At 65.2% G+C, this 57,671-nt stretch carries 47 protein-coding genes (2 of these 47 only partly in view); 21 read left to right on the top strand and 26 right to left on the bottom strand.

All coding sequences use genetic code 11. From position 1 onward, the window contains the following. Positions 1 to 88 carry the 3' portion of a hypothetical protein gene (locus ACZ6YI_RS03945; protein ID WP_465777509.1) on the top strand. 245 nt of this gene lie to the left of the window's left edge, so 88 of the gene's 333 nt are visible here — the last part of the coding sequence; its start codon lies off the left edge, out of view; it ends in the stop codon at positions 86 to 88. A 23-nt stretch (positions 89 to 111) separates the two neighbouring features. Here ACZ6YI_RS03945 and ACZ6YI_RS03940 read toward each other — a convergent pair whose 3' ends face one another. From ACZ6YI_RS03940 to ACZ6YI_RS03930, 3 genes are all read right to left on the bottom strand, one after another. Next, positions 112 to 1,056, bottom strand: a complete 945-nt coding sequence (locus ACZ6YI_RS03940) for an LD-carboxypeptidase (protein WP_465777508.1) — start codon at positions 1,054 to 1,056, stop codon at positions 112 to 114. Between the two features lie 219 nt (positions 1,057 to 1,275). Next, positions 1,276 to 2,250, bottom strand: coding sequence for a helix-turn-helix domain-containing protein (locus tag ACZ6YI_RS03935; protein WP_465777507.1), 975 nt, complete (start codon positions 2,248 to 2,250; stop codon positions 1,276 to 1,278). 230 nt (positions 2,251 to 2,480) lie between these two features. Then, entirely contained in the window at positions 2,481 to 3,869 is a 1,389-nt protein-coding gene (locus ACZ6YI_RS03930) for an Hsp70 family protein (protein WP_465777506.1), read from the bottom strand. Between the two features lie 124 nt (positions 3,870 to 3,993). Between ACZ6YI_RS03930 and ACZ6YI_RS03925 the strand changes: the two genes are divergently transcribed. Continuing rightward, the gene (locus ACZ6YI_RS03925) at positions 3,994 to 5,733 is read left to right on the top strand and encodes a M28 family metallopeptidase (RefSeq protein ID WP_465777505.1); all 1,740 of its coding nucleotides are present in this window, start codon (positions 3,994 to 3,996) and stop codon (positions 5,731 to 5,733) included. A 101-nt stretch (positions 5,734 to 5,834) separates the two neighbouring features. Here the strand turns inward: ACZ6YI_RS03925 and ACZ6YI_RS03920 are convergent, their stop codons facing one another. Beyond that, the gene (locus ACZ6YI_RS03920; protein ID WP_465777504.1) at positions 5,835 to 7,274 is read right to left on the bottom strand and encodes a porin; all 1,440 of its coding nucleotides are present in this window, start codon (positions 7,272 to 7,274) and stop codon (positions 5,835 to 5,837) included. Positions 7,275 to 7,585: 311 nt separating this feature from the next. Between ACZ6YI_RS03920 and ACZ6YI_RS03915 the strand changes: the two genes are divergently transcribed. Next, positions 7,586 to 9,853 carry a TonB-dependent receptor gene (locus ACZ6YI_RS03915; RefSeq protein ID WP_440326800.1) on the top strand — a complete coding sequence of 756 codons (2,268 nt, stop codon included), beginning with the start codon at positions 7,586 to 7,588 and terminating at the stop codon, positions 9,851 to 9,853. A gap of 199 nt (positions 9,854 to 10,052) precedes the next feature. Here the strand turns inward: ACZ6YI_RS03915 and ACZ6YI_RS03910 are convergent, their stop codons facing one another. Then, positions 10,053 to 11,264, bottom strand: a complete 1,212-nt coding sequence (locus ACZ6YI_RS03910; protein ID WP_465777503.1) for a M35 family metallo-endopeptidase — start codon at positions 11,262 to 11,264, stop codon at positions 10,053 to 10,055. A 410-nt stretch (positions 11,265 to 11,674) separates the two neighbouring features. On the opposite strand from ACZ6YI_RS03910, the gene ACZ6YI_RS03905 reads away from it, so the two are divergent. The 7 genes from ACZ6YI_RS03905 to ACZ6YI_RS03875 all read left to right on the top strand — a co-directional run bounded on the left by ACZ6YI_RS03905 (position 11,675) and on the right by ACZ6YI_RS03875 (position 19,380). Continuing rightward, positions 11,675 to 11,869, top strand: coding sequence for a hypothetical protein (locus tag ACZ6YI_RS03905; RefSeq protein ID WP_440326798.1), 195 nt, complete (start codon positions 11,675 to 11,677; stop codon positions 11,867 to 11,869). Between the two features lie 44 nt (positions 11,870 to 11,913). After that, positions 11,914 to 12,249: a hypothetical protein gene (locus ACZ6YI_RS03900; protein ID WP_465777502.1), complete on the top strand. Its 336-nt coding sequence runs from the start codon at positions 11,914 to 11,916 to the stop codon at positions 12,247 to 12,249. A gap of 4 nt (positions 12,250 to 12,253) precedes the next feature. Beyond that, complete coding sequence (locus ACZ6YI_RS03895; protein WP_440326794.1) at positions 12,254 to 12,628, top strand: GntR family transcriptional regulator; 375 nt, start codon at positions 12,254 to 12,256, stop codon at positions 12,626 to 12,628. Further along, positions 12,625 to 13,482, top strand: a complete 858-nt coding sequence (locus ACZ6YI_RS03890) for an ABC transporter ATP-binding protein (RefSeq protein WP_440326792.1) — start codon at positions 12,625 to 12,627, stop codon at positions 13,480 to 13,482. The genes ACZ6YI_RS03895 and ACZ6YI_RS03890 overlap by 4 nt, the downstream gene beginning before the upstream one ends. After that, on the top strand, positions 13,479 to 14,441 hold the full coding sequence (locus tag ACZ6YI_RS03885; RefSeq protein ID WP_440326790.1) for a hypothetical protein: 963 nt from the start codon (positions 13,479 to 13,481) through the stop codon (positions 14,439 to 14,441). Before ACZ6YI_RS03890 ends, ACZ6YI_RS03885 begins: the two co-directional genes overlap by 4 nt. Positions 14,442 to 14,494: 53 nt before the next feature. Next, a complete protein-coding gene (locus tag ACZ6YI_RS03880; protein ID WP_465777501.1) occupies positions 14,495 to 15,676 on the top strand; it encodes a serine hydrolase domain-containing protein in 1,182 nt (393 codons plus the stop codon). A gap of 146 nt (positions 15,677 to 15,822) precedes the next feature. Then, on the top strand, positions 15,823 to 19,380 hold the full coding sequence (locus ACZ6YI_RS03875; protein WP_465777500.1) for a patatin-like phospholipase family protein: 3,558 nt from the start codon (positions 15,823 to 15,825) through the stop codon (positions 19,378 to 19,380). Positions 19,381 to 19,387: 7 nt separating this feature from the next. On the opposite strand, the gene ACZ6YI_RS03870 is transcribed toward ACZ6YI_RS03875, so the two are convergent. Continuing rightward, complete coding sequence (locus ACZ6YI_RS03870) at positions 19,388 to 20,785, bottom strand: class II fumarate hydratase (protein ID WP_465777499.1); 1,398 nt, start codon at positions 20,783 to 20,785, stop codon at positions 19,388 to 19,390. A 221-nt stretch (positions 20,786 to 21,006) separates the two neighbouring features. On the opposite strand from ACZ6YI_RS03870, the gene purB reads away from it, so the two are divergent. From purB to pilH, 9 genes are all read left to right on the top strand, one after another. Beyond that, entirely contained in the window at positions 21,007 to 22,374 is a 1,368-nt protein-coding gene (purB, locus tag ACZ6YI_RS03865; protein WP_465777498.1) for an adenylosuccinate lyase, read from the top strand. 130 nt (positions 22,375 to 22,504) lie between these two features. Next, positions 22,505 to 23,707, top strand: coding sequence for a JmjC domain-containing protein (locus ACZ6YI_RS03860; RefSeq protein WP_465777497.1), 1,203 nt, complete (start codon positions 22,505 to 22,507; stop codon positions 23,705 to 23,707). Further along, positions 23,704 to 24,198, top strand: a complete 495-nt coding sequence (locus ACZ6YI_RS03855) for a DUF7931 domain-containing protein (protein ID WP_465777496.1) — start codon at positions 23,704 to 23,706, stop codon at positions 24,196 to 24,198. The genes ACZ6YI_RS03860 and ACZ6YI_RS03855 overlap by 4 nt, the downstream gene beginning before the upstream one ends. A 132-nt stretch (positions 24,199 to 24,330) precedes the next feature. Further along, positions 24,331 to 27,183: a 2-oxoglutarate dehydrogenase E1 component gene (locus ACZ6YI_RS03850; protein ID WP_465777495.1), complete on the top strand. Its 2,853-nt coding sequence runs from the start codon at positions 24,331 to 24,333 to the stop codon at positions 27,181 to 27,183. Between the two features lie 7 nt (positions 27,184 to 27,190). Further along, entirely contained in the window at positions 27,191 to 28,414 is a 1,224-nt protein-coding gene (gene odhB / locus ACZ6YI_RS03845; protein WP_440326350.1) for a 2-oxoglutarate dehydrogenase complex dihydrolipoyllysine-residue succinyltransferase, read from the top strand. A 113-nt stretch (positions 28,415 to 28,527) separates the two neighbouring features. Next, a complete protein-coding gene (lpdA, locus tag ACZ6YI_RS03840; RefSeq protein ID WP_465777494.1) occupies positions 28,528 to 29,955 on the top strand; it encodes a dihydrolipoyl dehydrogenase in 1,428 nt (475 codons plus the stop codon). Positions 29,956 to 30,031: 76 nt separating this feature from the next. Beyond that, positions 30,032 to 30,613 (top strand): LOG family protein, encoded by a 582-nt coding sequence (locus tag ACZ6YI_RS03835; protein ID WP_465777627.1) that lies wholly within the window; start codon positions 30,032 to 30,034, stop codon positions 30,611 to 30,613. 130 nt (positions 30,614 to 30,743) lie between these two features. Continuing rightward, positions 30,744 to 31,736, top strand: coding sequence for an acrylyl-CoA reductase family protein (locus tag ACZ6YI_RS03830; RefSeq protein WP_465777493.1), 993 nt, complete (start codon positions 30,744 to 30,746; stop codon positions 31,734 to 31,736). Between the two features lie 180 nt (positions 31,737 to 31,916). After that, on the top strand, positions 31,917 to 32,282 hold the full coding sequence (gene pilH / locus ACZ6YI_RS03825; RefSeq protein ID WP_247427790.1) for a twitching motility response regulator PilH: 366 nt from the start codon (positions 31,917 to 31,919) through the stop codon (positions 32,280 to 32,282). Positions 32,283 to 32,536: 254 nt separating this feature from the next. On the opposite strand, the gene ACZ6YI_RS03820 is transcribed toward pilH, so the two are convergent. Next, a complete protein-coding gene (locus tag ACZ6YI_RS03820) occupies positions 32,537 to 33,454 on the bottom strand; it encodes a DnaJ C-terminal domain-containing protein (protein ID WP_440329551.1) in 918 nt (305 codons plus the stop codon). A 94-nt stretch (positions 33,455 to 33,548) separates the two neighbouring features. Next, a complete protein-coding gene (locus ACZ6YI_RS03815) occupies positions 33,549 to 34,001 on the bottom strand; it encodes an Hsp20/alpha crystallin family protein (protein ID WP_465777492.1) in 453 nt (150 codons plus the stop codon). Positions 34,002 to 34,155: 154 nt separating this feature from the next. Between ACZ6YI_RS03815 and ACZ6YI_RS03810 the strand changes: the two genes are divergently transcribed. Continuing rightward, entirely contained in the window at positions 34,156 to 34,638 is a 483-nt protein-coding gene (locus ACZ6YI_RS03810) for a redoxin family protein (RefSeq protein ID WP_465777491.1), read from the top strand. Positions 34,639 to 34,762: 124 nt separating this feature from the next. Here ACZ6YI_RS03810 and gyrA read toward each other — a convergent pair whose 3' ends face one another. From gyrA to ACZ6YI_RS03755, 11 genes are all read right to left on the bottom strand, one after another. Beyond that, on the bottom strand, positions 34,763 to 37,405 hold the full coding sequence (gene gyrA, locus ACZ6YI_RS03805; RefSeq protein WP_465777490.1) for a DNA gyrase subunit A: 2,643 nt from the start codon (positions 37,403 to 37,405) through the stop codon (positions 34,763 to 34,765). A gap of 160 nt (positions 37,406 to 37,565) precedes the next feature. Then, positions 37,566 to 38,579, bottom strand: a complete 1,014-nt coding sequence (gene mtnA, locus ACZ6YI_RS03800) for an S-methyl-5-thioribose-1-phosphate isomerase (RefSeq protein ID WP_465777489.1) — start codon at positions 38,577 to 38,579, stop codon at positions 37,566 to 37,568. Between the two features lie 121 nt (positions 38,580 to 38,700). Then, positions 38,701 to 39,768 (bottom strand): class III poly(R)-hydroxyalkanoic acid synthase subunit PhaC, encoded by a 1,068-nt coding sequence (locus ACZ6YI_RS03795; protein ID WP_465777488.1) that lies wholly within the window; start codon positions 39,766 to 39,768, stop codon positions 38,701 to 38,703. Beyond that, complete coding sequence (locus tag ACZ6YI_RS03790) at positions 39,765 to 40,742, bottom strand: poly(R)-hydroxyalkanoic acid synthase subunit PhaE (RefSeq protein WP_465777487.1); 978 nt, start codon at positions 40,740 to 40,742, stop codon at positions 39,765 to 39,767. The genes ACZ6YI_RS03795 and ACZ6YI_RS03790 overlap by 4 nt, the downstream gene beginning before the upstream one ends. 175 nt (positions 40,743 to 40,917) lie before the next feature. Beyond that, positions 40,918 to 43,023 (bottom strand): polyribonucleotide nucleotidyltransferase, encoded by a 2,106-nt coding sequence (gene pnp / locus ACZ6YI_RS03785; RefSeq protein WP_465777486.1) that lies wholly within the window; start codon positions 43,021 to 43,023, stop codon positions 40,918 to 40,920. Positions 43,024 to 43,053: 30 nt separating this feature from the next. Continuing rightward, entirely contained in the window at positions 43,054 to 43,323 is a 270-nt protein-coding gene (gene rpsO, locus ACZ6YI_RS03780) for a 30S ribosomal protein S15 (RefSeq protein ID WP_139983545.1), read from the bottom strand. A 143-nt stretch (positions 43,324 to 43,466) separates the two neighbouring features. Further along, positions 43,467 to 44,384, bottom strand: coding sequence for a tRNA pseudouridine(55) synthase TruB (gene truB / locus ACZ6YI_RS03775; RefSeq protein ID WP_465777485.1), 918 nt, complete (start codon positions 44,382 to 44,384; stop codon positions 43,467 to 43,469). 75 nt (positions 44,385 to 44,459) lie between these two features. Then, the gene (gene rbfA / locus ACZ6YI_RS03770; protein ID WP_465777484.1) at positions 44,460 to 44,843 is read right to left on the bottom strand and encodes a 30S ribosome-binding factor RbfA; all 384 of its coding nucleotides are present in this window, start codon (positions 44,841 to 44,843) and stop codon (positions 44,460 to 44,462) included. 60 nt (positions 44,844 to 44,903) lie between these two features. Then, on the bottom strand, positions 44,904 to 47,834 hold the full coding sequence (gene infB, locus ACZ6YI_RS03765) for a translation initiation factor IF-2 (protein ID WP_465777483.1): 2,931 nt from the start codon (positions 47,832 to 47,834) through the stop codon (positions 44,904 to 44,906). 130 nt (positions 47,835 to 47,964) lie between these two features. Beyond that, positions 47,965 to 49,488, bottom strand: coding sequence for a transcription termination factor NusA (nusA, locus tag ACZ6YI_RS03760; RefSeq protein WP_440329355.1), 1,524 nt, complete (start codon positions 49,486 to 49,488; stop codon positions 47,965 to 47,967). A gap of 45 nt (positions 49,489 to 49,533) precedes the next feature. Then, positions 49,534 to 50,073 (bottom strand): ribosome maturation factor RimP, encoded by a 540-nt coding sequence (locus ACZ6YI_RS03755; RefSeq protein ID WP_465777482.1) that lies wholly within the window; start codon positions 50,071 to 50,073, stop codon positions 49,534 to 49,536. 381 nt (positions 50,074 to 50,454) lie between these two features. On the opposite strand from ACZ6YI_RS03755, the gene ACZ6YI_RS03750 reads away from it, so the two are divergent. Beyond that, entirely contained in the window at positions 50,455 to 51,660 is a 1,206-nt protein-coding gene (locus tag ACZ6YI_RS03750) for a GGDEF domain-containing protein (protein ID WP_465777481.1), read from the top strand. A 5-nt stretch (positions 51,661 to 51,665) separates the two neighbouring features. Here ACZ6YI_RS03750 and ACZ6YI_RS03745 read toward each other — a convergent pair whose 3' ends face one another. The 7 genes from ACZ6YI_RS03745 to ACZ6YI_RS03715 all read right to left on the bottom strand — a co-directional run. Beyond that, positions 51,666 to 51,959 carry a HigA family addiction module antitoxin gene (locus tag ACZ6YI_RS03745; protein WP_440329360.1) on the bottom strand — a complete coding sequence of 98 codons (294 nt, stop codon included), beginning with the start codon at positions 51,957 to 51,959 and terminating at the stop codon, positions 51,666 to 51,668. A 10-nt stretch (positions 51,960 to 51,969) separates the two neighbouring features. Continuing rightward, on the bottom strand, positions 51,970 to 52,248 hold the full coding sequence (locus ACZ6YI_RS03740) for a type II toxin-antitoxin system RelE/ParE family toxin (protein ID WP_465777480.1): 279 nt from the start codon (positions 52,246 to 52,248) through the stop codon (positions 51,970 to 51,972). A 140-nt stretch (positions 52,249 to 52,388) separates the two neighbouring features. Next, positions 52,389 to 52,919, bottom strand: coding sequence for a 2'-5' RNA ligase family protein (locus ACZ6YI_RS03735; RefSeq protein ID WP_465777479.1), 531 nt, complete (start codon positions 52,917 to 52,919; stop codon positions 52,389 to 52,391). Then, positions 52,916 to 53,335, bottom strand: a complete 420-nt coding sequence (locus ACZ6YI_RS03730; protein WP_465777478.1) for a GFA family protein — start codon at positions 53,333 to 53,335, stop codon at positions 52,916 to 52,918. Before ACZ6YI_RS03730 ends, ACZ6YI_RS03735 begins: the two co-directional genes overlap by 4 nt. Positions 53,336 to 53,462: 127 nt before the next feature. Beyond that, positions 53,463 to 54,449, bottom strand: coding sequence for a GlxA family transcriptional regulator (locus tag ACZ6YI_RS03725; RefSeq protein WP_465777477.1), 987 nt, complete (start codon positions 54,447 to 54,449; stop codon positions 53,463 to 53,465). 2 nt (positions 54,450 to 54,451) lie between these two features. After that, complete coding sequence (locus ACZ6YI_RS03720; protein WP_465777476.1) at positions 54,452 to 55,012, bottom strand: isochorismatase family protein; 561 nt, start codon at positions 55,010 to 55,012, stop codon at positions 54,452 to 54,454. A gap of 193 nt (positions 55,013 to 55,205) precedes the next feature. Beyond that, positions 55,206 to 57,671, bottom strand: partial view of a protease pro-enzyme activation domain-containing protein gene (locus tag ACZ6YI_RS03715; protein ID WP_465777475.1) — the 3' portion only. Its footprint extends 30 nt past the window's final position; 2,466 of the gene's 2,496 nt are visible here — the last part of the coding sequence; the start codon falls outside the window, past its right edge; the stop codon is at positions 55,206 to 55,208.

The raw sequence follows: 57,671 nt of genomic DNA, 5'->3' as shown, positions 1-57,671 counted from the left end.
CGTCTGCGTGTGGCGCGATCCGGCACGTTTCTGGGTGCTCTCCATCGTCTTCATCGGCGTCATCGGCGCCACGCAGGTCACGGCCTGACCGCCGGGGCCGCCGCCGGCCGCTCAGGCGCCGGCGGTGGCCATGACGTGGCGATAGCCGCGCGCGTTTAGCGTGGCGGAGCCGTTGCGCAGCTCTAGCACGCCGTGTGCGCCGAACGGCAGGGTCCACTTTTCCGGCCCATGGCCGAACGCAAGGCCACGAAGCATCGGTAGCCCACAGGCTTCGCCGAAGCGTTCGAGCGCGTGGTCGATATCGTAGCCATTGTCGTATTCACTGACGCGCTGGCCACCGAGCCCGCCCAGCAGGATTGCGCGCTGGGTCTTCAGCACACCACTTAGCAGCAGTTCGTAGAGCATCCGCTCGATGCGATAAGCCTGCTCACCCGTTTCCTCGAGGTAGAGGATGCCGCCCTCCACGACGGGCATGAAGGGCGTGCCGACCAGGCTGCACAACGCGGAAAGGTTGCCGCCCCACAGGGTCCCTTCGATCCGCAGCGGTGACGCGCCTTCACAGCACGACCAGCCTACTTCCAGCAAGGGGCCCTGCACCGTCTGCCAGAACTGGCGCCAGGTGCTCTCGCGCAGGTAGCCGCCGCCGAAATCCTGCACGAGCATGGGCCCGTGCAGGCTGCCCACGCCACAGCGCGCCAGCATGGCGCACTGGATCACGGTGAAATCGCCGTGGCCGACGAGCACGCAACGCCCCTCGGCGAAGCGCGCGCGCAGCCCGTCATAGTCAAGGCGATCCAGCAAGGCGATCGCGCCGTAGCCACCGCAGATGGCCATGGCCACGTCGGGTAGCGGGTGATCGGGGTCGGCCAGCCGGTTGATGTCGGCGGCGCGCTCCGCATCGCTGCCGGCGAAGCGCAGGGCGACGCGGTCGACTACCCCGCTGCCAAGCACGGTATGCCCGGCGGCCTGTAGTCGTTCAATGGCGCGTTGGCAGGCGGCGCGATCTTCCGCGTAGCCGGACGGGGCGAGAAGCCGGATATCAAGTCGTTTCGGCATGTGATGCAAGTTTGGACTTGCAATACCAATACCGCTACGCCCGGAGAAAGGCAACCTGAAGTTGGCCTCTCTGTCCTGCTTCGTCGTCACCGGCTTCACATTCGCCCCTTGCCGTGCACGGTCGTACACCCATGGCGCCATTAGAAGGCGGAGACATGTACCCCGTTATTCAATGACGGCACGCCGCTGCGCCGATCCGGCAAGGCGGCGTGCCTGGCGTCACAGATCGTCCATTTCCTCGATGACGAGATCATCGGGCACGCTGCGGGTCAGGGTCTCGCGCGGCTGTTCGCCGAAGACGCTGCGATATTTCTCAGCAAAGCGGGAGAGGTCCCACATGCCGCAGCTGAGCGCGACGGACTTGACCGAGCGCCGCCCCGCTTCCGCGGTGACCAGGCTGCGGTGCGCCGTGCACAGGCGAAGCATCGCGAGGTAGCGGTTGGGCGGGATGCCAAGCAGGTCGTCGAATGCGTAACGAAGTCCGCGCTCACTGGCACCCGCGGCCTGGCAGAGCTCCTGCGAGTAGATGTCGCGGCGCAGGTTCGCCCGCATGAATCGCTCGGCACGGCGCATCACCTGGTAATGCGCGCGGCGGCCACGCGACGCCACCGGCCGGTCTTCGGAGGATGAGGACAAGGCCACGCGGATGTGTTCGTCGAGCAGGTCCTCGACCGGCGCGAAGCCGTCATCCTCTCCATCGCGGACGCGGTCGCGGATCTGCCGCCATGCGCGCTTGAGCGGTTCGGAGTTCACGGCGAACAGGCGCAGGCGCTGTGCCGCCATATCCACGTCGGCGTGGTCGGATGCCATGAAGCGCGAGCGGAAGCGCGCGTAGGGCGCCACCACCATCGTGAAGCGCGTGCCGCGCTCGAACATGAAATCGGTCGGTGTGCCTCGCAGCAGCGTGACGGCCATTTCCGATTCGATACCCACGCCCTGGCACCAGCTGCGTTCGCCCGCTTCATGCATGTAAATGAGCATGCACGAATCGTCCGGGACGGTAAGCGACCCGCGGACATCGAAATCGAGGTGGGCGGAGAAGTACGTCACGCCGTCATGCATGCGCGATGCAATGGCGGCCCGAGGTCGCGCGGGGCTGAGCGTGAGCAGGTCCACTTCGCAGACGCCCATCGCGGCACCCAGCGTCACGAGGTCGAAGTCCTCGAGACCTTGCACGTCGATTGGCCGCGTCATGCCAGCCCCTCCTGCGGTGCGTGATTGATGTGAATGGCACCCCTCATGCCACCGCCTCCGATAGATCCACTCCACTGTCCCATACGCACCCCCGCGTTGATCCAGGCAGGCCCGGCGCCTGCACGTTACTTCCTTGGCCTCGTGGCCCCCGCTTGAAGCGGCCCCGACGCTATAACTAACCGTGTAAGGGAGGAAATGCCAGTGATTTGTGAATCTGCCGAATTCGCTTATCAGCCGCCGGAAACATTTGATGAATCTGGCAAAAGTGCCGCCTGGGCCAGTCCGGAGACCACACCGAGCGACGGGTCGCCGTGGACAACCGGGATCCCGGGGAAGCTGGCAGCGACACGGTCGCGCACCTGCGGTGAACGTGAGGTGCCCCCGGTGAGAAAAATGCTTGCGGGCGAGTCAGCCATGTCGCCGTGGGCCTCGGCGAGCAACCGCGCCATGCGGTCGAGGAAGTCCTCGGAAGCCACCTGGAAATCGCCGCTCGCCGCCTGCTGGGCAAGGCCGGGCTCGATGAAGTCGAGTTCCGCGGTGGCCAGTTCGGCGCCGGAAAGCTCGATCTTCATGCGCTCGGCCTGCTGGTTCAGCCGCGTCGTTGCGCCCGTGCCCTGCAACGCGCGCAGGCGCGAGGCATACGGCTCGTCCACCCGGCGGTAGTCCTGCTTGCGGAACTCACGCTGCTTCGGGAGGTTGTGCACGCTGGCGGCCTCGACGAAATGGTGGATCGGCACCCCGGAATCGTCCCTGCCGAACAGCGGCATCAGGCTGTGCAGGCTCATGCCCACGTCCAGGTCGGTGCCGCCGCGGGGCAGGCCCCAGCTTCGGTGCATGACCGGTGCGGCACCCGCGCCGAGCTCCGCGTAGGCGACGTCCGTGGTGCCGCCGCCGATATCCACGATCAGCGCGCGCTGCCGATCGGCCAGCGACAGGTGGTAGTGCATGGCGGCCGCTGCCGGCTCCTCAAGGAAGGACACGCTGTCGAAGCCGGCGACACCCGCGGCCTCGCGCAGGATCCCCAGCGCCTGCTCACCGCCGGCGGGGCCCATGGAGCTACGGAATTCAACCGGCCGCCCGATCACCGCCTCACGAACCGGCGTGCCGAACTGGCGCGTCGCGGTCAGACGGACGTGCTCGAGGATATGCGCCGCGATACTGACAATGGTCTTGCGCACGCGTGGATCGAGCTTGTAGCCGAACATGGATTTCGGCGATTCGATCAGGTTGCCCGTGCCCTCTTCCAGGTAGGCCTCCACGGCCTCCTCGCCAAACAGCGCGTCCTGGAAACTGGCCACCGAGGAGGACGAGGCTTCGCGGATCCGCTCCTCCATCCACTGGCGGCGCACGACGCGGATGGCATCGCGGCGCACTTCGCCTTCGGAACGCGGGGTCCGACCGGTGCGGCGCTCATCGGCCCGGGTGGCGCGGATGATCGTATCGACCTGGGCTTCGAGCGTCGGGGTCAGCACGAAATCGTCGAAGTCGGGGACCACCTCGGGGAAGAACACCGCGGTACGGAACTGGCGCTCGTCGCCAAAGCGGACGAGCTGCAACTGCCCGTCCACCACGGCGGCGGCGGCGGAGTAGCTGGTACCGAAGTCGATGCCGATGCGCATGGGAAGGCTCATTCCAGACCGGGAAAACCGTCCATTATGACTGGCTCCGGTATCAGGCGACAGCGGGACGGTTGCCGCTACACTCGGGGTCCGAGCCACAGACGCCCAAGGGAATCCCCGACCTATGCGCCGAATCGCCCTCGCCTGCCTGTCAGCCCTTGCCCTGGCGGCCTGCCAGAACCACGACCAGGACAAGACCGCCCCGGCCGCCGCCAGCACGGCGCCTGCGAAACCGTCGACCTCCCCGCCACCGCCGCTGCCGGCCGTGGCCAACGAGCATCACGATTTCACGCCGGATATCACCGCCGCCGATTTCGCAGCGCACCTGCGGGTGATCTCCTCGGACGAGTACGACGGCCGCAAGCCGGGCACCCTGGGCGAGCGCCTGACGACGAACTACATCATCGCGGCGTTCAAGGCGGCTGGCCTCGAACCCGGCAACAAGGGTGAATGGGTGCAGACGGTGCCCGCGGTTTCCACCGAGCTGACCGGCCAGGACAGCCTGAAACTCGACGTCAGCGAAGGCGGCGGCACGGAGTCCTTCGCGTTCGGCAAGGACATGGTCGTCGGCACCCTCCAGGCCAAGTCCGACGTGGACCTGAAGGATTCCGACATCGTGTTCGCCGGCTACGGCGTCGATGCCCCGGAAGCGCAGTGGAACGACTTCGACGGCGTGGACGTCAAGGGCAAGACACTGATCGTGCTGGTCAACGACCCGGGCTGGAATGGCAACGATCCGAAGCTGTTCAAGGGCCGCGAGATGACCTACTACGGCCGCTGGACGTACAAGTTCGAGGAAGCCGCCCGCAAAGGCGCCGCCGCGGTCTTCATCGTCCACCAGACCGAACCGGCCGCGTACGGCTGGAACGTGGTGCAGAGCGGCTGGACGACGCCGCGGCTCGACCTGCCGGAAAGCGAAAGCCCGGCGCCCCGGGTCCCGGTCGCCGGCTGGCTCACGCATGAAGCGGCACAGCGGCTGTTCGCGAAAGCCGGCAAGAACTTCGACGACCTGGCGAAGCAGGCCGACGTCCGCGGCTTCAAGGCCGTGCCGCTCGATGCGAAGGCCAACATCCAGCTCCACAGCAACATCACGCATTCGCTCAGCAACAATGTGATCGGCATGGTGAAGGGCAGCGAAAAGCCCGACGAGGCCGTGGTCTATACCGCCCACTGGGATCACCTGGGTCATGACCCGGCGCTCAAGGGCCACGCGATCTACAACGGCGCCATCGACAACGGCACCGGCATTGCCGCCATGCTCGAGATCGCCGCGAAGTTCGGCCAGGAAAAGCCGAAGCGGTCCGTGGTGTTCGCCGCCGTGACCATGGAGGAATCCGGCCTGCTGGGTTCAGCCTACTACGTGGCGCATCCGCCCTTCCCGCTCAACAAGACCGTCGCCGACATCAACATGGATGCACTCGCGATCGGCGGGCCGACGAAGGACATGATCGTGACCGGCCTCGGCCAGGGCACGCTGGAAGACACACTGGCCGAGGTGCTGAAAGCCGACAACCGCGTGGTCGCCGGCGATGCCTCGCCCGAGAAGGGCCACTACTTCCGTTCGGATCACTTCAACTTCGCGAAGGCCGGCGTCCCTGCGCTGGCCGCGGGCGGCGGCATCGACATGGTCAACGGCGGCAAGGCCGCCGGCCAGGCCGCTGCCGACGACTACAACAAGAACCGCTACCACCAGCCCACCGACGTCTATGACATGCGCTGGGACTTCACCGGCGTGATGCAGAACGTGATGGCGTACTACAAGGTGGGCGACAAACTCGCCAACAGCGATGAATGGCCCACCTGGAAGGACGGCAGCGAGTTCAAGGCGGCCCGCGAGAAGTCCCTGGCGTCGAAGAAGAAGTAATTCCACCCTCCGTGGGAGCGCGCTTGCGCGCGATGGGTCTTGACGCGAGCACCCATCGCGCGCAAGCGCGCTCCCACAACGCTGCTACGGTTTTGGGGCGATTAGTAATTCACCTGCAGCTGCACGCGCACCAGCTTGCCGTTGACCATCGGGTACGGCGCCGCGCTCACATCGGTGCGGCGCATGTTGGCGAAGGCGACGGCCAGCTCGATCGCGCTGCTCGGCTGCCATTCCACGCCGGCCTCGAGCTCGTCCACGTTCATCTTCGGCGCATTCGTATCGAACTTCGCCGCACCGCGGTAGGTCTGCCACTTCGCGTACGGGATCATCGAGCCGTACTCGCCATCGAACTTGTACATGAGCTGCGCGTAGCCGCCGCGGAGTGACTTCGTCCGGATCACGCGGCGCGCGACGTCGAGCTCAGGGCCTTTGCCGACAGTCCACTCGGCCTGGAAGCCGAACGGCTGCGGGTAGTACACGACATGCGCGGCGACGCGGCGGTCGACCGAGCCCTCCTCCGGCGCATCCACCCGCGGAGTGAACGTGGCGCCGTTGATGGTGGCCGAGCCCGTCGATACCACGTAACGACCCGTATAGGCGTCGGCGCCGACTTCGAGGTACTGCCCGTTCGCCAGCTTGAACGGGTACGAGAAGTGCACGACGGTGTGCAGCTGGTCGTTGCGGTCCGGCCGGTTCGCGCCCTGCCCGTTGTACACGCCGATACCGAACATGCCGTAATCACCCGAGCCCTTCAGGCCGGACTTCTGCAGGTAGCTGAAGCGCTCCTTCACCTCGGTCGGCGACCAGTAGGCAAACACGCCCAGGTCGCGCTCGTCGCGCACGCCGGAGTTCAGCGCGTCGGCACGATCCAGCGCGATGCGATTCTGGCTTGACTGCAGGTCTTCCCAGCCATACGGCACCTTCGACTGGCCCGCGCGGATGCGCCAGGTCTTTTCCTTGTTGAGCCACAGGTCGGCGTAAGCGTCGCGGAGCTGGGCGAAGTTCGTGGTCGATGAGCCCGACGGCGTGCTGGCGAAATCCGGCTGGATGTAGATCGACATCTTGTCGGAGACATCGCCGCTGATCACGACGCGGGCGCGGCGGATCCCGAAGCCCTGGTCGCGGCCGATGAAGCGGTCACCCGGCGATTTCAGGTCTTTCGCGCCATCGTCCAGGCCCTGGTTGTAGCGCATCTGCACATAGCCGCGGATGCCGATCTTGTCGTACCACGCCTTGGCCGACGACTTCGCGGCGGCGGCAGGCGCGGCCGATGCCGCGGTTGCACCCGCGGCGACGGGCGCCGCGGCCGTGGTGGAGGCGCTCGAAGCCCTGGGGGCCGCCACCGCCGCGCCGGCGACCGGCGGCGCTTCATCCGAGGCCTGCACGAACTTGCCAAGGCGCTGCCGCCCCGGACCGGGCTCCGCAAAGATCTGCCGGGTGTTGGTATCCACGTAGAGCTCGATCGCTGCCTGCGGGGAGCCCTCGGCGGCCGCCGTGCCACACATCGTCCAGAAAGCGGCGGCGAGGGGGAATTTCTTCATAGGAGTGCAGCTCCGAAAGGTTTGAGAAAATACTCAAACGTCGGCGAAACCGACGTCTTCTGTCGGCATCGTGTTCGAGAGCCGAACTGAGCGGCACCTTAAACAGCGCCTATGTCACTTCCGTTACATCGGAAAAATTCCGGGCAGGAAATAGCGTGTTACGCAAAAGCAACACTTCCGTCATGACCACGTCACGGGGGATAATTTGCGAAGCTCGGCCCTCGCCAGGGGTTTTGGCACCGTACGTCGGTTCGTACGTTGGCGAGGTTCGGTTTCCATCCCAGTACCCCCACCAGGCGGAAAACATCACCATGTCCCATGCACGCACGCGCCGCATGCCGCGTCGCCTCGCCATTGCCTTGAGCATCGCCACCGTCCTCGCGACGGGTTCCGCGTTCGCCCAGGATGATGCGCAGGCCACCCAGGCCCCTTCCAAGACCAAGACGGCAACGCTCGAGACCGTCACCGTCACCGCTGAAAAGCGCACGGAAGACCTGCAGAAGGTGCCCATCTCGATGACCGTCGTGACGGCCGAGAAGCTCGAATCGTTCGGCCAGGCCGGCGATGGCGTGCTCCAGCTCGCCTCGCGCGCACCCAGCGTCTACGCCGAGACCTCGTACGGCCGTGAGTTCCCGCGCTTCTATATCCGCGGCCTCGGCAACAGCGACTTCGACCTCAATGCGTCGCAGCCGGTTTCGATGGTCTACGACGACATCGTCCAGGAAAACCCGATCCTGAAGGGCTTCCCGCTGTTCGACCTCGAGCAGGTGGAAGTGCTGCGCGGCCCGCAGGGCACGCTGTTCGGCCGTAACTCGCCGGCGGGCGTCATCAAGTTCGAATCGCGCAAGCCGACCCAGGAGACCGAAGGCTATGCCCGCGTTTCCTACGGCTCGTACGGCACCGCCAACGCGGAAGCCGCGATCGGCGGCAAGCTGGCCAGCAACTGGTCGGGCCGCGTGTCCGCCCTCGCCCAGCACCGCGATGGCTGGATCGACAACGACTACAAGGGCAAGAAGGACGACCTGGGCGGTTACAACGACCGTGCCGTGCGCCTGCAGGCCCTGTACAAGGCCACCGATGCCTTCGATGCACTGATCAACGTGCACGCGCGCTGGCTCGATGGCAGCGCCATGGTCAACCGCGCCGATTCGATCACCCTTGGCGGCAACCAGTTCGTGCCGGGCTTCGATCGTGATTCGGTCTCGCAGGATGGCAACAACAAGCAGCACCTGTTCACCTGGGGCAGCAACCTGCACCTGAACTGGCACTTCGGCGATCTCAACTTCACCTCGATCACCGGCCTCGAGCGCGCCACCACGTACAGCCTCGGCGACGTGGACGGTGGCTACGATGCCTCCGAGACGCCGGCCAAGCCGAGCTACACGAACCGCACCACCCCGTTCTATTCGGAAACCGCGGACGCGCTGCCGAAGGACCGCCAGATCACCCAGGAATTCCGCCTGTCGAACGACACGTCGGAGCGCCTGAAGTGGCAGGTCGGTACGTACTACTTCGACGAAGACATCGCGATCACCAACTTCTCGTACGACACGCTCAACAACCACGTGCTCAACGGCTGGGTGGACCAGAGCCAGCGCACGAAGGCGTACGCGCTGTTCGGTTCGGCCGACTACAACGTGACCGATACGTTCGACGTCCGCGCTGGCGCCCGCTGGTCGCACGACAAGCGTGACTTCAAGGCGGAGCGCTTCCTCGGCTTCACCGGCCCGGTGGGCCCGCTCACCTCCGACCCGACCGACTCGCGCTGGAGCGGCGACCTGACGGGTACGTGGCAGATGTCGAAGAACTCGAACGTCTACGCCCGCATCGCCAACGGCTTCCGCGCGCCCAGCGTGCAGGGCCGCATCAACTTCGCCAACAGCATCTCCACGGCGAAGCCGGAAACGATCACGTCGTACGAGATCGGCTACAAGTCGACCTCGGATGACAACAAGATCCGTTTCAACGCGGACGTCTACAAGTACAACATGCACAACCAGCAGCTGACCGCGGTGGGTGGTGCGACCAACGTCACGCAGCTGATCAATGCGAAGAAGACGGAAGGCTACGGCGGCGAGTTCGACCTCGAGGCCTACCTGACCCCGAACTTCTACATGACCGCCGGCGGCAGCTACAACCACACCGAGCTGAAGGACCGCAACCTGGCGGTGGCTCCGTGCGGCGGCGGCTGCACCGTGATCGATCCGCTGAATGCCGATGGCAACGCGCTGATCAACGGCAACGTGCTGCCGAACGCGCCGAAGTGGATCGGTACCTGGACGGCGCGCTACGGCATCCCGTACGGCGAGAGCGGCGAGTTCTTCGTCTACACCGACTGGAACTACCGCAGCGAAGTGAACTTCTTCCTCTACGACTCGGAAGAGTTCAAGAGCAAGCCGTTCCTGGAAGGCGGCCTGCGCGTGGGCTACAACTGGGACTTCGGCAAGCGTGAGGTGGCCCTGTACGGCCGCAACATCACGAACAAGAAGGTGATCACGGGCGGCATCGACTTCAACAACCGCACCGCGTTCGTGAACGACCCGCGGATCATTGGTGTTGAGTTCCGCGCTGAGCTGTAAGCAGCCAGCTCATCCGCTTGACGAAAAAGGCCGCGAGTGATCGCGGCCTTTTTTTCTCCTGAAGGACTGCAACGTCGCCTGCTGCGTCGCGTCCTTCCAAAGGTTCATTCGCTGTCGCGAATGCATGTACTGAGCGGCTTGCGCCGCCTCGTGCTGGTCGCCCGCTGGAATCGGGAGCGGCCAGGTCGTTGGGGCCGCTTCAGTGCGCCGGCTTGTTCTCTACATAGAATTCGAAGTTTGATGCATTCCTCATCGCATCAGGTCGATTCTGGCCGGCAAGGTTGTGAGCACCCTGCCGCGTGTAGTTCGTTATCGGCGGCAAATCAAACGTCTGACCGAGCCACCCGCCTGCGTCAGTCGGCAAGTCAGCAAAGTGAGATATTTCATGAACGAGGGTTCCTCCTTGCGAAGCGGGACGAACGCCGTCCGGATACACCGGGAGGGTGAAGAAATTCTCGGGGCAGATCACGATCTCGTACGTGCCATTCGTCGCAACCGACTCGGTATGGGCGACCGCAGCCGTTGCGGGATTCCCGCAAACGGCCGTGGACCGCCCGTTTACGAAGACGACCGGCCTGATTGGATTGGTTCCGTGGAACTGCATTTCGAGGCGGCTCCGGAGAGCCCTCACCATCCCGCCAAGGGAATTCTCGTCGACGCTATTGTAGGTGCCGAACCACCACGAGTAGTTGCCACCGTTGACAGAGTAGGTATTCGGCCGGAAGAACAGTGGAGGTTCGCCAGCTACATATTCCTGCCTCGCAATGGCCGTCATGTTAGCTGCGGCGAGCAAGGCAGTGAAGAGCATCTCTGGTTCACCAGCCTCGTCATCGAAGCCAGGCCTTGAAGGTAGATGCACCTGAAATGTGCGCGGCAACTCAAAGCCAGCAGACGTCGTGAGTTCGATCACATTGCTCTCGACCAACTCCTGCTCGCCAATCGGAAGCGCCGATACTTTTGCCCGGCCTAGAGTGTCCGTCGGATGAACCGCGCCGGAAGCGACGTACTTGATGTGATACGTGTGCGACGCCTCCAGTCGGAAGTCATTCGCGGGATCGTAGTTGACCTGGATCCGCTCACCCGGCGCGAGCACTCTAAACGCGTCGTCCTCAAACGTCTTCTGATGAATGAGGAAGCCCGTGTATTCCACAGGACGATCAGAGATCGAATCTGCGTCGCGGACATCGAAAAGATTGCTCGGCAAATTCCTGCCATTGATCAGCACGAGTGGAATCTGCTCCTTGAGCATCGCGATCGGAGCGTCACCATCATTCGCTACGGTCAGCAGCAACGCAGTTTCCGAACCAGCGAGCGAGTGTTCGAGCTTTGCCGAGATGTGTCCCCTCGCCATGCCCTGACTTGCCGTGACCAACGCGAACGTCGCTACAGCGCCTTTAACGATTTTTCTCACCAATCTTCCTTCGTAACCCGTCATTGGGGACGCGAACGTTACCGGGGATCAATTTCTGTGTATGTCAGGGCAGGCCTACACGTTGTCGGCGCATCCTGATACGAATCAAATTTGCGCACCGCCGGACTACCGTCTCGGTACCCCTGACTAAGAAGCATCGCGCGCAAGCGCGCTCCCACAGTTCGGCTTGCGGGCTGGGCGGCAAGGTTGCGGCAATGTGGGTTTGCAACCATTTCGAGGCTTGGTGCATCCGATGTGGTGCCCGGTCCGCTAGCGCACCAGCACAGCCGCCGACCCGGCATAGGCCATAAGTCATATGGAAATCCGAGAGATTCCGCTTGACGGCTTCTGATTAGGTGTTATAGTTCACTACAACACCGGTCACCCAGACCACTACAGGAGAGAGCACCATGAAAACCACGACCAACAGCCTGAACTACGCCGCCATCGCCGCCTCGTTCGCCATCGCGGTTGCCACCCTGGTTGGCTTCCACAGCACCTCGTTCGCCGTCGCACCGCTCAGTGAGATCAACGGCGCGCACGTCACCAACCTGGCCCCGATCGTCGTCTACGCCGACGCCGACAACAGCCTGGCTTCCCTGTAACCCCACAGCAGTACGCAGCACCTCATCGGAGTTGGAGTATTCCCATGAAAGCGCCGAACCTCATCGCCCTGACCGCTTCTTTCCTGATCGCCGGCACCAGCGTGTTCGCCCTGCGCTCCTTCGATGACCGCGCTGCCGCGATGCTCGCCGCACCGCACTACATCAACGGCGTTGCCGTCGTTGATCTCCCCGCCCTCGAGGTGCGGCCCACCGACGCCGATGTGCGCGAGGCCGCCCTCCTGAGCGAAGCCACCCTTGATTCCGCCGCTGCCGCGCTGCGCCGTAGCGCCGAAGATCGGGCCGCCGCCCTTATCAGCGCGCAGCTGGCCATGCCTTACTATTCGTTTGGCAATGCATTGAGCCACACGGCCAAGGATTAACTACATGTCCATCACCTGGAACGACAGCGTCCCGATTTACCGCCAGCTCCGCGAACGCGTGGTGGCGATGATCCTGGACGGCGCCTTGAACGAAGGCGACCCGCTGCCGTCGGTCCGCCAGGTCGCGGGGGATTTCCAGATCAATCCGCTGACCGTATCCAAGGCGTACCAGGAGCTGGTCGACGAACAACTGGTTGAGAAACGGAGGGGTCTTGGCATGTTCGTGATCGATGGAGCGCGCGACGCGCTGCTCAAGAGTGAAAGGGAGCGCTTTTTGCGCGAAGAGTGGCCGGCCCTGTATGCCCGCCTGCAGCGCATGGGCCTCGACCTGAAAACCCTAATGCGTGAAGCCCCCGGCTCCACGGAGGATCCGTCATGACAGCGGTCGTCACCGCCAATGGCCTGACCAAGCGCTTCAAGACCCAGCTGGCGCTGGATGGCGCCTCGTTCCAGATCGAATCCGGCCGCATCGTGGGTCTGATCGGCCCCAACGGTGCCGGCAAGACGACCGCCCTCAAGGCGATCCTTGGCCTGACCACCTTCGATGGCCACCTGAGCGTGCTGGGCCTGGACCCGCGCAAGGATCGCGACAAGCTGATGGAGCAGGTGTGCTTCATCGCCGATGTGGCGGTGCTGCCACGCTGGCTGAAGGTGCGCGATGCGGTGGACTTCGTCGCCAACACCCACCCCCGCTTCGACCGCGCCAAGTGCGATGCCTTCCTGGCCCGCACCAAGCTGCAGCCGGGGCAGAAGGTGAAGCAGCTTTCGAAGGGCATGATCGTGCAGCTGCACCTCGCGCTGGTGATGTCGATCGACGCGAAGCTGCTGGTGCTGGATGAGCCCACGCTCGGCCTGGACATCCTCTATCGCAAGCAGTTCTACCAGTCGCTGCTGGAGGACTACTTCGACGAGGAGAAGACCATCCTGGTCACGACGCACCAGGTGGAAGAGATCGAGCACATCCTCACCGACCTGATGTTCATCCGCGACGGCAAGATCGTGCTCGATACGGACATGGATAGCCTGGGTGAACGCTTCGCCGAGGTGCTGGTGAGCGCCGAACTGGCCGCCGCCGCCCGCGAACTGAAGCCGCTGGATGAGCGCCAGGTGTTCGGCAAGAGCATTTTCCTGTTCGACAACGTCAGCCGCCCGCAGCTTGAAAGCCTGGGCGAGGTGCGGCGCCCGTCGATCGGCGACCTGTTCGTCGCCACCATGAAGGGTACCTACGCATGAAAAGCTTCTACTGGCTGGTGAAGCGCGAGTTCTGGGAGCACAAGGGCGGCTTTGTCACCGCGCCCATCGTGGCGGGCCTGATCGCCCTGGTGCTCAACGTCATGCTGCTGATCACTGCCGAGGTCCTCGGCAAGCGCTGGGCGGGCACGGACAACCACTTCAACACGAACTTCGACGGCGCGTTCAAGCCCGATAACCTGGTGCAGGCCGGGGCCGTCCTCGACATGACCCTGTACGGCGTCACGTTCCTGATCCTGGGCGTCATGGCGATCGTGGTGTTCTTCTACTGCCTCGGCGCGCTGTACGACGACCGCCGCGATCGCAGCATCCTGTTCTGGAAGTCGCTGCCCCTGTCGGATACGAACACGGTCCTGTCCAAGGCGGCGAGCGCGGTAGTCGTGGCCCCGGCCATCGCGGTGGTCACCGGTGTCATCGCCGGCCTGCTCCTGATGATCGTGGTCTCCATCTTCGCGACGTTCCACGGCGTGCCGGCCTGGCGCCTGCTGATGGAAGCCCACCCGTTCCGCGTGGTCTTCACGCTGCTCGCCCTGCTCCCGCTGTATGCGATCTGGGCGCTCCCCACGCTGGGCTGGCTGATGCTTTGCTCCGCCTGGGCTCGCAGCAAGCCGTTCCTCTGGGCCATCGCCCTCCCGATCGGCGCCGGCATCATCGTCAGCTGGTTCGGCCTGATGGGTCTGTTCAACCTGGGTAGCAGCTGGTTCTGGTCGAACGTGGTGGGTCGCCTGCTGGGCAGCCTGGTGCCGGGTGGCTGGGTCGGACAGAACAACGAGCTGGTCATCATGCACGGCCACGACGATCCGGCCTCGATGCTGAACAGCCTGGACCTGGCTTGGCACTACAGCGCCCTGGCCAACCCCTCGACCTGGATTGGTGCGGTGGCAGGTGTGGCGATGATCGCCGCTGCGATATGGTTCCGCCGCTGGCGCGACGATTCCTGATCGAACCCCACGCGACGGCCTCTTCGGAGGCCGTCGCTACAAGGAGAGGTGTGATGCTGCGTTCGATGCTGCTTGCGGCCGCGATGGCCACCGCCTTCCCCGCCCTCGCCGCCGACGATCCGGTGCCGGGCCTGATGAAAGCCGCCGATGTACCGGGCCTGGCCGTCGCGGTCATCCGCAACGGCAAGGTCGTCTCGGTGAAGGCCTACGGCTACCGCGATGTGGAGAAGAAGCTGCCGCTCACCACCGATACGGTGATGTACGCGGCCTCGCTGACCAAGGCAGCTTTCTCATACGCGCTGATGGGCCTGGTCGACGAGAAGAAGCTCGATCTCGACGCGAGCATCGCGACCGACCTGCCGAAGCCGCTGCCTGACTACGACAAGTACGCGGACCTGAAAGGCGACGAGCGTTGGAAGAAGCTCACTCCCAACCTGCTGTTGAGCCACCGCTCCGGCTTCCCCAACTTCCGCTTCTGGCCGCCCGGCAAGGATTTCGACGACAAGGCGCCGCTGAAGTTCTACCAGGAGCCCGGCACGAAGTACGGGTACTCCGGCGAAGGCATCAACCTCCTGCAGTTCGTGATCGAGAACGGCAAGGGCATCGACGTCGGCAAGTTGATGCAGGATCGCCTGTTCAAGCCGTTCGGCATGACCCGTACCAGCATGACCTGGCGCGACGACTTCGCCGCGAACAACACCATCGGCTACGACATGGACGGGAAAGCCATCGGGCACAAGCAGCGCGGATCGGTGCGCGCGGCGGGCTCCATGGATACGACGATCCACGATTACGCCAACCTGGTCGCCGCCATGGTCCGCGGCGATGGCCTGTCGAAGGCCACCTACGCCACGTGGCTCAAACCCGTCGTGCGGATCCATTCCGTGCAGCAGTTCCCCACCATGGGCGCGCCGGACAGTAACGACAACGACTCGATTTCGCTGGGCTACGCCATGGGCGTGGGGACGTTCGATTCACCGCGCGGCCCGGCGTTTTTCAAAGGCGGCCACGATGACGGCACCAACAACGTCTTCGTGTGCCTGGAGCGGTCGAAGGACTGCGTGTTGATCATGAGCAACTCGAGCCATGCCGAGTCGATTTTCCCGGCGTTGATGGAAGCGACGCTGGGGAAGACGTGTTTCCCTTGGTATTGGGAGGGGTACATCCCGTATGACCAGCCTGGGTTGAAGGGGCAGCCGGTAGTGCCGAATATGCATCCTGCGTGCCCGCGGTAGAGATCCACCTACAACGTTTGGCCAGTTGCAGCGCGTGCGCAACGTCTCGTACAACCGTGCAGCGCGCCGTTCCGTCAGGAGGCGGCCGTGTCGCGGCAGGAGGCCGCCGTCCGGGGGGACCCTGACCAGGCACGGGGAGAGTCGTCATGACCGACGCACCACGCGGCGTTCCGCCGCCGGGGATGGGCGATGCTGAGATTGCCGCACGCGATGCGAGGCGAGGCCCGCTGAACATTCCGCGGCAGGATGACTGGTACGGCCTTGCGCTGTCAGGCGGCGGAGTACGCAGTGCCACGTTCTGCCTCGGCCTGCTGAGAGGGCTCGCCGGCAATCGCGTACTCAAGCGCTTTGATTACCTTTCGACGGTATCTGGCGGCGGTTACACCGGCTCCGCGCTGGGCCGCCTGTATCACGGCGGCCCTGCCCCCACCAACGCAACCACCGTGGAAAACGCGGTCGCCGATGATCGCTCGCTGTTTTTATGGTGGCTCCGCCAGAACGGCCGGTTCCTTACACCGGCTGGCGCACGCGACCTCTTCAAGGCATGGACGACGCAGTTCCGCGGTTTTATCGCGACCCACCTGGAGTTGGCTTTTGTGTCGCTGCTGATCGGGTGCGTCGTGGCCAGCCCCCACATGGTCTACGCGCATCTCACTCAATCCTCCCCCGGCTGGCCCGTGCTGGGCAGCGTATGGTTTTGGGGCCTCGCCTTACTGCTTCCGCTTGCCGCCGCCATGATGGTGGGTTACTGGTTCCTTGGTCGCGGCTTCTGGCCTGGTATGGGCGTATCCGTGCTGGCGGGCGCCATAGCGTGGGTATTGCTGCATTCGGCATCGACCAACCCTGGGTGGGGCCTCGCGCCCGCCGCCGTGATGCTTGGCCGGGTGTTTCTTATCGTGCCATGTGGCTTTATCGCCACCCTCATCGGCACCCTGTTCCAACGTGACCCGGGGAGGAACCGCGTACGCTTCAATACCATTCTTGCCTGTATCCTCGGCCTTTCCATCGCCGTCGTCGCCCTGGGTGCGCTGGATACGGTGAGCTGGATTCTGCGCACGGGCATCGTCCCGGAAGGTACCGGCAGCAGCGGCGCCAGCGTGTTCACCGGCGCCGGCCTCACCACCTTGTTGCTGGCCCTTTTACGCACCGTGGCCCCCGCACTGATGCCGCGCGACAAGGCCGATGGCAGTCGCGCATCGATTCCATGGCTGCTGATCGCCCAGGTAGCCTCATATGTACTTTTCGCGCTGGTCATCCTGTTCTGGACGACCTTCGCGCAGATCATCATCTTCCCGCGGCACGTCGACGACTTTCCAGAATGGCTACAGACCGATGTCGCGCGCGCGGCGTGCCTTGTCGTTCCCGTTGTGCTCTACATGCTGATCACGGGCCAGTCGCTCGAATTCCTTAATCAGTCGTCGTTACATATGTTCTATCGATCGCGCCTTGCGCGCACGTATGTCGCGACGGGAAACGATAATGGGGCAGAAGCGCGGTTTCCTGCGAGCGTGTTGTCATCACGCGATACGACAATCAAGGGCGTGCAGGTGACCAATGCCGTACGCAAGGCCACCGAGCTGGTCCCCGGCGATGATGTCTCGTTCGGCGCTTATGCACCGCACGCCTTTGGCGGCCCCATCCATCTCATCAACTGCTGCATCAACCAGACCGTCGACGACCGTACGGGCACTTTCAATGCCGACCGCAAAGGCGTCGCCCTGTCGGTGAGCGCGTTTGGCGCCGAGGTAGGTACGTCCTTCGCACCGGCACCTTCGCCCATTCTCGCCCAGACCACGCTGGCGGAATGGATCGCCATTTCCGGTGCGGCAGTGGGCTCGGGGATGGGGACATACACTCGCTCAGCGATTGCGGCCCTTTTGTTCGTGAGTGGCCTGCGCCTCGGTTATTGGCAGAAGAACCTGCGCAAGCCGTCAACCGGCTCGGTCATCCTGGAAAAATACCGGGCGATGGCGCGTGAGTGCCTGGGCATGTTCCCCGGACTGAACAGCGGGCAATGGTATCTGTCAGATGGCGGGCATTTCGATAACACGGGCGTCTATGCGCTCCTGAAACGCGAACTGGACCTGATCGTCCTCGCCGATTGCGGCGCCGATGCGGACTACACGTTTGGTGATGTTGAAAACCTCGTCCGCAAGGCGCGTATCGACTATGACTGCGCCATCGAATTCGTGGATCCCGTACCACTCGCCGATCCGACGCATCCGCTTGCGGCTTATCTCATCACGCTGGTTCCCTATCTCGCAACGCCAACCACCATGTCGAACAAACCAGGCGATGAGTATCTCTTGCTCTCGCGGGTCACGTACGCATCGGGGAAGAAAGGTGCGCTGCTGATCGTCAAACCGCGCGTTCCCACGGAGTTCGATCTCGACACGACCGCGTATGCGGAGCGTCAACCGCCGTTTCCGCAGCAGTCCACTGCGCAACAGTTTTTCAGCGAGGAGCAGTGGGAGAGCTACTGCCACCTCGGCAAGAGCCTCGGCGCGCGACTGACCAGCGACATGCTCGGAGGATTGCCTGGACTGATCCAGACGGCCGCCGTAACGACATTGCCCACGGGCAAACTGAGGCCAAAAAAGCCAGCGCGCCGCAAGCGCGTGACAGCCGCGACCGTCGGCGCGTCGCTGGGCGTCGGCGCGATCATCACGGCGTCAATCGCCATCTGGCAAGCGTGGGATGCACAGCAGGAAGCGGCGACGAAACTTGAAAAGGAGACCGCCGACGCGTCGGCGAAAGTCACGGCGAAGATCCGTCTGGTACGCGATGAATTCAAGGCGGTGGCGTTCGACGCGGACCATACATCGGATGACGTTCGCGACCTGGTGAAGCTATCGTCCACCACGCCGCTGGAAGGCACCAACAGCGACGACATGGCAGCGCTGCTAACCAGCGTGAAGACGCGCTGCGACACGCTGCGCGGCGAGGACAACGCCACGTGTATCAACCTGGCCAATACACTCGCTACGACGTTGGAAGTGGCGCCGTCGCGCTGGTCCATGTTGATGCAGGATTACCGCGACTGGAACAACCCGCCGTCGGTGACGCCAGATCTGGCGCAATCGGCACCTCCCACCCCGCCTCCACCGGCACCGGAACCGGTGCCGGCACCGCCACCGCCGCCACCCGGGGAGACACAAGCAGTGGCACCGCCACCGCCCCCAGAGGCGACACCCTCGCTGCAAGGCATGATCGTGGCGCAGGGGATCTCGACAGGTAGCGCCCTGCGGCCGGATGCATCACCCGCCCGCTACCAGCTCGTGAAGGCACGGCATGCCGCCGGCAAAGCACCCGTCGCGCCCGTCGCGGTATCGGATGCCGTGCAGGCCGCATGCCAGGCGTCGGGCGACCCGGCCACCGTCTATGTGCAGGTTTACGATGAAGCCGAGCGGACGGCGGCAAGTAGCTATGCGGGCGCGCTGAAGACGTTTGGCCTGCGCATGCCGGGTATCGAAAACGTCACGGCGACCGCGTCACGCCGCGGAACGCGCGCGCCCTTCCAGTGGACGCGCCCGACCGTGCTGTACCACGCCGCGGATGGCGGCCCGTGTGCGGCCGCGCTCGTGGCCTGGTTGAACGCGGAAGCGCCGGCTTCCGACCCATCGATGCAGGCCCAATCGGTCCCGTTATCGAAGGGCAGCGGCAGCACGGGTGTCCTGGAACTGTGGCTGCCGCACGCGAAGTGAGGACGGCCTAACCGCCGCCACCACCACCCCCATGGATCCCGCCCTTCGTCAGCGCGGCGGGATCCAGCAGCTTCGCCAGTTCCGCCTTCGAAAGACCGGTGGTCTCCAGTGCCACTTCCATGATCGGGCGCTTTTCCTTGTAAGCCTGCTTGGCCGTGGCGGCGCCCTTCTCGTAGCCGATCACCGGGTTCAGCGCAGTGACGAGAATCGGGTTCTTGTCGAGCGCTTCGCGCACGTGTTCCTCATTCACCTTGAAGCCGGCGATGGCCTTGTCCGCCAGCAACTTCGTGACGTTGGCGAGGATCTCGATCGACTGCAGCAGGTTGAACGCGATGACCGGCAGCATGACGTTGAGCTGGAAATTGCCCGACTGACCGGCAATGGCGATGGTGGCGTCATTGCCGATGACCTGCGCGGCGACCATGGCGGCGGCTTCCGGGATCACCGGGTTGACCTTGCCCGGCATGATCGATGAGCCCGGCTGCAACGCCGGCAGTTCGATTTCACCGAGGCCGGCGAGCGGACCGGAGTTCATCCAGCGGAGGTCGTTGGCGATCTTCATCACCGCGACGGCGAGCGCGCGCAGCTGGCCCGACAGTTCGACCGGCGCATCCTGCGCGGCCATGCCGGAGAAGTAGTTGTCCGAGGATTCGAACTTCACGCCCGTGAGCTTGCCGAGTTCGGTAGCGACGGCCGGGCCGAACTTCGGGTCGGCATTGATACCGGTGCCGACGGCGCTGCCGCCCTGCGGAAGGCGACGGGTGCGCTTGAGGGTGTCGCCGATGCGCTCTTCCGCATCGCGGATCTGCGCCGACCAGCCGGATAGTTCCTGGCCGAACGTGATCGGCATCGCATCCATCAGGTGGGTGCGGCCGGTCTTCACGACCTTCTTTAGTTCCTTCGCGCGGGTGTCGATCGTCTTGCGCAGGTACTTCAGGGCCGGCAGGAGCTTCTCGCTGGTGGCCAGCGTGGCGCTGACCAGGATCGCCGTCGGGATCACGTCGTTGGAGCTCTGGCCCGCATTGACGTGGTCGTTCGGGTGCACCTTGGCGCCGGCGGCTTCGGCGAGGTGGGCGATCACCTCGTTGGCATTCATGTTGGAGCTGGTGCCCGAGCCGGTCTGGAAGACATCGATCGGGAAGTGCTCATCGACCTCACCCGCGGCGACCTTGTCGGCGGCGGCGCGGATAGCCTTGGCGGTGGCCTTGTCGAGCTGGCCAAGCTTGACGTTGGCCTCGGCGGCCGCCGCCTTGACCAGGCCCAGGGCCCGGATGAATTCCCGCGGCATGGTCAGCCCGGAGACCGGGAAATTATCCACGGCCCGCTGGGTCTGCGCCCCATAGAGGGCTTTGGCGGGCACCTTCAACTCGCCCATGCTGTCGCGTTCGGTACGAAACTTGGTCATTGCGGGGGAATCCGGGTTGTGGGAGCCCCATCACGATAGACCTTTTCCTGTTAATCCGTCATCGCGCCCGGGGGGAACCCATCGCGCGCAAGCGCGCTCCCACGACGGCCGCTAAGGCCCGGACACCTGTGGGAGCGCGCTTGCGCGCGATAGGGCCGCCCGCGGCCCTCCCGGGTATAATCACCGGCTGCCCCGCTTCTCGCTTCCCAGGACCTAAGCCCATGTCCCACGCCACGCTGACCGCCCTTTCGCCGCTGGACGGCCGCTATGCCGCCAAGTCGGGTGCCCTGCGCCCCATCTTCAGCGAGTTCGGCCTGATGCACCGCCGCGTGCACGTGGAGATCCACTGGCTGCTGGCCCTGGCCCGCCATCCGGGCATCGTCGAGCTGCCGGAGTTCCCGGCCGCTTCCGTCGCCCGCCTCGAAGCCATCGCCAACGATTTCTCGGTCGATGACGGCGAGCGGATCAAGGCGATCGAAGCCACGACCAACCACGACGTCAAGGCGGTCGAGTACTTCATCAAGGAAAAGATCGGCAACGATCCGGCGCTCGCGCAGGCCAAGGAATTCGTGCACTTCGCCTGCACGAGCGAAGACATCAACAACCTCGCCTACTCCCTGATGCTGCGCGATGCCCGCGAAAACGTGCTGCTGCCGTCGCTCGACCAGGTGATCGGCAAGCTGCGCGCCATGGCGCATGAGTTCGCCGGCCTGTCGCTGCTTTCGCGCACGCACGGCCAGACGGCCTCGCCGAGCACCATGGGCAAGGAACTCGCGAACGTCGTTGCGCGCCTGGAGCGCCAGCGCAAGCAGCTTGTCGCGATCGAGATCCCGGGCAAGATCAACGGCGCCGTCGGCAACTACAACGCGCACGTCATCTCCTACCCGGCGGTCGACTGGCCGGTGCTGGCGTCGGACTTCGTCGAAGGCCTCGGCCTCGCGTTCAACCCGTACACCACGCAGATCGAACCGCACGACGGCATCGCCGAGTTCGCCGACGTGCTCCGTCGCGTCAACATCATCCTGATCGACCTGGCCCGCGATATCTGGGGCTACATCTCGCTGGGCTATTTCCGCCAGGCGCTGAAGGCGGGCGAAGTCGGTTCCTCGACCATGCCGCACAAGGTCAACCCGATCGACTTCGAAAACGCCGAGGGCAACTTCGGCCTCGCCAACGCCCTGCTCGGCCACTTCGCCGAGAAGCTCCCGATCAGCCGCTGGCAGCGCGACCTCACCGACTCCACCGTGCTGCGTGCGCTCGGTACCGCCTTCGGCCATTCGCTGGTCGCGCTCGAGTCGCTGATGAAGGGGCTCGGCAAGCTCAACGTCAACGCCGACCGCATCGCGGCCGACCTGGACAACAGCTGGGAAGTGCTCGCCGAAGCCGTGCAGACCGTCATGCGCCGCTACGGCCTGCCGGAACCGTACGAGCAGCTCAAGGCGCTCACGCGCGGCCAGGGCATCACGAAGGACTCGATGCGCACCTTCATCGACGGCCTCGACATGCCGGCCGAAGCCAAGAAGGCCCTCGCCGAGCTGACTCCCGCCACGTACATCGGCCTGGCCGACAAGCTCGCCAAGGCGATCTAACCCAACGATGTGGGGGCGCGCTTGCGCGCGATGGGTGCTTGCGGCAAGACCCATCGCGCGCAAGCGCGCTCCCACAGTTTCCTCAGTTCCCACGGTTCCCACACGCCACGGGGCGGATACAATCCCGCCCATGGCTATCAAGACCCCCACGCATAAATCCCTCCCCCTCGAAGTCCGCGGTTCGGCTTCGCAGCCGCTCGGCATGAGCGCGACGCAGTTCCTGCGCGACTACTGGCAGAAGCGGCCGCTACTTATCCGCAATGCCTTCCCCGATTTCGAGGCGCCGATCGAGCCGAACGACCTGGCCGGCCTGGCCTGCGAGGAAGGCGTGCTGGCCCGCCTGATCATCCATGACGAGAAGCGCGACAAGTGGACGGTGAAGACCGGCCCCTTCAGCGAGGCGGAATTCGGCAAAACCCCGAAGCGTGACTGGACCCTGCTGGTCCAGGACGTCGATAAGTGGGATGCCGACGTGGCCGCCCTGCTCGATACCTTCAGCTTCCTGCCGACCTGGCGGGTCGACGACATCATGATCTCGTACGCCGAGGATGGCGGCGGCGTGGGTGCCCACGTCGACCAGTACGACGTATTCCTGCTGCAGGGCCTCGGCCAGCGCCACTGGGCAATCAGCACCGACCCGGACGCGCCGCTGGATTTCCGCGATGACGTGGAGCTCAAGCAGCTGAAGACCTTCGAGCCGACCAACGAATGGCTGCTCGAGCCGGGCGACATGCTGTACCTGCCGCCGGGCGTCCCGCATGACGGCGTGGCCCTGGGCGATTGCATGACCCTCTCTGTCGGCATGCGTGCGCCCTCCCAGGCCGAACTCACCGGCGACCTGGCGGATTTCCTGGCCGAGCGCATGCCGGAAGAACTCCGCTACACCGATCCGGACCTCGCTCCCGCCAAGCGCGCGGGCGAGATCGATACGGCCGCGCTGAACCGCCTGCGCCAGGCCCTGCCCTTCGCGGCCGCGCTTGACCGCGACCTGCTGGCCGACTGGTTCGGCCGCTTCATCACCCGCTACCGCAACGCCCAGGAAGCGGCCCCGCCGCCGAAGGCCACCACGGCCGCGGCGCTGGACAAGGCCATCGAAGCCGGCTCCGTGTTCGTACGCCACCCGTTCGCGCGCCTCGCCTGGATCCGCGGGAAGAAGGACGCCACGCTCTACATCAGCGGCACGGCCTACGAGTGCCCGACCGAGCTGGCGGAGGCCCTGTCGGGCGCGCGCGAACTCGCCTTTGACAAGGCGCCGGGTGCCGCGGGCAAGGCCGTGCTGCTGGCCCTGGTCAACGACGGCCACCTCGGTATCCGCAAGGGCCGCCGCCGGTGACCGGCCCGGCGGACATGGCTCTCGTGGCGCAGGACCGGGCCGGTCTGGACGCCGCCCATGTCCGCCTGCTCTCCGGCGCCCGCTACCGGGCGTCGATCTACCTGCCGGTGATGGACGCGGGCGTCCTGGAAAGTGACGCGGTTCACACCGAGCTGCGCCGGCTGGCGACCAGTGGCCGCCAGGCCCGGATCCGCATCCTCACCCACGACGCGAACCGCGCCCATCGCGAGGGCCACCGGCTGGTGGCCCTCGCCCAGCGCCTGCCCACGGCGGTCAGCATCCGCGTACCCACGGACGAAACCCACCTGCGCTATGCATCGGCCTTCACCACGGATGACACCAGTGCGTATCTGTTCAGGCCCGTGGCCCTGCGCTTCGATGCCGACGGATCACTCGACGCCCCCGGTGAAACAGGCCGTTTGACCGCGTATTTCGATGAAGTATGGGAGCGGGCGGAGCCGGCCTGGGAAATCAGACCATTGGGTATTTGATATCTCAGACATACGGCAAAAAGCTTGGCGCGGCGCAATGTCACGGGGCTATACTTAACGAATTCTTTGCCGCGGGCGAGTATTCCCCAGCACCCGCGACAGCCCGCCCTTTCCGTGTTTGCCGGTGGTGACGTGAGCGCAAATCTGATCCGCGAGTTTTCCGAATCTTCCCAACTCGCCGGCGGCAACGCCGACTACGTAGAGCAGATCTACGAGGCGTGGCTTTCCGATTCCGGCAGCGTCCCTGCCGAATGGGATGCCTATTTCAAATCGTTCAAGGGCCGCGAGGCCGGTGACGTCGCCCATTCCGGCGCCATCGCCCGCATCGAAGCCGCCCAGAAGCAGCGCCGCACCGCAGGCGCCGCGACGGTCGCCGCCCCGGCCGACAACGCCTACGCGCAGAAACAGGCCGGCGTCCTCCGCCTGCTGACCGCCTACCGCTCGCGCGGCCACCTCGCCGCCAAGCTCGATCCCCTCGGCCTCACCGCCCCGGACGTCGACGCCCCGGACCTCGGCCTGGCCTTCCATGGCCTCTCCGATGCGGACCTGAACACCGAATTCGATTGCGGCACCTTCGCAGGTGGCGGCCAGCGCATGACGCTGCGCGACCTGTGGGCGAAGCTGAAGGCGATCTACACCGGTACGGTCGGCGCCGAGTTCATGTATATCGCCGATTTCGACCAGCGCATCTGGATCTACTCGCGCCTGGAAAAGGCCGCGGGCAACCCGGGCCTGCAGAAGGGTGAGAAAATTCGTGTGCTCGAGGCGCTGACCGCGGCCGAAGGCCTCGAGCGCTACCTGCACACCAAGTACGTCGGCCAGAAGCGCTTCTCGCTCGAAGGCGGCGACAGCCTGATCCCGATGGTGGACGATGTCGTCCGCGCCGCCGGCGACAACGGCATGAAGGAAATCATCATCGGCATGGCCCACCGCGGCCGCCTGAACGTGCTGGTGAACATCCTCGGCAAGGCCCCGGCCCAGCTGTTCAACGAGTTCGAAGGCAAGTTCGAGCACGACGACAGCCCGATGCACACGGGCGACGTGAAGTACCACATGGGCTTCTCGGCCGACGTAAAGACCCCGAACGGTGGCGTGCACGTCGCGCTGGCGTTCAACCCGTCGCACCTGGAAATCGTCAACCCGGTAGTCGCCGGCTCCGTGCACGCCCGCCAGGGCCGCCGCCGCGATACCGCGCTCGAGAAGTCGCTCGCCCTGCTGATCCACGGCGACGCCGCCTTCGCGGGCCAGGGCGTCAACATGGAACTCCTGCAGATGTCGCAGGCGCGCGGTTTCGCCATCGGCGGCACCCTGCACATGGTGGTGAACAACCAGGTGGGCTTCACGACGTCCAAGCGTGAAGACTCCCGTTCCACCCTGTACTGCACCGACCTCGCCAAGATGGTCAACGCGCCGGTGTTCCACGTGAACGGCGATGACCCGGAAGCCGTGATCCAGGTCACCCGCCTGGCCTACGAGTTCCGCAAGCAGTTCAAGAAGGACGTGGTCATCGACCTCGTCTGCTACCGCCGCCACGGCCACAACGAGGCCGACGAGCCGGCGGCGACGCAGCCGCTCATGTACCAGATCATCCGCAAGCGCCCGACCACGCGTGACCTCTACGCGCAGGCGCTCGTGAAGGACAGCACCATCGGCGCCGACGACGGCCAGAAGATGCTCGACGATTACCGCGGCCGCCTCGAGAAGGGCGCTTCGCTGATCTCGATCGATCCGAACCCGCAGCGCGATATCCCGGTCGACTGGTCCCGCTTCATCGGCAACTCGCTGTCGATGGACGTCGACACCGGCGTGCCGCGCGACAAGCTGGCCAAGGTGCTCGATACGATCCTCAAGGTGCCGTCGGACGTCGCCCTGCACGCCCGCGTCGCCAAGATCTACGACGACCGCCGCAAGATGGCTGCCGGCGAGCTCCCGGGTGACTGGGGCTTCGCCGAGAACCTCGCCTACGCCACGCTGATCGCCGAAGGCAACGACCTGCGCATCGTCGGCCAGGATGCCGGCCGCGGCACGTTCTTCCACCGCCACGCGGTGCTGCACGACCAGAACAGCGACGACACCTACATGCCGCTGGCCCACGTGCGTGAAGACGCCCGCGTCGACGTCATCGACTCGCTGCTTTCCGAAGAAGCCGTCATGGCGTTCGAGTACGGCGAAGCCACGACCTCGCCGGACCAGCTCACCATCTGGGAAGGCCAGTTCGGCGATTTCGCCAACGGCGCCCAGGTCGTGATCGACCAGTTCATCAGCTCGGGCGAAGCCAAGTGGGATCGCCTGTGCGGCCTCACCCTGCTCCTCCCGCACGGCCAGGAAGGCGCCGGTCCGGAGCACTCCTCCGCCCGCCTCGAGCGCTTCCTGCAGCTGTGCGCGCTGGACAACATGCAGGTCTGCGTGCCGACCACGCCGGCCCAGGCGTTCCACATGATCCGCCGCCAGCAGGTGCGCCCGGTGCGCAAGCCGCTGATCGTCATGACGCCGAAGTCGCTGCTGCGCCACAAGCTGGCCGTGTCCTCGCTGGATGAACTGGCCAACGGCAAGTTCCAGCTCGTGATCGGCGAGCACCGCGACCTGCAGGCCAAGAAGGTCAAGCGCGTCGTGCTGTGCTCGGGCAAGGTCTACTACGACCTGCTCGAAGAGGCCGACAAGAAGGGCATCACCGACGTCGCCATCGTGCGCGTCGAGCAGCTGTACCCGTTCCCGCGCCCGGAAGTCTCGCTCGAACTGGAAAAGTACCCCTCCGCCAAGGAAGTGGTCTGGTGCCAGGAAGAGCCGATGAACCAGGGTGCGTGGTTCCAGATCCGTCACCACCTGCAGGCCTGCATCGGGTCGAAGCAGAGCCTGTCCTACGCCGGACGCTCGCGCTCGCCCTCGCCGGCCCCGGGCCATCTCAATACCTACCTCGCCGAACAGGCGGCCCTCGTCGAGCAGGCGCTCGTCGCGCCCGTCGGCACCGATCACGCAGCGGAGTAAGGCAAGCATGTCCATCGAAGTCAAAGTCCCGGTCCTGCCCGAGTCGGTCTCCGACGCGCTCATCGCCACCTGGCACAAGAAGGCCGGCGACGCGGTCAAGCGCGACGAAAACCTGCTGGACCTCGAAACCGACAAGGTCGTGCTCGAAGTCCCGGCGCCGGTCGACGGCGTGCTGAAGGAAATCAAGTTCGAGGAAGGTTCCACCGTGACCTCGAGCCAGGTCATCGCCGTGATCGAGGAAGGCGCCGCCGCTGCCGCGCCCGCCCCGGCCGCCGCTGCCCCGGCTCCGGCCGCTGCCGCCGCCGAAGCCCCGAAGGCCGAGAAGGCTGAAGCGCCGAAGGGCGTGGACGAACTCTCGCCGGCCGGCCGCCGCGTCGCCGTGGAAGAAAACATCGACCCGTCCAAGGTCGCCGGCACCGGCCGCGACGGCCGCGTGACCAAGGAAGACCTGGTCAACGCCGGCAAGGGCGGCAGCGCCCCGGCCGCTCCGGCTGCGGCAGCCGCACCGGCCGCCAAGCCGACCCCGGGTTCGCGTCCGGAAGAGCGCGTGCCGATGACCCGCATCCGCACCCGCATCGCCGAGCGCCTGATGCAGTCGAAGAACTCGATCGCGATGCTCACCTCGTTCAACGAAGTGAACCTCGCCGAGGTCGTCAAGCTGCGCAAGGCCCTGGGCGAGCAGTTCGAAAAGGCCAACGGCGTGAAGCTGGGCTTCATGAGCTTCTTCGTGAAGGCCGCGACCGAAGCGCTCAAGCGCTACCCGGTCATCAACGCCTCGGTCGATGGTTCGGACATCATCTACCACGGCTACCAGGACATCTCGATCGCCGTGTCGACCGACAAGGGCCTCGTGACCCCGGTGCTGCGCGACGTGCAGGACATGTCGTTCGCCGACGTCGAGAAGGGCATCATCGGCTACGCCAAGAAGGCGCGTGACGGCAAGCTCGGCCTGGATGACCTCCAGGGCGGCACCTTCACCATCACGAACGGCGGCACCTTCGGCTCGCTGCTCTCCACCCCCATCGTGAACCCGCCGCAGAGCGCCATCCTGGGCATGCACACGATCAAGGAGCGCCCGGTCGTCGAGAACGGCCAGGTGGTGGCCGCCCCGATGATGTACATCGCCCTGTCGTACGACCACCGGATCATCGATGGCCGCGACGCCGTGCTGTTCCTGGTCGACATCAAGAACCAGCTGGAAAACCCGCAGCGGATGCTGCTCGGCCTTTGATGGTCGGTTAACGCCAGATGTGAAGGCGGGAGTCGAGAGGCTCCCGTTTTCATGTTCCGACCCCATATTGGGTGGTAGCCAACCTACCGCCAGCAACATCCGGAGCAAGAGCTATGAGCGACAAGTTCGACGTCATCGTCATCGGTGCCGGCCCCGCGGGCTATGTGGCCGCGATCCGCGCCGCGCAGCTGGGCCTGAAGACCGCCGTGGTCGACGCCTTCGTGGGCAAGGACGGCAAGGCCGCCCTGGGCGGTACCTGCCTCAACGTCGGTTGCATCCCGTCGAAGGCGCTGCTGGATTCGTCCAAGCAGTTCCACAACCTGACGCACAACTTCAAGGACCACGGCATCACCGTGGACAACCCGAAGATCGATATCGACACGTTCATCGGCCGCAAGGACAAGATCGTCAAGCAGTTCACCGGCGGCGTGACGATGCTGTTCAAGGCGAACAAGATCACGTCGTTCTTCGGCAAGGGCAAGCTGCTGAAGGGCAACGAAGTCGAAGTCACCGGCAACGATGGCTCGGTGCAGAAGATCTCCGCCACCAACGTCATCCTCGCCTCGGGCTCGGTGCCCATCGAGCTGCCGTTCGCGAAGTTCGATAACAAGCACATCATCGACAATGCCGGCGCACTCGATCTCACCGCCGTGCCGAAGCGCATGGGCGTGATCGGCGCGGGCGTCATCGGCCTGGAGCTGGGCAGCGTGTGGAAGCGCCTCGGCGCCGAAGTCACCGTGCTCGAAGCCCTGCCGAAGTTCCTGCAGGTCGCCGACCAGGACATCGCCAAGATGGCCGCGCGCGAGTTCGCCAAGCAGGGCCTCGATATCAAGGTCAACGCCAAGGTCACCTCGGCCGAAGTGAAGGGCGATGAAGTCCACGTCGGCTACACCGACAAGGACGGCAACGCGCAGTCGCTGGTCGTCGACAAGCTGCTGGTGGCCGTGGGCCGCCGCGCCTACACCGCCGGCCTGCTGGCCGACGACACCGGCGTGAAGCTCGACGAGCGCGGCCGCATCGTGGTCGATGAGCACAACCACACCGGCGTCGATGGCGTCTGGGCGATCGGAGATGCCGTCCGCGGCCCGATGCTCGCCCACAAGGGTTCGGAAGAAGGCGTCATGGTCGCCGAGCTCATCGCCGGCAAGCCGGGCCACGTCAACCTCGATACCGTGCCCTGGGTCATCTACACCGAGCCGGAAATCGCCTGGGTCGGCAAGACCGAAGAGCAGCTCAAGGAAGAAGGCATCCCCTACAAGACGGGCGCCTTCCCCTTCGCTGCCAACGGCCGCGCTGTCGCCATGAACGAAGGCATCGGCCAGGTGAAGATGATCGCCCACGCCGAAACCGATCGCATCCTCGGCGTGCACATGGTCGGCCCGGTCGTCTCCGAGCTGATCCACGAGTGCGTCGTGGCGATGGAGTTCAAGGGCTCGTCGGAAGACTTGGCCCGCATCGTCCACGCCCACCCGGCGCTGTCGGAAGTGGTGCACGAAGCGGCCCTCTCGGTCGACAAGCGCGCCATCCACAAGGGCAACTAAGCCCGAGTGAACAAAGCCCGCCCATGCGAGTAGCATGGGCGGGCTTTTTCGTTTCTGGATTAGAACCATGCGTGATATCAAAGCCCTCTGCGTCTACTGCGGCTCCAGCAGCGGTACGCGGCCGGAATACACCGAAGTCGCCCGCGCGTTCGGCACCCGCCTCGCGAAGGAAAACATCGCCCTCGTCTACGGCGGCGGCAAGGTCGGCCTCATGGGCACCGTCGCCGACGCGGTTGTCGCGGCCGGTGGGCGCGTCATCGGCGTGATCCCGCGCCAGCTCGTGGAAAAGGAAGTCGCCCACACCGGCCTCTCCGAACTGCACGTCGTCGAGACCATGCACGAGCGCAAGACGCGCATGTACGAACTCTCCGATGCGTTCGTCGCCCTGCCCGGCGGCTTCGGCACCATGGATGAAATGTTCGAGATGCTCACCTGGGCGCAGCTCGGCCTGCACACCTACCCGTGCGCGTTCCTCGACGTGCTCGGCTTCTACAAGGGCCTCGCCGCAAGCATGGATCACATGGTCGCCGAGGGTTTCGTGAAGCAGGTACAGCGCGACCAGGTCTGGTTCGGCGACAGCATCGATGCGGTGTTCGACTGGATGAAGACGTACGAATCCACCTACACCCCGAAGTGGATTACCAAAGACTCCATCTGATGCCCTTCTTGTGGGAGCGCGCTTGCGCGCGATGGGGCGCGAAAGAGCGTCGCTCGCAAGCTCACTCCCACAAGATATCGCCCACAGGCTGGGCTTCTACAAATCGGCCATCTGCCCGGGAGAAGCGGCCATGCCATCCATGAAGTCATTTCGAATCCACAACGACGATGCCGGCTACCGCGGCACCATCGAGACCATGACCACCGACGCCCTCTCCCCGGGCGAAGTCCTGGTCAAGGCCGAATACTCCTCGGTGAACTACAAGGATGCCCTTGCCGGTACCGGCAAGGGCAAGATTCTCCGGCAGTACCCGCTGAACGGCGGCATCGATGTCGCCGGCACGGTGGTCGCCTCCACCGACCCGGCATTCCGCGAAGGCGACAAGGTGCTGGCGACCGGCAGCGGCCTTTCCGAAACACGCGATGGCGGCTATGGCGAATACGCCCGCCTGCCGGCGGCGGTGACCATCCCCCTGCCCGGCACGCTCAGCACGCGTGAGGCCATGATCCTGGGCACGGCCGGGTTCACCGCGGCCCTCGCCCTGCTACGCATGCTGGATAACCGCCAGCGGCCGGAGATGGGTCCGATCGCCATCACGGGCGCCACCGGCGGCGTGGGCATGCTCGGCGTCGATATCTTCACGCGCGCCGGTTTCCAGGTGCATGCGGTCAGCGGCAAGCCGGCTCAGTTCGACTTCCTGCGCCATATCGGCGCGGTGGAGTGCATCGATCGCCACCAGCTGGCCTTCAGCGGCAAGCCCATGGATTCCGCCAGGTACGGCGGCATGCTGGATAACGTCGGCGGCAGCATGCTGGCCGGCTTCCTGCCCATGATCGCACCCTACGGCAATGCGGCCATCTGCGGCCTGGCGGGCAGCCCGGAGCTGCCCACCACCGTCATGCCCTTCATCATCCGCGGCGTGAGCGTGTTGGGGGTGGCATCCGCCGGCACGGCCCGGGATATCCGCGAAGAGGTGTGGCGCCGCCTGGCCGGCGAGTGGAAGCCGCGGCACCTGGACACGATCTGCACGAAGGAAGTGGCATTGGAGGACGTGGCCAGCGTGTTCGAGACCATGCTTTCCGGCGGGTCTTTCGGCCGCACCGTGGTAAAGATCGGGGGCTAACTGCCTGCGCAGGCAGGTTTCGGCCGTTACACCATTGATACAAGGCGGAGGGCCGGTAGAATGGGCCATCGCCAAAGGCTACACGCGCGACGGATTATCGTCGCCGGAAGACACGCGGCGGCCGCCGGAGCGCGGTCGCTTCAAAGAAAATAATCGGGCATGGCCCGGGGGAATCACTGAATGGCTCGTATCCTGATCGTCGACGATTCGCCGTCGCAGCTCCTGGGCATCAAGCGCATCGTCGAGAAGCTGGGCCATGAGGCGCTTACGGCGGAAGACGGCGCGGCCGGCGTTGAAGCCGCCAAGCGCGAGCTGCCGGACCTGATCCTGATGGACGTGGTCATGCCGAACCTCAACGGGTTCCAGGCCACCCGCACCATCAGCAAGGAAGAAACCACCAAGCACATCCCCATCATCCTGGTCACCACGAAGGACCAGGACACCGACAAGGTGTGGGGCCTGCGCCAGGGCGCGAAGGATTACGTGGTCAAGCCGATCAAGGAAGAAGAGCTGGTCAAGGCGCTGAAGACCCACCTGCCGGCGTAAGGGCTCGCGGGTGGGCTGAGGAACGCCCAATACAACGGTGGGAGCGGGGGGGGGCGCGGGGGGGGGGGGGGGGCACCCCCCCCCCCCCCCCCCGGGCCCGCCACGGGTTTTTTGGGGTGCCCCCCCCCCCCCGCCCCCACGGGGCCGAAAGCCCCTGGGGGCGCGCGCTGGCGGGCGTGGGGTGTTAGCCCCCCCCCCCCCCCCCCACCCCCGCTCCCACAGTGTTTTTAGGCGGTCCAGCCCCGCGCAAGGCCTCAGCGGCGCGGGTCGAAATCCTTGAAAGCGTCTTTGAATTCCGCGTAAGCCGCTTGTTCTTCGTGCGTTTCCGGGACCGGAACGCGGATTTCCAGCACCACGATCTGGTCGCCCGGCTCGCTGCCCGGCAGGCCGCGCCCCTTGAGGCGCAACTTGCGGCCCGACTGCGAGCCGGCCGGGATGCGCAGGTCCACCGCGCCGCCCAGCGTGGGCACGGCCACCGTGGCGCCCAGTGCGGCTTCCCACGGCGAAATCGGCAACGTATGCGTTACCGTGCGGCCATCGAGGCGGAACCGGGCGTCGTCGCGGATGTTGATCTCCAGCAGCAGGTCGCCCGACGGGCCGCCACCGCTACCCGGATGACCCTGCCCGCCAAGACGGATGGTCTGGCCGCTGCTGATCCCGGCCGGGATCTTCACCTCGAGCACGCGCTCGCCGCCCGACGAATCGTTCAGCACCACGCGGGTCTTGCCACCGTTGTAGGCGGTCTGCAGGTCGGTATCGATCTTCGCGTTGATATCGCGTCCGCGGCGCGCCTGCGCCTGCTGTGACCGGCCACGGGCACCGCCACCGCCGAACAGGCTTTCGAAGAAATCGCTGAAATCGCCACGGCCGGCGCCGCCGCCCATGTCGCCGAAATCGAAGCCACCACCGCCCTGGCCCCAGCCCGGCGGCGGCCGGAACTGCTCGCCCTGGCGATAACCGCCGGCGCGGAACTGGTCGTACTGGCGGCGCTTCTCGGGATCCTTCAGTGCCTCGTTGGCCTCGTTGACGGCCTTGAACTTCTCTTCCGCACCCGCTTCCTTGTTCTTGTCCGGGTGGTACTTGCGCGCCAGCTTGCGATACGCCGCCTTGATCTCGGCGTCGGTCGCTTCGGGTTTTACCCCAAGAATCTCGTAGTAATCCTTGAACTCCACAGGCTCTCCCGCCGGGCTTGTGTCGAAATATGAAATGGAAAAGGCCCGCGGTGGTCCAATCCACCGCGGGCCAGATAGCCAAGCTTAGACCGAATCAGCCCGCGGCGTTGACCGTAATGCGACGCGGCGCGCTTTCCGCCTTCTTCGGAATGCTGATTTCCAGCACGCCATTCGCACCGGAAGCGGTAATGCCCTCGGCATCGGCGCTTTCCGGCAGCGTGAAGCTGCGCTTGAAGGCACCGGCCACGCGCTCGACGCGGGCGTACTTGCCTTCGGTCTCGCTGGCGTAGGCCTTGCGCTCGCCCTTGAGCGACAGGACGTTCTTGTCCATCTGGATCTCGATGCTATCCAGCGCGACGCCCGGGACGTCGGCCAGGATCAGGAACCGGCCGGCCTCTTCACGGATATCGACGCGCGGCGCCCAGGCGTTCTCGCTGGCGGCTACCGGAGCGGCGGCTTCGCCCGCGAAGAAGTGATCGAACACATGGCGCAGTTCATTTCCAAACACCGGCGCACGACGAAACGCTACATGACGAACCTGGTTCATCTGTCTGACTCCAATAAGGTTTTTCGGCCCCGAGGCCGTCTGGAAACAAAGATAGGTTCGCCCCGGGCTGATTCAAGGGGTCTATGACGAAGCCTTGTGGGAGCGCGCTCCTACAACTACACTGGGACAATTAACCCACCACGAGGCAGGCCCCATGACCATTGCTGTCGGCGACAAGATCCCCGAATCCACCGTCACGTACTTCGAAGACGGCATCCAGACCGCCTCGACGCTCGACCTCATGGGCACCGGCAAGGTGGTGCTCTTCGCCGTGCCGGGCGCGTTCACGCCCACCTGCTCCAACAAGCACCTGCCGGGCTATATCCAGCACATCGACGACTTTGACCAGCGCGGCGTGAAGGTGTTCTGCGTGTCGGTGAACGACGCGTTCGTGATGGATGCATGGGGCAAGGAGCGTGGCATCCCCGCCAACCTGCACCTGCTGGCCGACGGCAATGCCGCGTTCACCAAGGCACTGGGCCTGGAGCTGGATGGCACCAAGAACGGCATGGGCATCCGCGCCAAGCGCTTCGCCATGTACCTGGAGGATGGCGTGGTGAAGGTGCTGAACGTCGAGGCGCCGGGCGAGTTCAAGGTGTCGGCGGCTGAGGCGATGCTCGAGGCGATCGACGGCTAAGCGGCGCCACTCCTGTTGTGGGAGCGCGCTTGCGCGCGATGGGCGCTGCCGCAAGCGCCCATCGCGTGCAAGCACGCTCCCACAGCGATCAGAAAAAAACCCGCCTTTCGGCGGGTTTTTCGTTTTACTCGCTGTCGCCGTCGACCGGCCCGGATTCCACCGGCGGCATGTCGGCCGCGGCTTCACCGTTCGGGGTTTCGCCGGCGCCCGGCAGGTCGCCTTCGCCTTCCACCTCGGATTCCTCCTCGGCTTCCAGGCGGACGACGCCGATGAGCGTCTCTTCCTTCGGCAGCTTGATCAGGGTGACACCCTGGGTGTTGCGGCCGACCTGGGCGACTTCCGAGACGCGGGTGCGCACGAGCGTGCCCTGGTCCGAGATCAGCATGAGCTGCTGGGTCTCGGTGACCTGCGTGGCGGCAACGAGGTTGCCGTTGCGCTCGGAGCACTGGATGCCGATGACGCCCTGCGTGCCACGACCCTTCTTCGGGAACTCTTCGAGCACGGTGCGCTTGCCGAAGCCACGCGCCGTGGCGGTGAGGATGTCGCCGTCGCCGTGGGCGACGATGAGCGAGACCACCGTGGCGTCGTCGGCGAGCAGCATGCCGCGCACGCCGGTCGCGGTACGGCCCATGGAGCGCACCTTGTTCTCGTCGAAGCGCACGACCTTGCCGTTCGACGCGAACAGCAGCACGTCGCTCTCGCCGTTGGTCATGGCCACGTCGACCAGCGCATCGCCCTCTTCGAGGTTGATCGCGGCCTTGCCCTTCTGCAGCTGGAACGCGAACTCGGTGAGCGGGGTCTTCTTCACCGTACCCTTGCGGGTGGCGAAGAACACGTAGCAGTTCGGGTCGTAATCGCGGATCGGCAGGACGGCCTGGACCTTCTCGCCCTCGCCCAGCGGCAGCAGGTTCACGATGGGCTTGCCACGCGCACCCGGGCCGGCTTCCGGCATCTGGTACACCTTGAGCCAGTACACGCGACCGGTGCTGGTGAAGGTGAGCAGCGTGTCATGGGTGTTCACCACCCACAGCTGCTGCACGACATCCTCATCCTTCAGCGCGGATGCCGAGCGACCCTTGCCGCCACGCTTCTGCGCGCGGTACAGGCTGGCGGCCTGGCGCTTCACGTAACCCGTGTGCGAAAGCGTGACCACCACGTCTTCCGGCGCGATGAGGTCGAGGACGTTCAGGTCTTCCTGCGAGTGCTGGATCTCGGTGCGACGGTTGTCGCCGTAATCCGTGCGGATCTGCTCCAGCTCGCCGCGGATGACTTCCAGCAGGCGGGTCGGGTTTTCCAGGATCTCGATGAGGCCACGGATGGTCTCGAGGATCTCGCGGTACTCGTCGCTGAGCTTGTCCTGCTCCAGGCCGGTGAGGCGGTGCAGGCGCATCTGCAGGATTTCGGTGGCCTGGGCTTCGGACAGCTGATAACCGTCGTCACGCAGGCCATCACGCGGATCCATGTCTTCCGGGCGCGACGCTTCGGCACCGGCGGCGGAGAGCAGCGCCTTGACGAGGCCCGGCTCCCACTTGCGGGCGACCATGCGCTCACGCGCTTCCTGCGAAGACGCCGAGGTACGGATCAGCTCGATCATCTCATCGATGTTGGCGAGCGCGACCGTGAGGCCTTCGAGGATATGGGCGCGCGAACGGGCCTTGCGCAGTTCGAAGATGGTGCGGCGGGTGACGACTTCGCGGCGATGGCGGATGAACGCCTCGAGGATGTCCTTGAGGTTCAGCAGCTTCGGCTGGCCATCGAGCAGGGCCACCATGTTGATGCCGAAGGTAACCTGCAGCTGGGTCTGCTGGAACAGGTTGTTCAGCACGACATCGGCCATGGCATCGCGGCGGATCTCGATGACTACGCGCATGCCGTCCTTGTCGGACTCGTCGCGCAGCTCCGAGATGCCCTCGATCTTCTTTTCCTTGACCAGCTCGGCGATCTTCTCGATTAGGCGGGCCTTGTTCACCTGGTACGGCAGCTCGTGGACCAGGATGGTCTCGCGGCCGTTGGCCTCGGTTTCGATCTCGGTACGGGCACGGACAAGGATGCGGCCGCGGCCGGTGCGGTACGCCTCGACGATACCGGACGAGCCGTTGATGATGCCCGCGGTCGGGAAATCGGGACCCGGGATATGGGTCATCAGGTCGTCGACGCCCAGCGAGGGATCTTCGATCAGCGCCAGCACGGCGTTGATGACCTCGGTCATGTTGTGCGGCGGGATGTTGGTGGCCATGCCCACCGCGATGCCCGCTGAACCGTTGACGAGCAGGTTCGGCACGCGGGTCGGGAGGACCAGCGGCTCGCTTTCGCTTTCGTCGTAGTTCGGCCCGAAGTCGACGGTTTCCTTGTCGATATCGGCGAGCAGCTCATGGGTGAGCTTCGCCATGCGCACTTCGGTGTATCGCATGGCCGCGGCGTTGTCGCCATCGACCGAGCCGAAGTTACCCTGGCCATCCACCAGCATGTAGCGCAGCGAGAACGGCTGGGCCATGCGGACGATGGTGTCGTAAACCGACGCATCGCCGTGCGGGTGGTATTTACCGATGACGTCACCGACGACGCGCGCGGACTTCTTGTATGCCTTGTTCCACGAGTTGCCCAGTTCGTTCATGGCGAACAGGACGCGGCGGTGCACGGGCTTCAGGCCATCGCGTACATCGGGCAGTGCGCGTCCGACAATGACGCTCATCGCGTAGTCGAGATAGCTCTGGCGCATCTCGTCTTCGATGTTGACGCGGATGACTTCTTTGGCGAGTTCTGCCATCAATCGGCTTCCTGGGTGTCCGTGTGAATGCCCCCGCCGGCCGTGGCGATCGCCCTCAAGGCGGCACGGTCGGCTCAACCCGTCGATGATAACACAACGGGTGTTGAAATGACAGCTAAAAAAGCCGTAAATTCAATGAGTTACAGGGGTGTTTTGGCGCTTACGGAAACATGATCCGCATCTGTTCTTCATCCGGCTTCAGGATGACGCCGCGCTCGGTCACGATGGCATCGATCAGCTCGGCCGGGGTGACGTCGAAGACCGGGTTCCAGGCCTCCGCGCCCTCGATCACCGTGCGGGTTCCGCCGACCGAAAGCAGCTCGGTGGCGTCGCGCAGTTCGATCTCGATGTCGTCGCCACTGGCCGTCGCCATGTCCACCGTGGTGGACGGTGCGACCACCATGAACTTCACGCCGTGGTGGCGTGCGGCGATGGCGAGCTGGTAGGTACCGATCTTGTTCGCGGTGTCGCCGTTGGCCGCGATACGGTCGGCACCGACGATCACCCACTTCACCTTGCCGTCCTTCATCAGGTGTGACGCCGCGGAGTCGGCGATGAGCCGCGCCGGGATGCCATCGCGCACGAGCTCCCACATGGTGAGGCGCGCACCCTGCTGCCACGGGCGGGTTTCGCCAGCGAAGACCTGCTCGATGCGGCCCGCCTCCACGCCCGCGCGGATGACGCCCAGTGCCGTGCCATAGCCCGCCGTCGCCAGCGAACCGGTGTTGCAGTGGGTCATCACCTGCGAGCCCGGTTCGATCAGCGCGGCGCCGAGTTCACCCATGTGCCGGTTGGCGGCGAGGTCCTCCTCCTGGATCGCCTGGGCTTCCGCCTCCAGCGCCGCGGCGTCGGCGCCCGCGTCCACGCGCGCCTTCATGCGATCGAGCGCCCACATGAGATTCACCGCCGTGGGCCGCGCCGCGCGCAGCGTCGCCATGGCTTTCGCGAGATCTTCCCCGCCCTGCGCGGCCAGGACCACGCCCCATGCCGCCGCGATGCCGATGGCCGGCGCACCGCGCACGGCCAGGTCGCGGATGGCCCGGGTGACGTCGTCGGAGTTCACGCTGTCGAACCAGATTTCCTCCGCCGGCAGACGGCGCTGGTCGAGCAGACGGAGGCGATCGCCGTGCCACTGGACGGCGCGAATGGAGTCGTGGGAGGTGGTCGTATTCATGCCGGGATTATCGCATCCCTGCCGCTAAAACGCTGTGTCGGGCGGACTCTTGTGGGAGCGCGCTTGCGCGCGATGGGGCTTGCGGCAGGTACATCGCGCGCAAGCGCGCTCCCACAGCCAGTTAGCGGTTTTTCAGCCAGTCGTGGATGGCCGGGGGGACCAGTTTCTGCGCGCGGCCGGAGACGTAGATGCCGATGTGGCCGCCGGGGAACGGGAGCGCGGTGTAGTCTTTGCTGCCCACCGCATCCTTGAGCGGAATGGAGGCAGCCGGCGGCACCAGGTGATCCTGCTCCGCGTAGATGTTCAGCACGGGCTGGGTGATCGTACCGAGGTCGATGGTATGGCCACCAATCGTGGCCTTGCCCTTGATCAACAGGTTCTTCTGGAAGAAATCGCGCGCGAACTGGCGGAAGGTCTCACCCGCCTGGTCCGGGGAATCGAAGATCCACTTCTCCATCCGCAGGAAGTTTTCCACTTCCTTCGGGTTATCGAGGATATCGACCATCGCGACGTACTTCTGCTGGTTGAGGCGCAGCGGCTTCAGCGTGAGGTACGCGAAGTTCATCAGGTCGGCGGGGATATTGCCGATCGTATCGACGAACAGATCGATATCGACGTTGCGCGCCCAATGCGAAAGCATGTTATCGGGCGTGTGGAAATCCACGGGTGTCACCATGGTGACGAGGTTCTTCACCTTGTCGCCGTGCAGCGCCGTGTAGCACAACGAGAACACACCGCCCTGGCAGATCCCGAGCAGGTTGATCGCATCGAGCGCGTGGCGGCGACGGATCACATCGACGCAGCGGTCGAGGTAGCCGTCGATGTAATCCTCGAGCGTGAGCCATCGGTCGGCACCGTCGGGATAACCCCAATCGATGAGGTACACGTCTTCACCCTGCTCCAGCAGGTTGCGCACCATCGAGCGATCTTCCTGGAGGTCGACCATCCACGGCGTGTTGACCAGCGCGTAGCAGATCAGCAGCGGTACCTTCGCGGTGGGCTTCTTCGTCCCCTTGAAGTGCCAGAGCGTCAGCTTGTCTTCGGTGTAGACCGCTTCGCGCGGGGTGGTGCCGAGCTCGATGGGGCCGACGTTCTTCAGCGTCTGCATCCCCGCCTCCACCTTGCGGCGAAAGGCCTCGACTTCCTCGCGTGCGCGCTCGGGATCGATGTGGAACGGATTCGCGCTCATCGTGCGCGAGCCCTGGACTTAGCGGCCTTCGTAGCCTTCGTAGCCTTCGTAGCCTTCGTAGCCTTAGTGGCCTTAGTGACCTTGGTGACTTTGGCAGCCTTAGCGACCTTGGCGGCATCAGCGGCTTTTGTGGGAGCGGCCTTGGCCGCGATACCGCCACCCGCACCACGCAACGCGGCAACCTCCGCACGCAGCGCTTCAACCTCAGCCTTCAGGCCATGCATCTGCCGCAACTCACGGCGCACCGCCTGCAGGCGCTCGCCGAGGCTATCGACCTCGCGACGTGTCGGCAGGCCGACCTGCGCCGCGACCCGCTCTACCTGCCGCTGCTGCAGCACCTTCAGGCGCATCTGCGCATTCACGAGCGCGGCGTACACCTCCTGGAACTCCGCCGACATTGCTGCATCGGCGTAGCTCTCTTCGGAGAAGTTCACCCAGCGGTCGTAGATCGCACGCAGGCTATCGGCATCGGCAGGCGTGCCGTGCGAGCGCAGCGTCTCGCCGGCGCGCTCCTGCACGCGCTGCAGTAATGCCTGGTAACGCGCGTAATGCTGGGCGTATTCGATCCATGCGAGCAGTAACGCCTGCTGCTCCTCCTGCTGCTCACGGGTGAGCCCAAGCGCGGGCATCGACAAGGTCTCGCGCGCCACGCGCGCCCAGTCATCGAAGCCCTCCGAGCCCGGTTGGGCGCCTGGAGGCGGCCCATAGCCGAATGGAGCGAAACCCGCGCCCGGCCCGGGCTGCCCAAAGGGCGGCGTGCCGTGGGCGAACGGCGAGGCCGGCGGCTCACCCGAGGTGAAGGCGCGCATCCAGTCGCCGTAGCCACCGAGGCCCGCGAAAAGGCGGCCCACGATGTCGGCGGAAGGCGCCTCGGCCGGCGTGGCGCCCGGATCGAACTGCCGCGCCCAGGATTCAACGCCCTGGCGCACGAAAGCCTGGTACTGGTCGATGAAATCGTTCGGTTTATCAGCCATGGGGGTATGGTACGGCACCGAACGACCAACGACACCAGCGTCGTGGGAGCGCGCTTGCGCGCGATGGACGTACTGGCGAGCACCCATCGCGCGCAAGCGCGCTCCCACAAGAGGCAGAAAACAAAAAGCCCGGCACCTTTCGGGGCCGGGCTTTTTGTCGTTACCGGGGCGGTGATCAGCCCGCGGCGTTTTCTTCTTCGGTCACGGCCTTCATCGACAGGCGGATACGGCCCTGCTTATCGACTTCGAGGACCTTCACCTTGACGATGTCGCCTTCCTTCAGCTTGTCGGAGACCTTCTCGACACGCTCGCTGGAGATCTGCGAGACGTGCACGAGGCCGTCCTTGCCCGGCATGATGGTGACGAACGCGCCGAAATCCATCAGCTTCGCGACCTTGCCTTCGTAGATGCGGCCCGGCTCGACGTCGGAGACGATCTGCTCGATGCGCTTACGGGCGGCTTCGGCGGCTTCACGGTTGACCGAGGCGATCACGACGTTGCCGTCGTCCGTGATGTCGATGGTGGTGCCGGTCTCGTCGGTGATCGAGCGGATGGTGGCGCCGCCCTTGCCGATGACTTCGCGGATCTTGTCCGGGTGGATCTTGATGGTGAGCAGGCGCGGGGCGTACTCGCTCATCTCCGAACGGGCTTCGGTGATGACCTTGGCCATCTCGCCGAGGATGTGCAGGCGACCACGCTTGGCCTGGGCCAGCGCCGTGCGCATGATCTCTTCGGTGATGCCGTCGACCTTGATGTCCATCTGCAGCGCGGAGACGCCATCGGCGGTACCGGCCACCTTGAAGTCCATGTCGCCGAGGTGGTCTTCGTCACCCAGGATGTCGGAGAGCACGACGAAGTCGTTGCCTTCCTTCACCAGGCCCATCGCGATACCCGCGACCGGCGCCTTGAGCGGGACGCCAGCGTCCATCATGGCCAGCGAGGAACCGCAGACCGAGGCCATCGACGAGGAACCGTTCGACTCGGTGATTTCCGAGACGACGCGGACGACGTACGGGAACTCTTCGATCGTCGGCTTGACGGCCTGCACGCCGCGCTTGGCGAGGCGGCCATGGCCGACTTCGCGACGCTTCGGGCTGCCGACGCGGCCGGTTTCGCCCACCGAGAACGGGGGGAAGTTGTAGTGGAACAGGAACGTGTCCTTCCACTCGCCTTCCGGCGCATCGATGATCTGCGAATCGCGGGTGGTGCCGAGCGTGGCAACGACCAGCGCCTGGGTTTCGCCGCGGGTGAACAGCGCCGAACCGTGGGTGCGCGGCAGGACGCCGACGCGGACGGTGATCGGGCGGACGTCGTCGAGCTGGCGGCCGTCGATGCGGACCTTCGTGCTGAGCACGCCGTCACGCAGGGTGCGGTACTCGACTTCACCGAAGGCGGCGCCGATGTCGCCATCGGTCCAGCCGTTGGCTTCGGCGTCGGCGGCGATGGCCGTCTTCACGTCGCTCTTGAGCGCGCTGATGACGTCGCGGCGAGCCAGCTTGTCGCGGATCTGGAAGGCTTCGGCGAAACGGTTGCCGACGGCGGCCTTGACCGCGTCGTACAGGGCCGTCTTGGCCGCCGGGGCTTCCCACTTGAAGTTCTTGGCGCCGGCTTCAGCGACGAAGGCGTTGATCGTGTCGATCGCGACCTGCATCTGCTGGTGACCGAACACCACCGAACCCAGCATGACGTCTTCGCTGAGCAGCTTGGCTTCCGACTCGACCATCATCACCGCGCTGGAGGTACCGGCCACGACGAGGTCGAGGTCCGAGGTCTTCAGCTGGGTGGCGGTCGGGTTGAGGATGTACTGGCCGTTGGCGTAACCGACGCGCGCGGCACCGATCGGGCCCTTGAAGGGCACGCCGGCGAGCGACATGGCGGCCGAGGCGCCGATGAGCGCCGGGATGTCACCATCGACTTCCGGGTTCAGCGAGACAACCTGCGCGATGACCTGGATTTCGTTGCGGAACTCTTCCGGGAACAGCGGACGAAGCGGACGATCGATGAGGCGCGAGGTCAGCGTCTCCTTCTCGGTCGGGCGGCCTTCGCGCTTGAAGAAGCCACCCGGGATGCGACCCGCGGAGTAGAACTTCTCCATGTAGTCGACCGTGAGCGGGAAGAAGTCCTGGCCTTCGCGGGCCTTCGGAGCGGCGACAACGGTCACCAGGACGACGGTGCCGCCCATGCTGACCATGACCGCACCGGACGCCTGGCGGGCGATTTCGCCCGTCTCCAGCGTGACTTCGTGACTACCGTACTGGAATGACTTGGTTACTTTCGCCACTTCGTTGTCTCCTCGTCCTGATCCGGTGGTTTAGCGGCGCAGGCCAAGGCGTTCGATGAGGGTCTGGTAGCGAGCGAGGTCGCTCTTCTTGAGGTAGGCCAGCAGCGTCTTGCGCTTGTTGACCATCTTCAGCAGACCGCGACGCGAGTGGTGGTCCTGCTTGTGCGCCTGGAAGTGATCCTGCAGCGCGGTGATGTTCGCGGACAGCAGCGCGACCTGGACTTCGGTCGAGCCGGTGTCGTTATCCTTGCGACCGTAGTCCTTGATGATCTGGCTGGTCTGTTCGACGGTGAGCGACATGTGTATCGATTCCTTAAAAAAGCGGATGCGAGACTTGCGCAACCTCAACGGCCACCGATGAAGTTGCGCAAGCCTCGCTTTGATGAAAGCTGTTAAACGAGCACGTAATTGTAACGTCCTGCGCGTAGCGGCAACAAGCCCGGTCAGGGGGTTGGGAGGTTGAAGCCCCTGAGAACCTTCAAAATACCGTCTTCACCGACCTCGCCGAGCGCCATCAGGCGCCCGTCGGCACCCCAGACGCCGCACCGGCCGGTGGCGGCACCGGCGCCGAGGGGTACCGGCTGGCCGAAGCCGAGCACACGGGTCTGTTCCATATCGAGTTCCACCCGGGGAATATGGGCGAGCCCGGCATCGACGGGAAGCAGGCAGGCTTCGAGCGGGTCCGGCCCGGTTTCAGCGGCCGCGCGCAGTTCGTCCAGCGTGACCATGGCCGGCGCCATGAACGGCTCGACCCACAACCGGCGCAGGCCCGTGAGGTGGGCGCCACAACCGAGGTTGGCTCCCAGGTCGACCGCCAGGCTGCGGACATAGGTACCCGAACCGCACTCGACGTGCAGGCGCAGGGTGTCCCCTGCCCGCTCGATCACCTCGAGCCGGTAAACCTCGACCTCACGCGACGGCACGTCGACCGCCTCGCCGCGCCGGGCGCGCACATACAGAGGCACGCCATCCTGCTTGATGGCCGAATAGGCCGGTGGGACCTGGGTGATGCGGCCGCGCAGGGGCGCGAGCGCCGCTTCGACCAGGGCATCGTCGAGGACCGGTACCGGTCGGGCTTCCACGACCTCGCCTTCCAGGTCGGCCGTGGTCGTGGTGGCACCCAGTTTCACCTCGGCCTCGTAGGCCTTGCGCGAACCCAGCAGCCAGCCGGCGATCTTGGTGGCTTCGCCAAAGCAAAGCGGTAGCAGGCCGGTGGCCAGCGGATCGAGGCTGCCGGTGTGCCCGCCCTTGGCCGCGCCCACCAGTCGACGCGCCGTCTGCAAGGCCTGGTTGGAACTCAGGCCGAGCGGCTTGTCGAGCAGGAGGATGCCGTGGATGTCACGGAATGAGCGACGGTTCATATCAAAGATATGTGGGAGCGCGCTTGCGCGCGATCGCGCGCAAGCGCGCTCCCACAAGATAGGCTCAGGATCAGATCAGGAGTCGGCAGCTTCGTCGTCGGCCGGGGCCGGCGGGACCGGGTTCTCGCGCAGCAGCGTTTCGATGCGCTCGGCGCGGTCGACCGACTCGTCGTACTTGAAGCGCAGCTCGGGCACGCGACGCAAACGCATGGAGCGCGAGAGCTCGCGGCGGAATTCCTTGGCAAGCTCCTTGAGCGCCTTCACGGCCTCGGCCGACTTCTCCGGCATGAGCGCGGTGACCCATACGGTCGCCACGTCCAGGTCCTTGGTGGTCTCCACGTCGGAGACACTGACCGAGGGCAGCGCATGCTCGCGCACGGCGGCGTGCACCAGCAGGCCGATTTCACGGCGCAGCTCGGCGGAGACGCGGTCGGTTCGCTTGAAATCACGGGACGGCATATCCGCCTCCTATAAACGAGAAAAGCCTCCCCGGCGAACCGGGGAGGCAGGGTCTTCCAATTACAGCGTGCGGGCCACTTCGATGCGCTCGAAGCACTCGATCTGGTCGCCCACCTTCACATCGTTGTACTGCTTCACCGCGATACCGCATTCGGTGCCGTTGCGGACTTCGTCCACCAGCTCCTTGAAGCGGCGCAGCGATTCCAGTTCACCCTGGAACACGACAACGTTGTCGCGCAGCACGCGGATCGGCTTGGAACGCTTGACGATGCCTTCGATGACCATGCAGCCGGCCACCGCGCCGAACTTCGACGAACGGAACACGTCGCGGACCTGGGCAACGCCGATGATCTCTTCGCGCACTTCCATGCCGAGGAGACCCGACGCGGCCTGCTTCACCTGGTCGATGACGTCGTAGATGATCGAGAAGTAACGGACATCGAGGCCCGCCGTATCGATCACCTTGCGCGCCGAGGCATCGGCACGGACGTTGAAGCCGATGACCAGCGCCTTCGAGGCGGCGGCCAGCTGGGCTTCCGATTCGGTGATGCCACCGACGCCGGACGAGATGACGTTGACCTTGACCCGGTCGTTGCCGATCTGGGTCAGCGAATCGCGCAGGGCTTCGACCGAACCCTGCACATCGGCCTTGACCAGGATGTTGAGGGTCTGCTGGCCTTCGCCCTGGCCCATCTGGGCCATGATGTCTTCGAGGCGGTTCGACTTGGTGACCAGGCGGGTCTCGCGACGCTTCTGCTGGCGCTCGGCGGCCACCTGGCGGGCCAGGCGCTCGTCTTCGACAGCGACGAAGTCGTCACCCGATTCCGGCACGCCGGAAAGGCCCAGCACCTGCACGGGGATCGACGGGCCGGCTTCGTTGACCTGCTTGCCGGTTTCGTCGATCAGCGCACGCATGCGGCCGTATTCCACGCCGCAGACGACGAAGTCGCCCTTCTTCAGCGTGCCCTGCTGGACCAGCACGGTGGCGACCGGACCGCGGCCACGATCGAGGCTGGATTCGATGACGACACCCGAGGCGCGGCCATCGGCCACGGCCTTGAGCTCCATCACTTCGGCCTGGATCGAGATCGCGTCGAGCAGGTCGTCGATGCCCATGCCCGTCTTCGCGGACACCGGCACGAACGGCGTATCGCCACCCCACTCTTCCGGGATGACCTCGAGGTTGCCGAGGCCCTGCTTGACGTGGTCGACGTTGGTGTCCGACTTGTCCATCTTGGTCAGCGCGACGATCAGCGGCACCTTGGCGGCGCGCGCATGCTTCACCGCTTCGACGGTCTGCGGCATGACGCCGTCATCGCCGGCCACGACCAGCACCACGATATCGGTGGACTGCGCACCGCGCGCACGCATGGCGGTGAACGCCGCGTGGCCCGGGGTATCCAGGAACGTGATGACGCCGCGACTGGTTTCGACGTGGTACGCGCCGATGTGCTGCGTGATGCCACCGGCTTCGCCCGACGCGACCTTGGTGCGACGGATGTAGTCGAGCAGCGAGGTCTTGCCGTGGTCGACATGGCCCATGATGGTGACGACCGGCGGACGCGTGACCTTGTCGCCTTCGAGTTCCGCTGCGCTGGTGTGCGAGGCGAGAGCCGCTTCGGCGTTGTTGTCCGTCGCGCGAACCGGGTTGTGGCCCAGCTCTTCGATGACGAGCGTCGCGGTGTCCTGGTCGATCGTCTGGTTGATCGTGGCCATGACGCCCATCTTGAACAGGGCCTTCACCACCTCGGCGCCCTTCACCGCCATCTTCTGGGCGAGATCGGCGACGAGGTTGTTATCGCCGATGATCACGTCACGAACGACAGCCGCCGTCGGGCGGGTGAAGCCGTGCGGACCGCTCGATGCGCCGGCGCCACGCGACGGCTCCGAACGACCACCACGCGCTGGCTTGCCGCGACCACCCTTGCCGCTGGAACGGCGGGCACGATCGGCGTCGGAGAGGTGCATTTCGCCAGCGGCGAAGCGCTTGCCACCCGGCTCGCGATCACCACCGCGACCGTTGCCCGCGCCTGCACCGCCGCCACCACCGTGCTTCGGACGCGCGTTGCCGCGCGTATCGTTGGCAGCGGCGACGGCGCCAGGCGCCGGACGTGCGGCACCGGCGGCCGGCGTGGCCGGACGGGCGGCAGGCGCAGCCGGACGGGCCGCGGCAGGTGCCGGGGCCGGTGCGGGCGCCGGCGGCGGCGTCGGCTTGGAAACAATGCGCTCACGCTTACGCGGCTCATGGATGCGCGGCAGGATCATGCCGAGCGAGCGCGTATCGAGCTTGGCGGTCTGGTGACCCGGCTCATCGCCAGCGGCGGCCGGCACGGCCTCCGCCACGTCAGCCGGTGCCGCCGGGGCGGCGGCCACGGGTGCTGCCTGGTCGGCGGCCGCAGCCGCGGCGCGCGAGGCTTCCTCGGCGCGTGCGCGTTCAGCCGCGGCATGCTCCTCGGCCTGGCGGCGCGCCTCGATGGCAGCCTCTTCCTGGCGGCGTGCCTCGGCCTCGGCTTCGCGACGCTCGGCTTCGGCCTGCTCGCGACGCTCGGCTTCTTCCCGGCGCTGGTTTTCGTCGTGCTCCCGCTGGGCCTGCGACTCGGCCAGCCGGCGCGCGGCTTCATCCCGCTCGTTATCGACCGGTGCCTCGTCGGCGATGGCGCTGCGCTTCACGTAGGTGCGCTTGGCGCGCACTTCCACGTTCACCGTCTTCGCCGGGCCCGCACCACGGCCGGAGCCGGAGCTGACCTTCAGCTCACCCACGGTGCGGCGCTTCAGCGTGATCTGGCGCGGCGAGCTGTCTTCCGCTTCGGGAGCGGGTTCGTTCTTGCCGTGCGTACGGCGCAGGAAGCCCAGCAGCTTCACCTTCTCGGTGCTGCTGATGATCTGCTCCGCCGTGGAGAAATTCATTCCGGCCTCGCCAAGCTGCGAAAGCAGCTTGTCGACCGGCATACCCAGTACCTGGGCGAGTTGTTTAATAGTGACGTCCGACATCGTTCTTCATTCTCCGCCGTTCCCGCGCGTAACCCGTGCCATCGATGCGATCTCAGGCTGCCTCCGTCCCTGGTGGGAAGCCGCGTGGCCTCCCTCGGGGCGCCCCTCCGGGGCGCTTCCGGTGACGCGCTTAGCCGCCCTTCTCCAGTCGGGCGATCATCGGGGCGCGCGCAGCCATGATCAGCTGCGAAGCGCGCTCCTCGGTCATGCCTTCGATATCGATGAGTTCATCGACGGCCAGGTCGCCCAGGTCGTCCAGCGTGCGGATGCCGCGCTCGACGAGCGCGTAAGCCGTACCCTCATCCATACCTTCCAGATCCAGGAGTTCCTGGTCCGGGCCTTCCACGTTCTCTTCGACGGCCAGCGCCTGGGTGAGCAGTGCGTCGCGGGCGCGGGCACGGAGCTCTTCAACGATGTCTTCGTCGAAACCTTCGATGGCGAGCAGCTCGGCGCTCGGCACGTAGGCGATTTCTTCCACCGACGAGAAGCCTTCCTGCACGAGGATGCCGGCGATTTCCGCGTCGACCTCGAGCTTGTCCTGGAACAGCGCCAGCGCGGCCTGCTGTTCGGCTTCGCTCTTGGCGGTGACCTGGTCCTGGGTCATCACGTTGAGCTGCCAGCCGGTGAGCTTGCTGGCAAGGCGCACGTTCTGGCCACCGCGGCCGATAGCCTGGGACAGCTTGTCCTCGGCCACCGCGATGTCCATGGAGTGCTTTTCTTCATCCATGATGATGGACTGCACTTCCGCCGGTGCCATGGCGTTGATGACGTACTGGGCCTGGTTGTCGTGCCACAGGATGATGTCGACGCGCTCGCCATTGAGCTCGTTGGACACCGCCTGCACGCGCGAACCACGCATGCCGATGCACGCGCCGATGGGATCGGTGCGGGTATCGTGCGCGACCACGGCGATCTTGGCGCGATCGCCCGGATCACGGGCGCAGCCCTTGATCTCGACGAGGCCCTGGCCGACTTCCGGCACTTCGAGCTTGAACAGCTCCATCATGAATTCCGGTGCGCTGCGCGAGACGAACAGCTGCGGGCCACGGATTTCCGACTTCACTTCGTAGAGGTAGCCGCGGACGCGGTCGCCCACGCGGTGCGATTCGCGGGGAATCGTCTTGTCGCGCGGAATGAACGCCTCGGCGTTGCTGCCCAGGTCGAGGTAGACGTTGCCACGCTCGACGCGCTTGACGATGCCGGTGACCAGCTCGCCGACGCGATCGATGAAGGCATCGACGACCTGCTGGCGCTCGGCTTCGCGGACGCGCTGGACGATGACCTGCTTCGCGGCCTGCGCGGCGATGCGGCCGAACTCGGCGTTCTCGATCTGGCGCAGGATGTAGAGGCGGCCCTCGTCGGCGGTCTCGATCAGCTCACCACCGTCGGCGACTTCGTCTTCCACGTCCATCTGGCGGATCTGGAAGGACGGATCCTCCATCTCGCCATCGTCCGCGATGACTTCCCAGCGACGGTACGTCTTGTAATCGCCCGAGTCGGAATCGATCTCGACGTAGATGTCCGGATCCTCTTCGGGGTAGCGCTTCTTGGCGGCCGAGGCGAGCGCCGCTTCCATGGCTTCAAAAATGACATCGCGCGGCACGCCCTTCTCGTTGGCGACCGCGTCGACTACCAGCAAAAGTTCTTTGCTCATTGCCGCTACTCCCATGAGGATGCCCCGCGGCATCCCGTCGTTTCGTTATTTGGATTTCTTCTTTTCGCCCGGCTTGGGCTTCGGCTGCGGGGCATAGCCCAGCGCCACCCAATCCGGCACCACGCGGGCGCTCTCGACGTCCGCGTGTTCGAATTCGAACTTGCCCGCCTCACCTTCCAGCACAATGTGCTCGCCGTTTACTTCAACGACGTTGCCTTTCAGACGGCGGCGGCCCTCGATCGGAGCCTTCAGCAGCACCTTCACTTCCTGGCCCGTGACGCGCGCGAACTGCGCGGCGCTGAACAGGGGCCTGTCGATGCCGGGGGAGGAGACCTCCAGTACATAGTTGCCGGGGATCGGATCTTCAACGTCCAGCCACGCCGAGAACTCGCGGCTGGCCGATTCGCAGTCGTCCACGGTGACTTCCGGCGACTCGCGGCCCTCGCGAAGCTCTTCCGGCACATCCAGGAAGACGCGCAGGGTGCTCTGCCCGCCACCGGCAGGAAGGAATTCGATGCCCAGCACCTCGAGGCCGAGGTCGGCCACGATCTCCGAGAAGCGTTGTGTTAGTGCGTTGGTGTCCACGTTACCTACGGTTTTCTGGTCGCCAGAAACAAAAAAAGGGCTCGAACGGCCCATTCCTTTCGTCGCCGATGTATCCCGACACTTCCCTCCACAGCGCCTGCGAGAAGCCTGACGGCGCTCACGAGTGTCGCGGGACGCGCTCCCTGCGCCCAACAAAAAAGCCTCACGAGGAGGCTTTCTTGTAAAAAGAAAGGTCCTGAAGCGACGTTGGCCCGCGATACGCGATCGATGGTTAACGGCGCTTAAGATTCAGGAATTCTATCGCAAATCCCCCGCTACGCGCAAGTTCGCCAGGGTTGCGCTGACGGATGTAACCCCGCGCCATCCGGCGCGTTAATGCCCCTAGAATGGAACCATGGCCGATCGGGGGGATACGGACGGATGGATGGGGTGACCGGGCTGGATGTCCACACGCTAGGCATTATCGGCCTGGCGGTTGGCATCGCCATCGCGTTGAGCTTCTCGCTGATGAGCCTGGTGCTCCGCGGCATGGCGGCGCTGCACGTGTGGGCGGCCGCCTTCTGGCTGCTGACCTTCGCCGGCCTGGCCCAGGGTTACGATGAAAATGGCAGTTTCCTTTCCGCCATCATCGGCAGCGCCCTGATCGCGCTGGCCAACGCGGCGATGCTGGTCGGCATCGCCATGCACCTGGGCCACCGCCTGCCCTGGCGCTGGCCGGCCCTGGTCATCGGCGTGTTCCTGCTCATCCAGGTGGCTTTCATGGCCTGGCCGCCCAGCCAGCCGCTCGAGAGTGCCGTTTTCGGGCTGAAGAGCATCCTCTGGGACACCTGGATGATCGTGCTGCTGATGCGTGCCCCGCGCGAGATAAGGGCGGGCAGCCTCTTCACGGCGCTGGTGTTCACCATCGACATCCTCTTCTACCTCGCTCGAGGCCTGGTCTCAATCCATCCCGAGATTGAAACGCCGGAGCTGGCCTCGCTGCTGACGACCTCGAACTACCTGTTCGGCATCCTCTGTACCTTCCTGCTGAGCACGGGCTTCACCCTGATGCTCTCGCAGCGACTGGTCCATGACCTGCGGGTCGCTGCTGACGTCGACGGCCTCACCGGGCTGCTCAACCGCACCGCCCTGCTCAAGGCTGCGGCGCCCGTGTTCCAGGCCAACCGCGACCAGACGCACGCGGTGCTCCTGTTCGACCTCGACCATTTCAAGGCGATCAACGACCGGTGGGGCCACGCCGGTGGCGATGCGGTGCTGAAGCACTTCACCCGGACCCTGCGCGAAGGCGGGATCCCCCGCCGCGCCCTTCTCTCGCGCTATGGCGGCGAAGAATTCCTGCTGCTCGTGCCGTGCACCAGCGCGAACGTGGCCGTGGCCCTGGCAGAGTCCCTGCGCGCCCTGGTCGAGTCCTCGCCCGCCACCTACGGCGGCGAGCCGATCCTTTTCACCACGAGCGTGGGCGTAGCCACCGGTACGGGCACCCACATCCAGAGCCTGATCGATACCGCCGACACCGCCCTCTACCAGGCTAAGCGCACCGGCCGCGATCGTGTCGAGGCGATGGTTTCGGAGCCCGCCGTGAAGCAGGGGAATACAGCTTTTGCCACTGCTGGGGTGGCTGACTGATTTGCTCAGGCCGCGCGCGGCTGGATACGGGCCAATGCATCGCCGATGCGGCGCTCCGCGAGTTCCAGCTCATAATGCAGCTGCAGGTTCATCCAGCTATGCGGGTCAGTGCCAAAGTACCGGGCCAGACGCAGCGCAGTGTCAGCGGTGATCCCACGCTTGCCGGAAACCAACTCGTTAACGCGCGCGGCTGTCACCCCAATGGCCAGGGCAAGTGCGTTGGAGGAGAGGCCAAACGGCTTCATGTAATCCTCGCGGAGGACTTCCCCGGGATGCACGGGCGGAAGTGGATGGCTCATGGCAGACCCTTCAGTGATAGTCGACGATTTCGACGGCGTGGGCATGGCCGTCGTCCCAACGAAAGCAGATGCGGAACTGATCGTTGATTCGAATGCTGAACTGTCCCGCCCTGTCGCCTTTCAGCAATTCCAGCCGGTTCCCGGGCGGCGCAGCCAGGAACGAAAGGGTCGCCGCGGCGTGCAGTTGAGCCAGTTTTCGTCGAGCAATACGCCCGATGGAAGCCCAGCGGCGTGAGCAGCGACCCTGAAACAAGGCCCCGGTGTCTTTGTCCGCGAACGAAACAATCATGCCAGATCACTTATCGATTGTCGATAAGCGATCATGTCGTCTTCGATGAGAACGCGGTATCGGGCACGGCCGACCGTGCGCTACGGCGTCATCCCGCTTTGCGTAGGCGGTGGCCCACAAAGCCCTACCTGCGACCGCGGCTAGCGATCAACCGGACCTAGTTCACTCTGATGGACTGAGCGCCACCGCGTGGCTTCGCGCACCATGACGTGAACGGATTCGCAAGTGCACCTTGAACTGCTTCGCTCCAGGCGCCGCTCGAGTTCACTCACCACCACCTCGCGCTCAGCCGCCCGGCGCAGATTGCGAGCGACGGACAGGTGGGGCACAAAACGCTCGAAGGTGCGGCCCGTTGCCGGCCTGCCAGGGAATGCGTGCTCAAGAGCGTGCGCGAGTTCGACGATGGCGGCGTCAGGCGCCGGCGCGAGCCAGACGGTAGAAGGGAATGTACCGACACGATCAAGGGAGAACACCAGCGGACGATGCATCGCTGCGACAGCGTCGAGTGTCTCGAGATGCGCCTTCGTTACTTCTTCCGAATCGTAGAACGGGTAGAGAACGGTGAAGTGCGCACCAAGACCGAGCTTCGCCGCTGGATCCAACCGCGAACGCAGATCACCCACGAGCGATTCCGCATCAGGCACCAGCAACGCGAGGAGTGTCCGGCTCACACGGCCTCGATCACGACGTTACCAATCCAGTTCCGTGCGCGGCGACCGAGCCGGGCATCTTCTTCCTCGCCATCGAAGTCTACGGCGACCGGCGCGGAAAGGATGCTGCGGTCCTCGAACGCACGTGTGTTGACGACGGCATAAACGCTCCCGTCGATCTCGCTGGTGCACAGGACGACCACGCCACAGCGTGCGCAGACGTGGAAGTCGGCCGTGTTCGTGCCAAAGCGATACTTCGATACGAGGCGGCCATCCTCGACGCGCACGCGTATCGAGGCATGGGGATGCGCCGTCCATTCCGCGCCATGCTTCTGACAGAACGCACAGGCGCACGCACGTGGCGCTACCGCGACTCCGGCGGGCCAGCTCAGTTCGAACGCCAGGTTGCCGCAATGGCAGGAGCCGCTGATCTGCATGGTGCCCTCCCTTGTGCTTTACGCACCATGGTAGCGCCTCGACGCCTAGCGATCCTCGAGCCAGTGCCAGGGCGGCTCGTCGAGCATGCCCTGCCCTTCGATCTTTGTCTGGCATCGCACCAATTCATCAGCCCGCGATGTTGTTCCGGAACTGGCTGGGGGGGCCGGGATAATTCCTCGCCCAGGCGCGCCGGAGCTGGCGCGAAGATCCGAACCCGGCGCGCTCGGCCACCGCCTCTATATCCAGGCACGATTCGGCCAACAATTCACGGGCCAGGGCCAGGCGCATGCGGCCAACGTATTCACTCACGCTCATGCCGGCGTGTTCATTGAACAGGCGCGAGAGGTGCCGCGGACTGGTGGCAGCCACCCGGGCCAGCGCATCGACCGGCCACTCCCGGGCGGGATTGGCCGCTACCGCATCCTGTGCGCGGTGGATCGCCGCGTGCATGTGGTTGCGTCCTTCCAGCCATGGCGACAGTTGGGGATCCGCACCGGCACGGCGCAGGTAGACCACGAGATAGCGCGCGACGGCCACCGCGATAGCGGGCCCAACCGTCTGCGCAACCATGTGCAGCATGAGGTCGATGCCCGAGGTGATTCCCGCGCTGCTAAGACGCTCGCCATCTTCCACATAGAGGCGGTTCTCGCGCACTTTCGCGGCGGGCACCGCAGCAGCAAGCTCGGCCGTGTTCGCGTGGTGTGTCGTGCACTCGAAGCCATCAAGCAGGCCCGCCCGCCCGACCAGCATCGCGCCGGAGCAAATCGACATGACCCTGATCCCGGGTCGCACCACCGTAGCCAGCCAGTCCACGATGGCCTCCTCCGATTCGGCGTCGTCGTCCGGCGAGAGGCGGCGCTCATCCATCGGCTCATCAGCGGAGCCCGGAACCACCAGCATGGTTCCCGGTGCTATGCGCGCAGGCAGCGGCATCACGCCATCGATACCAAGGCCGATGGAACTCCCGACCTTTCGCCGCGGCCCCACGAAGCTCACGTCGAAACGCAGCTCCGACTGGACGAGGTTAGCCTTGCGCAGCACTTCGACCGGCCCGGCGAGGTCCAGCAAGAGCACCCGCGGGGGCACGACGACACAGATAGGGAGCACATTCATTGTTACGCAGCCCTGTCGAGCCCCTGTGCCAGGGCCTCCTCGACCGTAGCGATGCGCGCAAAACGATCCGCCAGGACCAGTTCGGTGCGGGCGCGAATCTCCGCGGCACTCCACACGCGCCCGGTGGCGTCAGTCATCGGGAACGTCAGGGTCGCCTCGCCCACGTAATCGACCTGGTAACCGAGGTCGGATGCATGACGCGCGGTGGTTTCGCAGCACTGCTCGGTTCGGATCCCTGAAATGATGACCCGCCGGACGCCATGCTCCGTCAGCCAAACGTCCAGGCCCGAGCCGACCAAGGCAGAATGACGGCGCTTGCGGAATGTTGCCGCGGGATCGATGCGTAGCGGCGCGAGCGTCGCGACGAAGCCAGAGCCCTCAGAAAACGGCCCGTCCTCCTCGACATGGAAAATCCGGACCACGGGAATGCCTCGTCCCCTCGCACCGTCAATCAGGGCCTGCTGGCGGACGACGTACTCCGAAACGCCCTCCTCTCGCCAATACGGCCGGTGGCGAAACGATTCCTGGACATCGATGACAAGAAGCGCGGTATCGGCGAGCATGGCGGTTCCATGGGTGGTGGCGATGACATGCAGTCTGCGCCGCCCGCCGGCCGGGCGACAGGCCCAAAGCGGTCCTGGTCCGGACATTTCACGCCATGTCGGCCGCGACGATCACGGCCCTGCCAGGGCCGCGCCGTCGCCCTGACGATGAGTGCCCGCCCCATGCGGGGCGGGCAACTCTTTACGCTCGCACTTAGTTGGTCCAGGTCGCCTTCAACGTCACGCCCGAGAATGCCGCGTAAGCGTTGAGCATTACGTAGTAGGTGCCTGCGGTCGGCGAGGTCGCCGTGCAGGATTCCGTGTTGCCGGTGACGTACGGACGGCAGTCATAGCTCGACGTGGTCGGCGCCGAGCCAAGTTTCACGTAGAGGTCCGCATCGCCCGAACCACCCGAGATCGCGATCTTCAGGTTGGTAGCACCTGCGGGCACCGCCACCGTGTAGTTGAGCTTGCCGTTCTTGGCCGCCGAAAGACCCGTCACGGCCACACCGTTCTGCAGCACGTTCCCGCCGCCACCGCCCGACGAGCTCACCGTTACCGATGACGTCTTGGTGTTGGTCGCACCGGCGTTATCGGTCACCGTTTCGCTCACGCTATACGTGCCCGCAGCCGCGTACGTATGGCTCGGGCTGGTCGTCGTCGACGTCGCGCCATCGCCGAAGTTCCACGAGTGGCCGGTCACGCTGCCATCGCTGTCGGACGAACTATCGGTGAAGGTCGCGGTGAGCCCGCTGGTGGTGAAGCTGAAGTTGGCGACCGGTGGCGCATTGGTGGTCCCGCCACCGCCGCTTACCCAATTCGCCTGGGCGTACGTGTTGAGCTTACCGATATCGAAGCTGCCGAAGCCGGTCGCTTCATCGAAACCCGAGGCAGCCGTGTAGCCGTGGTTCTGGTAGCCATTGTTGCCCGAGGTCACGTCGTGCAGCAGCGAGGCCTGGGTCGGGAACGCGGCGTAGAACTTCGAGGCCGGGAAGCCGATGGCGTTGTTCGCGGCGGACTCGATGCGAGCGAACGCGCCCACGAACAGCGGCGAGGCCAGCGACGTTCCGCCCACCTGCTCCGTCGAACCGTTGACGACGATGAGCGCACCTGACGAGGACGCCGCGTCGAACGCCACATCGGGGCCCACGCGCTTCGTGCTGCTGGAGACCGACGACTGCCACGACGGCGCAGCCTCGTACAGGCTGGTGCCACCACCGGTCGCCCACAGGCGCTGGTTGTTGTCGCCCTGGCTCGGGGCGATCGCGGAAAGCCCTTCGTTCCACACCGTTTCGCCCGACCACGATGTACCGCTGGTCGACAGCGTCGTGCCACCCACCTGGATGACATACGGCGAGCTGGCGGGCTCGCTGACGGAGTAATGGGTGAGGTCGATCTTCACCGTGCCAGCCGAGTTCGCCACGTAGCCCGGCGAGCCCGAGAGCGGATCCGTCGACCACTGGTAGACGCCGGCATCGCCGGAGGCGATCGAGAAGATCTGGCCCTGCGCCACTGCCTGCTGGAAGATCGCGTCATCAGCGGCCTGCGTACCGGACTGCTGCGCGGCGGTTTCATCTTCACCGAGCGACACATTGATCAGCTTCGCGATGTTGTCCGTGACGGCCTTGTTGTACGTAGCGGTAATGCCGGCATCGGTGATGCCGGAGGAGCTCGAGTTGCCGTTGGCCGACGTGTAGAAAATCAGCTGTTTCACGCCGCCGGCGATACCGACGATGTCCTGGCTGTCCAGCGACCATTCGCCGTTCGAATCCGGATCGTTGGCGAACGTGCCGCTACCCACCTTGGTGATCGTGCTGTTGACCGTACCGAGGCCGGCGCTCGCAGTGAAGCTGTTGAGGTCGGTGACGGTCTGCGTGATCGAACCCCAGGTGATGATGCCCACCGCGGTGTTCGAGGCTGCCGGCACGCCGCTGCCGCCGTAGATGGCAGCGAAGTCCTGCGGATGATGGGCTGCCACTGACGCGGCGGCCTGCGTGCTCGATGCCGGGCCGGGCACGGTCACGCGCTCCGGGTGATACACGTGGTGCAGCGTGTGCTTCACGCTCACGTTCTGCAGGCCGAGCACCGAACCGACCGACTCGCCCAGCGCGGCGGGCACCAGGGCAGGCGTGTCGTTCGCGAAGAACTCGCGGCCGCCGGATTCAAAGCGCTTGATCGATGTATGGAAGCCCGTGGTGGCGGCGTTGGCATTACCGTCGGCCGAGATCAGCAGGTTGTTCGGCGCGACCTCGATGTTGGTGAAGCCGGCCTGCTTAAGGTGCGCGACGACGGCCTGCACCTGCGCCTGGGTGGGGCCGTACTGGGCCTTGAACTGGTCAGGCGTAAGGAATTTGCCGTAACCCGCGCTGCCCGGCGTGGTGACATTGTGCAGGAACGTCTGCAGCTGGTCGGGGTTGCGTAGCTTCATGGCGATAACGACATGCAGCGGATGATCCGCAGCCATGGCGGTCACCGCCGTGCCTTCGATCGACGGCTGGCCGGTCATGTTGATCCGGTAACCCGCGGAGACTGGAGTAGCCGCCGTGGAGCTGGCCGCCAGGACCTGCGTGGTCGCGGCCGGCAACAGGGCCGCCTGCGTGTTCGTTGATACCCATGCGTCTTGTGCATGGCTCCCCAGTGAGGTCATCGCGAGGGTGATCGCGACCGTCAATGCTGTCTT

It is taken from the genome of Luteibacter sp. NPDC104163 (assembly GCF_055584245.1).
This window is presented reverse-complemented; position numbering and strand designations above follow the sequence as displayed.

Excerpts from the sequence above, each read along its gene's own strand:
- ACZ6YI_RS03940 (WP_465777508.1), bottom strand. The coding sequence starts at position 1,056 with ATGCCGAAACGACTTGATATCCGGCTTCTCGCCCCGTCCGGCTACGCG.
- ACZ6YI_RS03935 (WP_465777507.1), bottom strand. The coding sequence starts at position 2,250 with ATGACGCGGCCAATCGACGTGCAAGGTCTCGAGGACTTCGACCTCGTG.
- ACZ6YI_RS03930 (WP_465777506.1), bottom strand. The coding sequence starts at position 3,869 with ATGCGCATCGGCATCGACTTCGGTACCAGCTACTCCGCCGCCGCCGCC.
- ACZ6YI_RS03925 (WP_465777505.1), top strand. The coding sequence starts at position 3,994 with ATGCGCCGAATCGCCCTCGCCTGCCTGTCAGCCCTTGCCCTGGCGGCC.
- ACZ6YI_RS03920 (WP_465777504.1), bottom strand. The coding sequence starts at position 7,274 with ATGAAGAAATTCCCCCTCGCCGCCGCTTTCTGGACGATGTGTGGCACG.
- ACZ6YI_RS03915 (WP_440326800.1), top strand. The coding sequence starts at position 7,586 with ATGTCCCATGCACGCACGCGCCGCATGCCGCGTCGCCTCGCCATTGCC.
- ACZ6YI_RS03905 (WP_440326798.1), top strand. The coding sequence starts at position 11,675 with ATGAAAACCACGACCAACAGCCTGAACTACGCCGCCATCGCCGCCTCG.
- ACZ6YI_RS03900 (WP_465777502.1), top strand. The coding sequence starts at position 11,914 with ATGAAAGCGCCGAACCTCATCGCCCTGACCGCTTCTTTCCTGATCGCC.
- ACZ6YI_RS03895 (WP_440326794.1), top strand. The coding sequence starts at position 12,254 with ATGTCCATCACCTGGAACGACAGCGTCCCGATTTACCGCCAGCTCCGC.
- ACZ6YI_RS03890 (WP_440326792.1), top strand. The coding sequence starts at position 12,625 with ATGACAGCGGTCGTCACCGCCAATGGCCTGACCAAGCGCTTCAAGACC.
- ACZ6YI_RS03885 (WP_440326790.1), top strand. The coding sequence starts at position 13,479 with ATGAAAAGCTTCTACTGGCTGGTGAAGCGCGAGTTCTGGGAGCACAAG.
- ACZ6YI_RS03880 (WP_465777501.1), top strand. The coding sequence starts at position 14,495 with ATGCTGCGTTCGATGCTGCTTGCGGCCGCGATGGCCACCGCCTTCCCC.
- ACZ6YI_RS03875 (WP_465777500.1), top strand. The coding sequence starts at position 15,823 with ATGACCGACGCACCACGCGGCGTTCCGCCGCCGGGGATGGGCGATGCT.
- ACZ6YI_RS03870 (WP_465777499.1), bottom strand. The coding sequence starts at position 20,785 with ATGACCAAGTTTCGTACCGAACGCGACAGCATGGGCGAGTTGAAGGTG.
- purB (WP_465777498.1), top strand. The coding sequence starts at position 21,007 with ATGTCCCACGCCACGCTGACCGCCCTTTCGCCGCTGGACGGCCGCTAT.
- ACZ6YI_RS03860 (WP_465777497.1), top strand. The coding sequence starts at position 22,505 with ATGGCTATCAAGACCCCCACGCATAAATCCCTCCCCCTCGAAGTCCGC.
- odhB (WP_440326350.1), top strand. The coding sequence starts at position 27,191 with ATGTCCATCGAAGTCAAAGTCCCGGTCCTGCCCGAGTCGGTCTCCGAC.
- lpdA (WP_465777494.1), top strand. The coding sequence starts at position 28,528 with ATGAGCGACAAGTTCGACGTCATCGTCATCGGTGCCGGCCCCGCGGGC.
- ACZ6YI_RS03830 (WP_465777493.1), top strand. The coding sequence starts at position 30,744 with ATGCCATCCATGAAGTCATTTCGAATCCACAACGACGATGCCGGCTAC.
- pilH (WP_247427790.1), top strand. The coding sequence starts at position 31,917 with ATGGCTCGTATCCTGATCGTCGACGATTCGCCGTCGCAGCTCCTGGGC.
- ACZ6YI_RS03815 (WP_465777492.1), bottom strand. The coding sequence starts at position 34,001 with ATGAACCAGGTTCGTCATGTAGCGTTTCGTCGTGCGCCGGTGTTTGGA.
- ACZ6YI_RS03810 (WP_465777491.1), top strand. The coding sequence starts at position 34,156 with ATGACCATTGCTGTCGGCGACAAGATCCCCGAATCCACCGTCACGTAC.
- gyrA (WP_465777490.1), bottom strand. The coding sequence starts at position 37,405 with ATGGCAGAACTCGCCAAAGAAGTCATCCGCGTCAACATCGAAGACGAG.
- mtnA (WP_465777489.1), bottom strand. The coding sequence starts at position 38,579 with ATGAATACGACCACCTCCCACGACTCCATTCGCGCCGTCCAGTGGCAC.
- ACZ6YI_RS03795 (WP_465777488.1), bottom strand. The coding sequence starts at position 39,768 with ATGAGCGCGAATCCGTTCCACATCGATCCCGAGCGCGCACGCGAGGAA.
- ACZ6YI_RS03790 (WP_465777487.1), bottom strand. The coding sequence starts at position 40,742 with ATGGCTGATAAACCGAACGATTTCATCGACCAGTACCAGGCTTTCGTG.
- rpsO (WP_139983545.1), bottom strand. The coding sequence starts at position 43,323 with ATGTCGCTCACCGTCGAACAGACCAGCCAGATCATCAAGGACTACGGT.
- truB (WP_465777485.1), bottom strand. The coding sequence starts at position 44,384 with ATGAACCGTCGCTCATTCCGTGACATCCACGGCATCCTCCTGCTCGAC.
- rbfA (WP_465777484.1), bottom strand. The coding sequence starts at position 44,843 with ATGCCGTCCCGTGATTTCAAGCGAACCGACCGCGTCTCCGCCGAGCTG.
- infB (WP_465777483.1), bottom strand. The coding sequence starts at position 47,834 with ATGTCGGACGTCACTATTAAACAACTCGCCCAGGTACTGGGTATGCCG.
- nusA (WP_440329355.1), bottom strand. The coding sequence starts at position 49,488 with ATGAGCAAAGAACTTTTGCTGGTAGTCGACGCGGTCGCCAACGAGAAG.
- ACZ6YI_RS03750 (WP_465777481.1), top strand. The coding sequence starts at position 50,455 with ATGGATGGGGTGACCGGGCTGGATGTCCACACGCTAGGCATTATCGGC.
- ACZ6YI_RS03745 (WP_440329360.1), bottom strand. The coding sequence starts at position 51,959 with ATGAGCCATCCACTTCCGCCCGTGCATCCCGGGGAAGTCCTCCGCGAG.
- ACZ6YI_RS03740 (WP_465777480.1), bottom strand. The coding sequence starts at position 52,248 with ATGATTGTTTCGTTCGCGGACAAAGACACCGGGGCCTTGTTTCAGGGT.
- ACZ6YI_RS03730 (WP_465777478.1), bottom strand. The coding sequence starts at position 53,335 with ATGCAGATCAGCGGCTCCTGCCATTGCGGCAACCTGGCGTTCGAACTG.
- ACZ6YI_RS03725 (WP_465777477.1), bottom strand. The coding sequence starts at position 54,449 with ATGAATGTGCTCCCTATCTGTGTCGTCGTGCCCCCGCGGGTGCTCTTG.
- ACZ6YI_RS03720 (WP_465777476.1), bottom strand. The coding sequence starts at position 55,012 with ATGCTCGCCGATACCGCGCTTCTTGTCATCGATGTCCAGGAATCGTTT.